Source organism: Flavobacterium gawalongense, from assembly GCF_007097265.1.
Lineage (GTDB): Bacteria > Bacteroidota > Bacteroidia > Flavobacteriales > Flavobacteriaceae > Flavobacterium > Flavobacterium gawalongense.
In genome coordinates this window covers 1-46,070 of sequence record NZ_VJZP01000033.1, presented here as the reverse complement: position 1 = coordinate 46,070, position 46,070 = coordinate 1, and the positions used below count along the sequence as shown (strand labels likewise).

General features: G+C 32.4%; 39 protein-coding genes. 14 read left to right on the top strand and 25 right to left on the bottom strand.

Annotation, left to right across the window (positions count from 1 at the left end; genetic code table 11):
* Positions 1-22: 22 nt before the first annotated feature.
* From FNW38_RS14745 to FNW38_RS14690, 12 genes are all read right to left on the bottom strand, one after another.
* On the bottom strand, positions 23-1,342 hold the full coding sequence (locus tag FNW38_RS14745) for a beta-ketoacyl-[acyl-carrier-protein] synthase family protein (RefSeq protein WP_143388501.1): 1,320 nt from the start codon (positions 1,340-1,342) through the stop codon (positions 23-25).
* Between the two features lie 34 nt (positions 1,343-1,376).
* A complete protein-coding gene (locus tag FNW38_RS14740; protein WP_143388502.1) occupies positions 1,377-1,850 on the bottom strand; it encodes a 3-hydroxyacyl-ACP dehydratase FabZ family protein in 474 nt (157 codons plus the stop codon).
* Positions 1,851-1,882: 32 nt separating this feature from the next.
* The gene (locus FNW38_RS14735) at positions 1,883-2,935 is read right to left on the bottom strand and encodes a type III polyketide synthase (protein ID WP_143388503.1); all 1,053 of its coding nucleotides are present in this window, start codon (positions 2,933-2,935) and stop codon (positions 1,883-1,885) included.
* Positions 2,932-3,645 (bottom strand): methyltransferase domain-containing protein, encoded by a 714-nt coding sequence (locus FNW38_RS14730; protein ID WP_143388504.1) that lies wholly within the window; start codon positions 3,643-3,645, stop codon positions 2,932-2,934. Before FNW38_RS14730 ends, FNW38_RS14735 begins: the two co-directional genes overlap by 4 nt.
* Positions 3,646-4,776, bottom strand: coding sequence for an NAD(P)/FAD-dependent oxidoreductase (locus tag FNW38_RS14725; RefSeq protein ID WP_143388505.1), 1,131 nt, complete (start codon positions 4,774-4,776; stop codon positions 3,646-3,648). It abuts the gene before it with no gap.
* A 182-nt stretch (positions 4,777-4,958) separates the two neighbouring features.
* The gene (gene acs, locus FNW38_RS14720; RefSeq protein WP_143388506.1) at positions 4,959-6,866 is read right to left on the bottom strand and encodes an acetate--CoA ligase; all 1,908 of its coding nucleotides are present in this window, start codon (positions 6,864-6,866) and stop codon (positions 4,959-4,961) included.
* Positions 6,867-7,354: 488 nt separating this feature from the next.
* Complete coding sequence (gene ilvC / locus FNW38_RS14715; protein WP_143388507.1) at positions 7,355-8,824, bottom strand: ketol-acid reductoisomerase; 1,470 nt, start codon at positions 8,822-8,824, stop codon at positions 7,355-7,357.
* A 112-nt stretch (positions 8,825-8,936) separates the two neighbouring features.
* Complete coding sequence (gene ilvN, locus FNW38_RS14710) at positions 8,937-9,458, bottom strand: acetolactate synthase small subunit (RefSeq protein ID WP_143388508.1); 522 nt, start codon at positions 9,456-9,458, stop codon at positions 8,937-8,939.
* Positions 9,459-9,462: 4 nt separating this feature from the next.
* Positions 9,463-11,157 carry a biosynthetic-type acetolactate synthase large subunit gene (gene ilvB, locus FNW38_RS14705; protein WP_143388509.1) on the bottom strand — a complete coding sequence of 565 codons (1,695 nt, stop codon included), beginning with the start codon at positions 11,155-11,157 and terminating at the stop codon, positions 9,463-9,465.
* A 131-nt stretch (positions 11,158-11,288) separates the two neighbouring features.
* On the bottom strand, positions 11,289-12,962 hold the full coding sequence (ilvD, locus tag FNW38_RS14700; protein WP_143388510.1) for a dihydroxy-acid dehydratase: 1,674 nt from the start codon (positions 12,960-12,962) through the stop codon (positions 11,289-11,291).
* A gap of 268 nt (positions 12,963-13,230) precedes the next feature.
* Positions 13,231-14,346: a 3-isopropylmalate dehydrogenase gene (leuB, locus tag FNW38_RS14695; protein WP_143388511.1), complete on the bottom strand. Its 1,116-nt coding sequence runs from the start codon at positions 14,344-14,346 to the stop codon at positions 13,231-13,233.
* Positions 14,347-14,408: 62 nt separating this feature from the next.
* A complete protein-coding gene (locus FNW38_RS14690; RefSeq protein ID WP_082014141.1) occupies positions 14,409-15,584 on the bottom strand; it encodes a 2-isopropylmalate synthase in 1,176 nt (391 codons plus the stop codon).
* Positions 15,585-15,738: 154 nt separating this feature from the next.
* On the opposite strand from FNW38_RS14690, the gene FNW38_RS14685 reads away from it, so the two are divergent.
* Positions 15,739-17,283: a hypothetical protein gene (locus FNW38_RS14685; protein ID WP_143388512.1), complete on the top strand. Its 1,545-nt coding sequence runs from the start codon at positions 15,739-15,741 to the stop codon at positions 17,281-17,283.
* A 168-nt stretch (positions 17,284-17,451) separates the two neighbouring features.
* Here the strand turns inward: FNW38_RS14685 and FNW38_RS14680 are convergent, their stop codons facing one another.
* The gene (locus FNW38_RS14680) at positions 17,452-19,428 is read right to left on the bottom strand and encodes an alpha-ketoacid dehydrogenase subunit alpha/beta (protein ID WP_143388513.1); all 1,977 of its coding nucleotides are present in this window, start codon (positions 19,426-19,428) and stop codon (positions 17,452-17,454) included.
* Positions 19,429-19,602: 174 nt separating this feature from the next.
* Between FNW38_RS14680 and FNW38_RS14675 the strand changes: the two genes are divergently transcribed.
* The 8 genes from FNW38_RS14675 (at position 19,603) to FNW38_RS14640 (ending at position 26,103) form a co-directional block, all read left to right on the top strand.
* Positions 19,603-20,553: an isopenicillin N synthase family dioxygenase gene (locus FNW38_RS14675; protein ID WP_143388514.1), complete on the top strand. Its 951-nt coding sequence runs from the start codon at positions 19,603-19,605 to the stop codon at positions 20,551-20,553.
* A gap of 125 nt (positions 20,554-20,678) precedes the next feature.
* Positions 20,679-21,008 carry a translation initiation factor gene (locus tag FNW38_RS14670; RefSeq protein ID WP_143388515.1) on the top strand — a complete coding sequence of 110 codons (330 nt, stop codon included), beginning with the start codon at positions 20,679-20,681 and terminating at the stop codon, positions 21,006-21,008.
* A 124-nt stretch (positions 21,009-21,132) separates the two neighbouring features.
* Positions 21,133-21,999 (top strand): nucleoside phosphorylase, encoded by an 867-nt coding sequence (locus tag FNW38_RS14665; RefSeq protein ID WP_143388516.1) that lies wholly within the window; start codon positions 21,133-21,135, stop codon positions 21,997-21,999.
* A gap of 53 nt (positions 22,000-22,052) precedes the next feature.
* The gene (locus tag FNW38_RS14660) at positions 22,053-22,436 is read left to right on the top strand and encodes a VOC family protein (RefSeq protein ID WP_143388517.1); all 384 of its coding nucleotides are present in this window, start codon (positions 22,053-22,055) and stop codon (positions 22,434-22,436) included.
* Between the two features lie 92 nt (positions 22,437-22,528).
* Entirely contained in the window at positions 22,529-23,653 is a 1,125-nt protein-coding gene (locus tag FNW38_RS14655; RefSeq protein WP_143388518.1) for an SDR family oxidoreductase, read from the top strand.
* 118 nt (positions 23,654-23,771) lie between these two features.
* Positions 23,772-24,299 carry a GNAT family N-acetyltransferase gene (locus FNW38_RS14650; protein ID WP_143388519.1) on the top strand — a complete coding sequence of 176 codons (528 nt, stop codon included), beginning with the start codon at positions 23,772-23,774 and terminating at the stop codon, positions 24,297-24,299.
* The gene (locus FNW38_RS14645) at positions 24,299-25,150 is read left to right on the top strand and encodes a substrate-binding domain-containing protein (protein WP_143388520.1); all 852 of its coding nucleotides are present in this window, start codon (positions 24,299-24,301) and stop codon (positions 25,148-25,150) included. The genes FNW38_RS14650 and FNW38_RS14645 overlap by 1 nt, the downstream gene beginning before the upstream one ends.
* A gap of 20 nt (positions 25,151-25,170) precedes the next feature.
* Positions 25,171-26,103: a transglutaminase gene (locus FNW38_RS14640; protein ID WP_143388521.1), complete on the top strand. Its 933-nt coding sequence runs from the start codon at positions 25,171-25,173 to the stop codon at positions 26,101-26,103.
* A 2-nt stretch (positions 26,104-26,105) separates the two neighbouring features.
* Here FNW38_RS14640 and FNW38_RS14635 read toward each other — a convergent pair whose 3' ends face one another.
* The 5 genes from FNW38_RS14635 to FNW38_RS14615 all read right to left on the bottom strand — a co-directional run bounded on the left by FNW38_RS14635 (position 26,106) and on the right by FNW38_RS14615 (position 32,325).
* Positions 26,106-27,410, bottom strand: coding sequence for a TolC family protein (locus FNW38_RS14635; protein WP_143388522.1), 1,305 nt, complete (start codon positions 27,408-27,410; stop codon positions 26,106-26,108).
* Positions 27,403-29,820: an ABC transporter permease gene (locus FNW38_RS14630; RefSeq protein WP_143388523.1), complete on the bottom strand. Its 2,418-nt coding sequence runs from the start codon at positions 29,818-29,820 to the stop codon at positions 27,403-27,405. Before FNW38_RS14630 ends, FNW38_RS14635 begins: the two co-directional genes overlap by 8 nt.
* A gap of 42 nt (positions 29,821-29,862) precedes the next feature.
* Positions 29,863-30,285: a hypothetical protein gene (locus FNW38_RS14625; protein ID WP_143388524.1), complete on the bottom strand. Its 423-nt coding sequence runs from the start codon at positions 30,283-30,285 to the stop codon at positions 29,863-29,865.
* 13 nt (positions 30,286-30,298) lie between these two features.
* Positions 30,299-31,003 carry an ABC transporter ATP-binding protein gene (locus FNW38_RS14620; protein WP_143388525.1) on the bottom strand — a complete coding sequence of 235 codons (705 nt, stop codon included), beginning with the start codon at positions 31,001-31,003 and terminating at the stop codon, positions 30,299-30,301.
* Between the two features lie 83 nt (positions 31,004-31,086).
* On the bottom strand, positions 31,087-32,325 hold the full coding sequence (locus FNW38_RS14615) for an efflux RND transporter periplasmic adaptor subunit (protein WP_143388526.1): 1,239 nt from the start codon (positions 32,323-32,325) through the stop codon (positions 31,087-31,089).
* 140 nt (positions 32,326-32,465) lie between these two features.
* Between FNW38_RS14615 and FNW38_RS14610 the strand changes: the two genes are divergently transcribed.
* The 5 genes from FNW38_RS14610 to FNW38_RS14585 all read left to right on the top strand — a co-directional run bounded on the left by FNW38_RS14610 (position 32,466) and on the right by FNW38_RS14585 (position 37,320).
* A complete protein-coding gene (locus FNW38_RS14610; RefSeq protein WP_143388527.1) occupies positions 32,466-33,815 on the top strand; it encodes a sigma-54-dependent transcriptional regulator in 1,350 nt (449 codons plus the stop codon).
* Position 33,816: 1 nt separating this feature from the next.
* Positions 33,817-35,151: a sensor histidine kinase gene (locus FNW38_RS14605; protein ID WP_143388528.1), complete on the top strand. Its 1,335-nt coding sequence runs from the start codon at positions 33,817-33,819 to the stop codon at positions 35,149-35,151.
* 784 nt (positions 35,152-35,935) lie between these two features.
* Positions 35,936-36,694, top strand: a complete 759-nt coding sequence (locus tag FNW38_RS14595) for a hypothetical protein (RefSeq protein WP_143388530.1) — start codon at positions 35,936-35,938, stop codon at positions 36,692-36,694.
* Entirely contained in the window at positions 36,694-37,089 is a 396-nt protein-coding gene (locus FNW38_RS14590; protein ID WP_143388531.1) for a DUF5675 family protein, read from the top strand. Before FNW38_RS14595 ends, FNW38_RS14590 begins: the two co-directional genes overlap by 1 nt.
* A 12-nt stretch (positions 37,090-37,101) precedes the next feature.
* Positions 37,102-37,320: a hypothetical protein gene (locus FNW38_RS14585; RefSeq protein WP_143388532.1), complete on the top strand. Its 219-nt coding sequence runs from the start codon at positions 37,102-37,104 to the stop codon at positions 37,318-37,320.
* A 246-nt stretch (positions 37,321-37,566) separates the two neighbouring features.
* Here FNW38_RS14585 and FNW38_RS14575 read toward each other — a convergent pair whose 3' ends face one another.
* The 7 genes from FNW38_RS14575 to FNW38_RS14545 all read right to left on the bottom strand — a co-directional run bounded on the left by FNW38_RS14575 (position 37,567) and on the right by FNW38_RS14545 (position 45,570).
* Positions 37,567-37,746 carry a hypothetical protein gene (locus FNW38_RS14575; RefSeq protein WP_103725652.1) on the bottom strand — a complete coding sequence of 60 codons (180 nt, stop codon included), beginning with the start codon at positions 37,744-37,746 and terminating at the stop codon, positions 37,567-37,569.
* A 30-nt stretch (positions 37,747-37,776) separates the two neighbouring features.
* Entirely contained in the window at positions 37,777-38,232 is a 456-nt protein-coding gene (locus FNW38_RS14570; protein ID WP_235890212.1) for a DUF6943 family protein, read from the bottom strand.
* A gap of 1,445 nt (positions 38,233-39,677) precedes the next feature.
* The gene (gene qatC / locus FNW38_RS14565; RefSeq protein WP_143388534.1) at positions 39,678-41,012 is read right to left on the bottom strand and encodes a Qat anti-phage system QueC-like protein QatC; all 1,335 of its coding nucleotides are present in this window, start codon (positions 41,010-41,012) and stop codon (positions 39,678-39,680) included.
* Positions 41,013-41,014: 2 nt separating this feature from the next.
* Positions 41,015-41,827, bottom strand: coding sequence for a hypothetical protein (locus tag FNW38_RS14560; protein WP_143388535.1), 813 nt, complete (start codon positions 41,825-41,827; stop codon positions 41,015-41,017).
* Between the two features lie 2 nt (positions 41,828-41,829).
* On the bottom strand, positions 41,830-43,614 hold the full coding sequence (locus FNW38_RS14555; protein WP_143388536.1) for a KAP family P-loop NTPase fold protein: 1,785 nt from the start codon (positions 43,612-43,614) through the stop codon (positions 41,830-41,832).
* Between the two features lie 140 nt (positions 43,615-43,754).
* Positions 43,755-44,597 (bottom strand): nucleotidyl transferase AbiEii/AbiGii toxin family protein, encoded by an 843-nt coding sequence (locus tag FNW38_RS14550; protein WP_143388537.1) that lies wholly within the window; start codon positions 44,595-44,597, stop codon positions 43,755-43,757.
* On the bottom strand, positions 44,572-45,570 hold the full coding sequence (locus tag FNW38_RS14545) for a type IV toxin-antitoxin system AbiEi family antitoxin (protein ID WP_143388538.1): 999 nt from the start codon (positions 45,568-45,570) through the stop codon (positions 44,572-44,574). The genes FNW38_RS14550 and FNW38_RS14545 overlap by 26 nt, the downstream gene beginning before the upstream one ends.
* Between the last annotated feature and the right edge of the window lie 500 nt (positions 45,571-46,070).

The following is a 46,070-nucleotide window of genomic DNA, read 5'->3' as shown; positions in this document are numbered from 1 at the left end:
ATTCACTCCTCTAAAAATATTTCTATCTGCCATCAGGCAAAAATAATAAATTGCGACCTAAACGCCTATACCTATATATTTTTTTTAAAATCACACATCCATTCACATCCCCAAAACCAAAACTTGCTTTTGCAATGATATTCAATTCTTTTTCAATCAATTGTCTTGGAATTCTTGACTCGTCAATTAGAGCGGTAATTTCAGGGTTTAAATCTTCACAATTGATATTCGGGAAAACAAATCCTTCATGCAATTGCAACACTGAGGCCACACTTTCTATACTCCCTGCTCCTGACAAGCAGTGTCCTACCATTGATTTTAAGGAGTTAATATAGGGAAATTCTTTTCCTTTTCTGTCCAAAGCTTCACTCCAATTCTTAATCTCCAAACTATCTTTTGATGTGGCTGTCAAATGTCCGTTTATAGCATCAATATCATTGGCTGAAATTCCAGCATTTTCAATAGCATTTTTAATGCATTTTTGAACGGCTGTCGGATTTGGAGCTGTCATAGTCCCTAATCCGCGTTGCCCACCAGAATTTACATTTCCACCTAAAACTTCTGCGTAGATTTTAGCACCTCTTGCTAATGCACTTTCTAAATCTTCCAAGACTAAAGCCCCTGCTCCACTTCCCGGAACAAATCCAGAAGCGCTCGCACTCATAGGCCTTGAGCCTTGTTCAGGATTTTTATTATGTTTGAATGTGCAGACTTTCATAGCATCAAATCCACCCCAAATATAAGGACCGGAATCACTCGTACTTCCGGCTAAAATGCGTTTTGCCTGCCCTGATTTTATACGCTCATACGCCATCAAAATACTTTCAGTTCCTGTCGTGCATGCCGAAGAATTGGTAGTGACTTGATTTCCTAATCCTAATTTCCCTCCTAAATAAGCACTCACACCACTATTCATAGTTTGTGCCACGGCTGTACTTCCTAATCTTCGGGTTTGAAAATCATCTATTTTATAAATACTTTCTCGAAATTTATCAATCCCGGAAGTTCCTGTTCCAAAAATAGTTCCGCTATCCCAATCCGGTTCTTCATTAATTTCTAATGATAAACCCGCATCTTTCCAAGCATCAATTCCTGCAATTACACCATATAAAATTCCCGTTGAATTGAAATTTCTTAACTCTAATTCCGAAAAATACTGCAATGCTAATTCAGTGGAAATTTCAGGTTTTCCAGCAATCTGACAAGAAAATTGCAGTCTTTCTAATTCTGAATCATGTTTGATTCCCGAAATTCCATTTTTTATGGCATAAGTAAAAGTATCAAGTCCAACTCCATTTGGAGCAACAACACCAAGTCCTGTAATTACGACACGTTTTTCCATTTACAATTTAAATTTTAATGACAATTTCAACAGATTATTTTAATCCGGTTTTGGCTCCATCTCCTTTGGAGAGGGTTGGGGTGAGGATCATTCCTGCTATTGTTCCTGTACAAACCATTTCTCCTTTTTCATTTATCATTTTCACTTTACATTTTAATTTTCCAAATCTAAAATATATTTTTTCTGAAATTACTATTACTTTTTCATTTGGAAAAACAGGTTTTAAAAAATCTATTTCAGTTGATGTTAAAGCAATTGAAGCAGTTTTATTTAATGTATCATTTAATAAAAAAATCCCCAAACAAACTAACCCAATTTGTGCCATAACTTCAGTTAAAATGACTCCGGGCGTAACGGGACATTCTTTAAAATGCCCTTTGTAAAAATCATGGTTTTCATCAAAGGTATAATTCCCTTCCACCCCATTTTCATCGATTTGGACTATTTCGTCCACAAATAAAAATGGTTTTGAATACGGTAATTTTGATATAATTTCTTCTTTTCTCATAGTTTTTCTTCCCCCATTTGGGGGTTAGGGGGCTAAAACTGTAACAAAACCCGTTGTGCTGAAAATCCCGGACCAAAGCTCAACATTAATCCTTTTTCTCCTTTTTTGGGTTTACTGTCCATAATTCGTTCTAAAACATACAAAACAGTGGCACTTGACATATTTCCATACAATCGTAAAACTTCTTTTGTGTCATCAATGTTTTTTTCTAAATCAGAAAATAAAGTTTCCACTGTTTGAACAATTTTTTTTCCGCCTGGATGAAAAATTAAATGATCGATTGTATCAATTGTTAGATTATTCTTCTCTAAAAATGGATGAATAATATCAGGAAAATGCGATGCGATAGTTTCAGGAACTTCAATATCCAATACCATTTGTAAACCTGAGTTTGTGAGTTTAAAACCCATCATCTGAATGTTATCATAAAAATGATACATTTCTTCGGCCAGAATTTCAGGACCTTCCTCATCTTGATGGGAAGAAAGCAAAACACAAGCCGCACCGTCGCCAAAAATAGCTGCGCTTACAATATTAGCCATTGAAAAATCATCTAATTGAAATGTTGCTGTTGGACTTTCAACCGCGATTACCGCAGCCCGTTTTCCAGGATTAGCCTGCAGGAAATTTTTGGCATAAATTATTCCTGAAATTCCAGCTACACAACCCATTTCAGTTACTGGAAGCCGTACGATATCCTGACGTAATTTCAATTTATTAATCAAATATGCATCTAAAGACGGAATCATAATTCCAGTACAACTCACCGTAATAATATAGTCTAAATCTTCAGGATTCCAATTGGCTTTCTTTAAAGCTTTTTCTAATACTTTTTCGCCTAAATCAATAACTTCACGAACATAAATATTATTTCTTTCTTCAAAAGAAGTTTTCGTAAAAACGGCAATTGGATCCATAATTGAGTATCGCTTATCGACAGCAGCACCTTCAAATATTTTTTTTACTTTCCTGATGAAACGTTCTTCTTGTCCTACTAACCAAGCATCCAAAAATGGAATAATTTCTTCCGTTGTTCTGGAGTATTTTGGTAATTGTTTTGTAACGGTTTTTATTTTTACACTCATATTTTCGAAATTATCCACTGATAGCGAAACGCCCATTTCCAATGAATTTTATAGTTGCTAAAATTTAATTTTTCTGAAAAACTAACTAGTTCTTCTTTTTTAAAACCTCGTAAAATTGAAATTAATCCATCTTCCCGTGACATATCATTTAATCTAAAAACAAAACATAATGCCTGAAACAACCGATAAGCAACAGCACTTCTTTGCAAGTCATTTATAACAATTCCAATATTCGAATTGGTATTAAATACATTTAATAAATAAATAATTTCATTGTCTTTAAAATGATGTAATGTCAAAGTACACAGAATGATATCGTATTTTAATTCTCCAAAAGGTTTATCAAATATATCTTCACATTGGTACGATATATTAGAATATTTTTTAGATAATTTTCGCGCATGGTTGATCGTAAAATTATTAGCATCTATACCAATTAATTGAAATTTTAGATTATTTTTTAATCCAAAATCCGCCAATGTTCGCAACATATCGCCATTGCCACAACCTACATCTACAATACTAATTTCATTTGATTTTGGAATATCCTTAATCAAATCCTGAACGCCTCGTAAAGTTAACAGGTTTCCACCTAAAAGCTGATTGATTTTGGCTATTTTATCTAACGCATCACGTAAGATTTCTCCTTCCATGGTAAAATCGTCCATAGTTTCAGGTTCATCAGTTCTATATTTTGTATTTATAAACATCTATGAGTTTAAAATTATGGGGGTTCCGTGCGTTTTTTTAATAATTTTCGACAATAAAAACGGAAATATAATTAATATATACGTCAATGCTCCTGATAGTTTTTTCTTTTGCAAAAGAGTTGATAAAAATCTTCCCATTCCCAATCTTTTACTAAAATTAAAACTCCATTCTTGAGTGTATTTTTCTTCTAATTCGTTTCTGGATTTGATTTCGTTATTGCAATATTTCTCCAATAATTCAGAAACAATTTTAGCACTATGAATTGCCATTGCCATGCCATTACCACACAAAGGATGGATTAATCCGGCTGTATCTCCAATCATTAAAATATGATTCTCAACAGCTTGTTTTTTTTCGAAAGAAATTTGACTGATTGTTAATGGTTTCTCGAAAAGCAAGTTACTTTTTTCAAAAATTGTTTTTAAATGTGGGTTTTGATAAACAACGTTATTTTGATATTCATCAACATTTTTAAACTGTTTGAAGGTTTCGTAATCTGCTAAATAACAAATATTAATTACATCATTTTCTACTTTTGAAACACCACAATAACCGCCTTTAAAGTTATACAATCCAACCAAATCACTAGGGAAATCTCCTGAATAATGAGCTTTGACAGCCAACCATGGTGATTTCTTCTGAATAAAATTACGATTTAGTTTTTGATCAATAGTAGAACGTTTACCAAAGGATCCTATCACAATTTCAGATTTTAAAATGGCTTTATTTAAAGTAGTTACGGTAAATATTTCATTCTCAAAAACAATTGTTTCTACTGTATCCGGAATGATTTTACAACCATTTGCAATTGCTTTAGTGCATAAGTGTTCATCTAGAGTATAGCGACTAATTCCAAATCCACCGAGAGGTAAAATACTCTTAATTTTCTTTCCGCTGACTGTTGAAAATTCAAGTTTTGTAATAGCTGTAGGACATAAATCAGTTATTTTCAAATCGAGCCAATTGAGATAAGGCAAAACTTCATTAGAAATATATTCGCCACAAACTTTATGTTTTGGAAATTCATTTTTTTCTACAACGGTAATTTGAAATCCAACTTTGGATAAATGAATTGCTGCAGTCAAACCTGCTAAACCGCCACCAATAATTAAGACTTCCTTATTTTTCATAGAGAAGTAAATTTAGGTATTTGTTTCAGAATGTAGCTATATTATTTAATATAAAACTTACATAATTAATTGATTTTTTGTTGTCTAATAAAAGTGATTTTTTCTTTTAAAATTATTTTTAGAGTTTCTCAAAAAGTATAATTCAAAAAAAGCTGTTTTATTACAAACAGCTTTTAATTAATTTACAATTTTCCTCCTTTTATTTCCTCTACAACCTCAGGATTCAATAAAGTTGAAATATCACCAAAATTAGAATAATCACCTTCGGCAATTTTGCGAAGAATCCTACGCATAATTTTTCCGGAACGTGTTTTTGGCAAACCGGAAACAAATTGAATTTTATCCAGTTTAGCAATTGGACCAATGTGATCCGTTATGTGTTGATTTATTTCTTTGATAAGATTTTCTTTATTTCTAGTTTCTCCCGTTTCTTTTAGAATTACAAAACCGTATAATGCATTTCCTTTGATATCATGAGGAAATCCAACAATTGCTGACTCAGCAACTGCCGGATGCTCATTAATCGCATCTTCAATAGGCGCTGTTCCTAAATTATGTCCCGAAACGATAACCACATCATCTACACGACCTGTAATTCTGTAATACCCTACTTCATCACGTAGAGCACCGTCACCAGTGAAATATTTGCCTGGAAAGGTAGAAAAATAAGTATCTTTATACCGTTGATGATCTCCCCAAATGGTTCTCGCTATTCCAGGCCATGGGAATTTGATACATAAACTACCTACTACTTGATTGCCTTCTATTTCATTTCGTTTTTCATCCATCAATACGGGTTGAATTCCAGGTAATGGTAAAGTAGCATAGGTTGGTTTTGTTGGGGTAACAAATGCGATTGGAGAAATCATAATTCCACCTGTTTCCGTTTGCCACCACGTATCCACAACGGGACATCTTTTATCTCCAACATGGTCATTATACCAGTGCCAAGCTTCTTCATTGATTGGCTCCCCTACTGAACCGATTACTTTTAATGATTTTAAAGGGAATTTTTGTACATATTCTAAACTCTCTTTTGCCAAGGAACGAATAGCCGTTGGTGCCGTATAAAATTGAGTGACTTTGTGCTTTTCTATTATTTCCCAAAAACGACTGAAATCAGGATAAGAAGGAACTCCTTCAAAAATAACCGTAGTAGCGCCATTCAATAATGGACCATAAAGTGTATAGGAATGTCCCGTTATCCAACCAATATCAGCGGTACACCAAAAAATATCATTTTCTTCATAATTGAATACATTCTTAAAAGTATAAGCAGTGTACACCATGTAACCTGCAGTGGTATGTACCATTCCTTTAGGTTTTCCAGTGGAACCTGAAGTGTAAAGAATAAACAATGGATCTTCAGCATCCATAATTTCAGCTACATTATTATCCGATGCTGCTTCTAAAAGAGGTTGCAACCATTGGTCACGACCTTCTTTCATGTTTACCGAAGTGTTAGTTCTTTTTACAACCAAGACAGTTGAAACACTTGGACAGCTTAACAATGCCTCGTCAATTATCCCTTTTAAATCAATGGTTTTATTTCCTCTGTAACCACCATCTGAAGTAATAACCATTTTGCATTCACTGTCATTTATTCTTGTTGCCACAGCAGAAGACGAAAATCCAGCAAAAACAACTGAATGTATCGCACCGATTCTCGCACAAGCCAAAGTTGTAATAGCCAATTCAGGAATCATTGGTAAATAAATACAAACACGATCTCCTTTTTTTATGCCTTGTTCGCGCAATACGTTTGCCATTTTGCAAACACGTTGGTGCAATTCATTATATGTTATATGTAATGCAGTTTCTGTTGGATCATTCGGTTCAAAAATAATAGCCGTTTTTTCACCTCTTTTAGCAAGATGTCTATCGATACAGTTTTTAGTCATATTTACTTTAGCTTCAGTAAACCATTTTACTTCGGCTTCAGCCATATTAAAATCGACAACTTTATCCCATTGTTGGTACCAAGTGAAATTTTCTTCTGCTATTTTACCCCAAAATTTTCTGGGCTCACGAACTGATTTATTATAATGTTTAAAATATTGTTCTAAATTATCAATTTTATAGTAGCTCATGTTTTTTAATTTTTTATAAAAGTATTAAATCTCAAGCTATTCTTAAAATTATTTAAATTATAAATTCCTATAGAAATTTAAATATTAAATAAAAAAAATAACTTTTTAATGACAATTTGTTCGTTTTTCAGTATTTTTTGAAATTATGATAAAAACAAAAAAAGCGAGATAGATTTCCTACCCCGCCTTTTATCTCAACAAAATTTAACAACAAATAATTTTTGCAATAAAAAAGTGCTTTATTACAACTTCAATTAGGAACATCTTAAAATATATTTTCAATATTAAAAAGATAGTAACAAATTTATTTTTAAATATAAGGAATTACTTCACTTAACTCTCAGCTCGTTTTAAGTTAAGTGAACGTAATATGCATTTTACCTCTTTCTCTTTTAATAAGTGCTTACTAATTCAAAATATTATGGATTCAAATGATATAATGCAAATCCCAGCACACCCTCCTCATGTGTGGTAATTCCTAATTTTTATTATCCTATTTTTTTCATAGCTGTCATTGATTCTCTTAACCAAGCTCCTACTTCTTCAATAGGATGTTGACGGATACTATTATTTACAGCAATAAGTACTGCATTATCTACTCCGTTTGAAGTCGAGAATGGTTTACCAATTACGTTTGTGTCTACCGTTTTCATAAAATCAACCAATAAAGGCTTACATGCATGATCAAACAAATAACAACCGTATTCTGCTGTGTCAGAAATAATTCTGTTCATTTCATATAATTTTTTTCTTGCTACAGTATTAGCAATCAAAGGCAATTCATGCAAAGATTCGTAGTACGCAGATTCTTCAATAATTCCTGATTGTGTCATCGTTTCGAAAGCCAATTCAACACCAGCTTTAACCATGGCAATCATCAAAACTCCATTATCAAAATATTCTTGTTCTGAAATATGAGCTGCTGTTGGCGCTGTTTTTTCAAAATTTGTTTCTGCAGTTGCAGCTCTCCAAGTCAATAAATTGATATCATCATTAGCCCAGTCAATCATCATATTTCTTGAAAACTCACCAGAGATAATATCATCCATATGTTTTTGAAACAACGGACGCATAATATCTTTTAATTCTTCAGCTAATTCATATGCTTCAATTTTTGCAGGATTTGAAAGACGATCCATCATATTTGTAATTCCACCATGTTTCAAGGCTTCAGTTACAGTTTCCCAACCGTATTGAATTAATTTTGAAGCATAAGCTGGCTCGATTCCTTTTTCAACCATTTTGTCGAAACATAAAATAGAACCTGTTTGTAACATTCCACAAAGAATGGTTTGCTCTCCCATCAAATCCGATTTAACTTCGGCTACAAATGAAGAGTTCAAAACTCCTGCTTTGTGACCACCGGTAGCAACTGCATATGCTTTTGCTTGTTCGAAACCTTCTCCGTTTGGATCGTTTTCAGGGTGAACTGCGATTAATGTTGGCACACCAAAACCTCTTTTATATTCTTCACGAACCTCAGATCCTGGACATTTAGGAGCACACATAATTACAGTGATGTCTTTACGAATTTGCATTCCTTCTTCTACGATATTAAAACCATGAGAATATGCTAATGTTGAACCATTTTTCATCAAAGGCATGATTGCTGTTACTACAGCAGTATGTTGTTTATCTGGTGTAAGGTTACAAACCAAATCAGCAGTTGGAATTAATTCTTCATAAGTTCCCACTTTGAAACCATTATCAGCAGCATTCATAAAAGAAACTCTTTTTTGTGCAATTGCTTCTGCACGCAATGCGTAAGAAATATCTAAACCTGAATCTCTCATGTTCAAACCTTGGTTCAAACCTTGAGCTCCACAACCTACGATAACTACTTTTTTTCCTGCTAATGCTGTTATACCATTTGCAAATTCTGATTGATCCATGAATTCGCAAACGCCTAATTGTTCTAATTGTAATCTAAGTGGTAATGAATTGAAATAATTTGCCATTTTTTTTAATATTTAATGAATGTGAAATTTATAATTAATTTAAAAATTGAAAGAATTGAATATTCTGGTTTATTTAATGTTGCAAAACTGAATACTCAAAACTGAACACTTTCTATGAAAGCTCTTCTAATAACGTTGATATTTCCATTTTTTCTTTGGAAACAGATATTCTTCCTGAACGTACAAACTGCATGATTCCGAAAGGTTTTAATTTTCCATATAGTTCTTCAATCTCAGAGCGTCTTCCTGATTTTGAAATTACAAAAAAGTCTCTTGATACGGTAACAATTTCCGAATGACTTTCTTTGATGATATTTTGTATTTGTCTTTCGTCAAATAACAAACTCGAATTTATTTTGAACAAAGCACTTTCCAAGAAAATAGTTTCTTCATCCACATGATAAAAGGCTTTGATTACTTCGATTTGTTTTTCGATTTGGCCTACAATATTTTGTACCCATTTTTCAGTTGTATCCACTACAATGATGAATCGGGAAACATTTTCTATTTCTGATTCGGATACATTTAAACTTAAAATATTGATATGACGTTTCAAGAATATTCCTGATATTCTGTTTAATAAGCCAACGTTGTTTTCTGAATAAACAGAAATGGTGAATGTTTTATTTTCCATAATATTAACTTAATCGCATATCAGAAACCGATGCTCCTGTTGGAATCATTGGGAATACATTATTTTCTTTTTCTACCATAACTTCAAGGAAATACGATTCTTTTGAAGCCATCATTTCAGCAACGGCCGCATCTAAATCTTCTCTTTTGGTCACTTTTTTGGCTTTAATATAATAGCCTTCAGCAATCGCTATAAAATTAGGATTGATCATTTCAGTTGAAGCATATCTTTTGTCAAAAAACAATTGTTGCCACTGACGTACCATTCCTAAAAATTCGTTGTTCAAGACTACAATTTTCACAGGAACTTTAGTTTGAAAAATAGTTCCTAATTCCTGAATAGTCATTTGAAAACCACCATCACCAATAATGGCAACCACTTCACGTTCCGGCATTCCCATTTTGGCACCAATTGCAGCCGGTAAAGCAAATCCCATGGTTCCTAAACCACCTGAAGTTACGTTACTTTTTGTTGAATTGAATTTGGCATAACGACAAGCAAACATTTGGTGTTGCCCCACATCCGAAACCATAATCGCATCACCTTTAGAATGTTTATTAATCATTTCGATAGTTTCACCCATAGAAATTCCTTCTTTCTTAGGTTTTAACTCGTCATTGATTACCGCTTCCAATTCAATTTTATACATTTCTTTGAATTCATTGTGCCAAGATTCATGTGTATTACTTTTGATAAAAGGAAGTAAGGCAGTCAGAGATTCTTTGACATCAGCTAAAACAGCAACCGTTGTTTTTACATTTTTATCTATTTCTGCAGGATCAATTTCAAAGTGAATTACTTTGGCCTGCTTTGCATAAGTAGCTAAATTTCCTGTAACACGATCATCAAAACGCATTCCAAGTGCGATCAAAACATCACATTCATTTGTCAACAAATTAGGACCATAATTTCCGTGCATACCTAACATCCCTACATTTAATGGGTGGTCTGTTGGCAATGCCGAAAGTCCTAAAATAGTCCAAGCAGCAGGAATTCCTGATTTTTCAACTAATGCTTTTAATTGTTCTTCGGCTTCACCAAGAATGATTCCCTGACCAAAAACAATATATGGTTTTTTTGCATTATTGATTAATTCCGCAGCCTCTTTAATTTTTTCAATATCTAAAGTTGGCCTTGGATTATAACTTCTAATGCTGGTACATTTTTTATAACTAAATTCAATTTCGTCAAATTGAGCATTTTTTGTAATATCAATTAAAACTGGACCCGGACGACCTGATTTTGCAATATAAAATGCTTTTGCAATGATTTCAGGTATTTCATGTGCCTCTGTAATTTGATAATTCCATTTGGTAACCGGAGTCGAAATTCCAATAATATCGGTTTCCTGAAACGCATCTGAACCTAATAAATGTTTCCCTACCTGACCTGTAATACAAACCATTGGAGTTGAATCAATCTGAGCATCGGCAATACCAGTTACAAGATTTGTTGCTCCAGGACCTGAAGTAGCTATTGCCACTCCAACTTTTCCTGTTGCTCTTGCAAATCCCTGAGCCGCATGAGTTGCACCTTGTTCGTGACGTACTAAAACATGCTGTAATTGATCTTGAAATTTATATAATTCGTCGTAAACAGGCATTATGGCACCTCCTGGATAACCATAAACCAAGTCTACTCCTTCTTCTAATAAGCATCTAATAACGGCTTCTGCGCCTGATATTTTATTTGTTCCCATGGGTACGTTTATTATTTTTCCTCACCCCAGCCCTCTCCAAAGGAGAGGGAGCCGAGATTGATATAGTATTCCTATTTTTCACTTTCAAATAAAAGTCCAAACCTATTATTTCCCCTTCGGGGTTAGGGGGATTATTTATCGGTCACACATCCTGTTGAAGCGCTAGAGACCGATCGTGCATATTTCAATAAAACTCCTTTTGTTGCTTTCAAAGCGGGTTGAACCCAATTCGCTTTTCTTTTAGCAAATTCTTCATCAGAAATTTTTAAATTAATCGTGTTTTTAACAGCATCAATAGTGATAATATCTCCATTTTCAACTAAAGCAATTCCGCCACCATCATACGCTTCTGGTGTAATATGACCCACTACAAAACCATGTGAACCTCCAGAGAATCTACCGTCTGTAATCAAAGCAACACTTTTTCCAAGTCCTGCACCCATAATGGCTGAAGTTGGTTTAAGCATCTCAGGCATTCCCGGACCACCTTTTGGGCCACAATATCTGATGACGACAACATCTCCAGGTTTTACTAAACCGCCTTGAACACCAGGAATAACATCAAATTCATTTTCGAATACTACTGCAGTACCTTCAAAATATTCTCCTTCATTTCCACTAATTTTAGCCACACAACCTTCTGAAGCTAAGTTTCCGTACAAAATCTGAATGTTTCCACTTGCTTTCAACGCTTTTTGGATTTCATGAATCACTTCTTGTCCATCATTTAAATCAGGTAGTTCTGCTAAATTTTCAGCCAATGTTTTACCCGTTACTGTCAAACAATCACCATGAAGGAAACCTTCTTTCAATAAATATTTCATTACTGCAGGAACACCTCCAACAGCATGTAAATCTTCCATCATATATTTACCACTTGGTTTCAAATCACCAAGTATAGGCGTTTTATCACTTATCGCTTGAAAATCTTGTAACGTAATTTCAATATCAACCGAATGTGCCATAGCAATCAAGTGCATAACTGCATTCGTAGAACCTCCTAAAACAGCTACCATTGTAATAGCATTTTCAAAAGCTTTACGTGTCATGATATCCTTAGGCTTAATATCTTTTTCCAATAATATTCTGATGGCTTTCCCAGCATCTTCACATTCTTGTTTTTTTTCTGCACTCAAAGCTGGATTTGATGAACTGTATGGTAAACTCATCCCTAATGCTTCAATTGCTGATGACATTGTATTAGCAGTATACATTCCACCACAAGCTCCTGGTCCTGGGCAAGAATTTTGTATAACTCCTTTGAAATCTTCTTCAGTTATTGTATTGCTGAATTTTTTTCCCAATGCCTCAAATGCAGAAACAATATTCAAAGATTCCCCTTTCCATTTCCCAGAATGTATAGAACCACCATAAACCATAATAGCTGGGCGATTTACTCTTCCCATAGCGATTATAGCTCCTGGCATATTTTTATCACAACCTGGAATTGCAATCAAACTATCATACCATTGCGCTCCCATTACTGTTTCAATAGAATCCGCAATTACATCACGAGATACTAATGAATAACGCATTCCGTCAGTACCGTTTGAAATACCGTCACTAACACCAATTGTATTAAAAATCAAACCGACTAAATCTGCATCCCAAACTCCTTGTTTAACATTTTTTGCAAGATCATTTAAGTGCATGTTACATGTATTTCCTTCGTAACCCATGCTTACGATTCCTACTTGCGCTTTTTTCAAATCCTCTTCTGTTAATCCAATTCCGTACAACATAGCTTGTGCTGCCGGTTGTGTTTGATCTTGAGTTATAGTCTTGCTGTATTTATTTAATTCCATTGTATGTTTGTGTATTTTTTAAATTTATTCCAAAAAAAAAACCTTCCAATTATATTGGAAGGTTTTAAATATTTTTTTAATTATATCTATAACATTCCTGCTGCATATGTGATTACCACATTGACATTAATAATTGAAGAAATAATAGTTACGATTTTCATTTTTTTTATTTGCTTCAAAAATATGAAAAACAAATAGAACAAAAAAATAGAACCTTAAAATTATAGCACTTTTTCAATTATTAAATGCACTTTTGATTATTGTTTTGTTAAACAATAGTCGATTGTCCTATCTGGACGTTGTCACTTTTAAAATATAAATCATCTTTGCTTAAAATGACATTCGAAATAAAATCTCCAACTTCGTTTGTACCAAATTTAGAATCTGCTTTCAAATCTATTGTTACCACATTATATTCAATCGCTTTTTCTACTGCTTCATATACTTTTTTAGCTTCTTTATGAAGTCCAAAATGTTCCAAAAGCATTGCTGCTGATAATACTGAAGCGATTGGATTAGCAATATTTTTTCCTTTTGCTTGCGGATAAGAACCATGAATTGGTTCAAAAAGTGCCTTTTTATTTCCTAATGATGCCGAAGCCAATAATCCAATAGAACCTGTTATTACACTAGCTTCATCAGATAAAATATCCCCAAATAAATTTTCAGTTAAAATGACATCAAATTGTTTTGGATTTAAAATAATTTGCATCGCTGCATTATCAACAAAAAGAAAATCCAATGCTACATCCGGATAACTTTCGCTTACATTTTTGACAACTTTTCTCCATAATCGAGAAGTTTCAAGCACATTGGCTTTATCCACCATTGTTACTTTTTTACGTCTATTTTGTGCTGCTTTAAACGCCAAATGAGTAATTCTGGTGATTTCTTCTTCTGAATATTCACATAAATCAGAAGCGATGGTACCCGCATCGTTCAATTTTTTCTCACCAAAATAAACACCCCCGGTAAGTTCTCTGAAAATAGTAAAATCTGCACCTTCGATTATTTCTCTTTTTAAAGGAGAAGAATCTAATAATGACTTATATGGTTTTATAGGTCGGATATTTGCAAAAAGACCTAATTCTTTTCTCAATTTTAATAATCCCTGCTCAGGACGTACTTTAGCATCAGGATTGTTGTCGTATTTTGGATCACCAATTGCGCCAAACAAAACAGCATCCGTATTAAGGCAAAGGTTAAGGGTTTGTTCCGGAAGAGGGTTTCCGGTTTTATCTATAGCAACAGCTCCCATAAGAGCATCTTCAAAAACAAATTCATGATCATATACTACACCTATAGCATATAAAGCTTTCTTTGCCTGTAAGGTCACCTCTGGTCCTATTCCATCTCCTGGCAGTACTGCTATTTTTAAATTCATGGTTTAGTTTTTTTATATAAAGTTATACTATTATGTAAATAGTGCTGTAAATAGTGCTTTTATTAGCTTCTTATTAAATCACTTTGTATTTTACAAGCTTCAATAATTTGATGAATATCATCATCTAAAACTTCTTTTTTGATATCGGCAAATTTTAAGAACTCAATATAAACGACATCCAATTGTACTTTAGTAAGTTCATATCCTACTTTTTTTGCTCTGTAAGCCAATGCAGCTCTACCACTTCTTGCAGTAAGAACTATTGAAGACTCATTGACACCTACATCCAAAGGATCCATGATTTCATAAGTTGCTCTGTTTTTAATCACACCGTCCTGATGAATTCCTGAACTGTGTGCAAAAGCATTAGCACCAACAATCGCTTTATTAGGTTGCACCATCATTCCCATACTTTCTGAAACTAAACGACTCATTTCGTTCAACTGTTTCGTATTGATATCAGTGTACAGATTCAAATAAGGATGTTGTTTAAAAATCATTACTACTTCTTCAAGTGCAGTGTTTCCGGCTCTTTCTCCTATTCCATTTATTGTACATTCTATTTGTCTTGCTCCGTTTACAGCTCCAGCAATAGAATTAGCTGTAGCCATTCCTAAATCATTATGACAATGACAAGAAAGAATAACATTTTCAATACCTTTTACATTTTCTTTTAGGTATTTTATTTTTGCTCCATATTCTTCAGGCAAGCAATATCCTGTAGTATCAGGTATATTAAGTACTGTAGCACCCGATTTTATTACTTCTTCGCAAACTCTTGCCAAGAAATCATTATCAGTTCTACCAGCATCTTCAGCATAAAATTCTACATCTTCAACATACGATTTGGCATGTGAAACTGCAAATTTTGCTCTGGCGATAATATCTTCTCTGGTGGTATTTAATTTATGTATTATATGTGAATTTGAAGTTCCGATTCCAGTATGAATACGAGGTTTTTTAGCATGTTTTAAGGCAGCTGCAGCAACATCAATATCATTTTTTACCGCTCTGGTTAAACCACAAACAGTCGCATTTTTTACAATCTTACTAATTTCAGAAACAGACAAAAAATCACCTGGACTAGAAACAGGAAAACCAGCTTCTATAATGTCAACACCCATTTCGTCTAAGCGATTTGCTATAACGAGTTTTTGATTGGTATCTAATTTACATCCTGGGACCTGTTCTCCATCTCGTAAAGTGGTATCAAAAATTTGAACTTTCTCTCTATTCATTTTCATTTATTTAATGTAATTTCACATCTCGATAACAAATTTATATTTCATTACTTTAATATAAAATTCGTTTTAACGAAATATACTGCTTATAAAGAGAATTAATACTTTATAAGTTACTGATTAACAACTAATTAAGTTACAATATTTTACAATGGCTAACCATCAAAAAGATTTCTTATTTGTATTAATAAAATCCCTTTCAAAGTCTGAAAAAAGACAATTTAAGATTTTTGCAAGCCGACTCGAGACGAGTTCAAATACAAAATTCATCGAATTATTCAACATTTTAGACAAATCAGAAGTGTATGATGAGAAGCTTATTTTGAAAAGTGGTATCATCAAAAAAGTACAATTATCAAACCTAAAGTCCTATTTATACAAACAAATTTTAGTGAGTATTCGATTGAATATTCCGAGTCAAAACATTCGGTATCAGTTAAGAGAACAAATTGATTTTGCTACCATATTGTACAATAAAGGTTTGTACAAGCAAAGCTTAAAAATCTTGGATAAAACAAAGATTCTGGCATTAGAAAATGACGAAAAACTCATGGCGTATGAGATTGTAGAATTTGAAAAATTAATTGAATCCCAGTACATTACACGAAGTATTCAAGGACGAGCCGATGAATTAGTTATTCAGGCCAAGGAGTTGAATTATCGCAATACTATTTCCAGTAAATTATCTAATTTATCCCTGCAGTTGTATGGTATTATGCTCAAAACGGGTTATGTAAAAAGTGACGAGGAATATAAATATATAGACGACTATTTCAATAAACACATTTCTAAATTTGATGAGAAAAAATTTGGATTTCGTGAAAAGTATTGGTTTTACAATGCCAATCTTTGGCATAGTTTTCTAGTTCAGGACTTTTTAGCCAGCTATAAATATGCTTATAAGTGGGTTACCCTTTTTTATGACAACCCCAATATGATTTATCTTAATCCTGTGTTTTTCTTAAAAGGAAATCATTATTTATTGGAGTCTTTATATATGCTCAAATACAAAACAAAATTCAAAAAATATTTATTACGTCTGGAAGAAACCATCAAAGATCCACGCTTTCCTGTTAACGATAATATAGCATCTTTATCATTCCTATATTTATATAATAACAAATTAAATTATCATATTCTGGAAGGCACTTTTGCTGAAAGCGAATACTTAATTCCTGAAGTTTTAGATAAATTAAAAATACACAGTGAACATCTTGATGAACATCACGAAATGTTGTTTTATTATAAAATAGCCTCTATTTATTTCGGTAACGAAAAATACACGGAATCCATATTTTATTTAGAGAAAATCATAAACAACAAAAATCTTACGATGCGGGAAGATTTAATGTGTTTTTCCCGAATTCTTTGTCTGATAGCTCATTATGAATTAGGCAAGGATTATTACTTGGAAAACCAATTGAAAAACACCTATAAATTTTTGTTGAAAATGAATGATTTGCATGAAGTCCAAAAGGAAATCATCAAATTCATGAAAAACTTAAATTCCATTTACCCTGGTGATATCAAAAAAGAATTTGTAAAAATGAGAGAGCGATTTATAGAATTGGAAAAAAACAAGTACGAAAAAAGAGCTTTTCTTTATCTTGACATCATCTCTTGGCTAGAAAGTAAAATCGAAAACCGAAAAATCAGTGATATTATTAAGGAAAAAGCTAAATTGAGTAATCGATAAAATTTTGTGTAATAAAAACGGAGGTTTACAGTACCCGTCTGGACACAAATATTCAGACGAAATTTCAGCCACGAATTTCACTAATTTTCACTAATTATAATAATCTATTGGATATTAGGTTATTTTTAAAATGAAAATTCTAAAAATAACCTATTAAAAGTTCCACTATTAGTATTCCAAAAGTTGTTTCAAATCTTTTTCGAATCTGCCTTTCGGCAAATATTGATCTTCCAATGCTTTTGTAAACGGAATTGGCGTGTCTAAACTCGCCATGCGTTTTACTGGAGCGTCAAGGTATTTGAAACAATTTTCCATTATCATTGCCGAAATATCACTCGCAACTCCCCCAAACATAGAATCTTCCTGATAAATTAGTACTCTCCCTGTTTTCTTTACCGATCTGAAAATTGCTTCGGTATCCAAAGGCTGTAAGGTTCTCAAATCGAGTAAATCAGCTGAAATTTCAGGATTTTTTTCTAATGTTTCCAAGGCCCAGTGCACCGCTGCTCCAAAAGATATAATAGTAACATCATTTCCTTCTTTTAATAAAGCCGCTTTTCCTAATGGAATAGTATAATAATCTTTTGGTACATTTTGGTACACACTTCTGTATAATTGTTTATGTTCAAAGAATAATACCGGATTGGGATCATTGATAGAAGTGTTTAAAAGCCCTTTTGCATCATACGGAAATGCTGGATAAACAACTTTTAGACCCGGAGTTTTGGTAAACCAAGCTTCATTGGTTTGAGAGTGGAACGGACCTGCCTGCGTTCCTCCGCCGCAAGGCATCCGAATAACAACATCTGCTTTTTCTAACCATCGGTAATGTGATTTGGCCAGTAAATTGACAATTGGATTAAATCCTGTAGAAACAAAATCAGCAAACTGCATTTCCACAATCGCTTTATACCCATTGATAGACAATCCCATTGCTGCTGAAACCACTGCACTTTCACAAATTGGTGTATTGATAACCCGATCTTTACCAAACTGAGCTACAAACCCATCTGTAATTTTGAAAGCACCTCCATATTCCGCAATATCCTGACCCATGATTACTGAGTTTTCGTGGCGTTCCATCGATTCACGTAAACTGTTTGAAATAGCATCTATAAAACGGATATTTTCTTTTTCTTCTGATGGATTAACTATCTCAAATGTATAGGGTTTATAAACGTCATTTAGTTCTTCACTTAAAGAAGCTTCTATTTCTGGTTCGGCATTGGCAACAGCCAAACTCTCATCAATAGCTGCCTTAATTTCAGCATGTATAGCAGTATCAAAATCGGCTGTAAGAATACCATTTTCAGATAAGTATTTTCTATAATTCTCTACAGGATCTTTAATTGCCCACATATCCATAAGTTCTTGCGGAACATATTTGGTTCCACTCGCCTCTTCATGTCCGCGCATTCTGAAGGTTTTGAATTCCAATAAAACAGGGCGCGGTTTTTCTATCATCGAAGCTTTCAATTCGGATAATAAATTATAGACTTCAAGGATATTATTCCCATCGATTATATGACTTTCCATTCCGTATCCTTTTCCTTTATCAGCTAGGTTTTCGCAACGGTATTGTTCATTGGTAGGTGTCGAAAGTCCATATCCGTTATTCTCTATCACGAACAGGACTGGCAATTCCCAAACGGAAGCGATATTTAATGCTTCATGAAAATCGCCTTCACTGGTAGCACCTTCACCAGTAAAAACAGCAGTAACTTTTCCGTTTTGTTTTAATTTATTTGCCAAAGCGATTCCGTCAGCCACTCCTAATTGAGGTCCCAAATGCGAAATCATTCCAATAATTTTATATTGTTGTGTTCCAAAGTGAAAACTTCGATCACGACCTTTGGTAAAACCATTGGCTTTGCCCTGCCATTGAGAAAAAAGTCGGTATAAAGGAATGTTTCTTCCTGTAAAAACACCTAGGTTTCTGTGCATTGGCAAAATATACTCGTCTGAATCCAAGACTGCCGTAACGCCAACAGCAATAGCCTCTTGACCAATTCCAGAAAACCATTTGGATACTTTTCCCTGACGTATAAGTATCAACATTTTTTCTTCTATCAGTCTTGGCTTCAGTATTCTTTTATATAAATCTAATAATTGATTGTCTGTAAGATTTTTTCTGTCGAAGGTCATTTTTTCAGTTTTATTGTATGGCTCAAAGATAAAAAAATATAACAGTTTGATGTTTTTTTGTTATATTTTTTTAATTTGTTTGCGAATTTTAAAATCCAGATAGAAAATTATTCTTTACATTTGTATCTGCAAGGTTTTTAGACGTTGTAAGTTATAAAAAAATATTTTAAAAGTATGCAAAACATTCCTAGTGTTGACTTGCGTGATTTCCTTTCGGACGACCCGAAACGTAAACAAAAATTTGTAAATGAAATCGGAAGTGCATTTGAAGATATTGGCTTCGTAGCGCTCAAAGGGCATTTTTTAGACGACCAATTGGTTGCTGAATTGTATGGTGAAATCAGAAATTTTTTCTCTTTGCCATTAGAAACAAAGCGTAGTTATGAAATTTCTGGAATCGGCGGACAAAGAGGTTATGTTTCTTTTGGAACAGAGCATGCCAAAGGCAGGAAAGAAGGGGATTTGAAAGAGTTTTGGCACTTTGGACAATATGTATCCAAAGATTCCAAATATGCTTCAGAATACCCTGAAAATGTTGAAGTAAAAGAATTGCCTCGTTTTAACGTTGTAGGTAAAGAAGCTTACCAAATGCTGGAAAAAACAGGCGTTTATGTCCTGAGAGCTTTGGCTTTACACCTTGGGTTGGATGAATTCTATTTTGATAATTATGCCAAAGAAGGGAATTCTATCTTAAGACCTATTCATTATCCACCCATTACGGCTGAGCCAGCAAATGCTATTCGTGCTGCTGCACACGGTGACATCAACTTAATTACTTTATTAATGGGTGCTCAAGGAAAAGGATTGCAAGTGCAAAATCACGATGGTGAATGGATTGATGCCATCGCTGAATCAGATGAATTGGTAATCAATGTTGGAGATATGTTATCGCGTCACACCAATGACAAGTTGAAATCTACAATTCATCAAGTAGTGAATCCTCCTAGAGAATTATGGGGAACTTCACGTTATTCTATTCCGTTTTTTATGCATCCGGTAAGCGATATGAAATTGGATTGTTTGGAAAATTGTATTGATGCGGAAAACCAAAAAAAATTCGAAGATATTACTGCGGGAGCTTATTTATATGAGCGCTTGGTAGATTTGGGATTAATCAAAAAATAAAACTTAAATTTACGTCAATTAATAAAAGACATTGAGTGTATAACTTAATGTCTTTTGTTTTTACTATTTAAAATCTGCGATAATCCGTAAAATCCGTGTTATCTGCGTTCAAAAACATACATAATATGGACTTAAAAGACCAATTAAAAAACCTTTTTCCAAATCACGAAGTATCGCCAGAAGAAGAAATTGATGAAGTTGCACACGAATTATACGTTCAAAAAGAACCTATGATCTGCAAATTCGAAAAACGAAAAGGAAAAGCTACAACTATAATTGAGGGTTATGAAGGAACAGACGAGGATTTTAAAATTCTTGCCAAAGAAATTAAAACCAAATTAAGTGTTGGTGGAACTTTCAAAGACGATTCCATCATCATACAAGGTGATTATCGTGACAAAATTATGACTATTTTAAAAGCTAAAGGTTTTAAAGTAAAACGCGTCGGAGGCTAGAAAAAGTATTCAGTGTTCAGTAATTAGTGTTCAGTTGGGCAACTTGAAACAAAAAAATAATCAATATCCGGTACTGGCTCCCTCTCCTTTGGAGAGGGTTGGGGTGAGGAATAAACCGTTTAGTATGATACAATCATCCGAATTAATATTAAATCCAGACGGAAGCGTCTACCATTTGAATTTAAGACCGGAACACATTGCGCATGATATCATCTTTGTTGGTGATCAAAATCGTGTGGAAAAAATCACGCAGTTTTTTGATAGCATCGAATTTTCTACTCAAAAAAGAGAATTCAAAACTCAAACAGGAATTTTCAAAGGCAAACGAATTACCGTGATGTCAACTGGAATTGGTCCAGATAATATTGATATTGTCATGAATGAATTAGATGCTTTGGTTAATATTGATTTAAAAACACGTCAACCAAAAGAAAATCTTACTCCACTAAACATCATCCGCATTGGAACTTCCGGCTCTTTACAAGCTGATATTCCCGTGGACAGTTTTGTGATGTCTACATTTGGACTAGGCCTAGACAACATGCTCCGCTCCTATTTGATTGATGAAGTTTCGAATATTGAAATCGAAGATGCTTTTGTGAAACACACCAATTGGGATTTGCGAAAAGGAAAACCGTATGTGATTTCGTGTTCTGAAAAATTGGAAAAAATGATAGAAAGCGACAAAATGCATAAAGGAATTACCGCAACAGCCGGAGGTTTTTACGGTCCACAAGGACGTGTGTTGCGTTTGAATATTCAAGACGAAGCATTGAATTCTAAAATGGATAATTTTAGTTTTGAAGGAAATAAAATCACCAATCTCGAAATGGAAACCGCTGCTATATATGGTCTCTCGGCACTTTTAGGACACCATGCATTGTCATTAAACGCTATAATTGCCAATCGGGCTTCAGGAACTTTTAGTGAAGATCCTTATAAAGCGGTCGATGAACTGATCGCATACACGTTGGATAAATTGAGTAAATAGCTTTTGATTTAAGAATGTAGATTAACGATTTTTGATCTCAGATTTATAATAACATGAACTTACGTATTGCAAGACACACCGACGATTTAGAAAAAATAGAAGATTTTTATGTTAACATTCTTGGTTTTGAACGTCTTGGAGGTTTTCAAAACCATAACAATTATGATGGTGTTTTTATTGGAAAACCAAAACTAGATTGGCATTTTGAATTTACACAATCTGATGCAAAAGCCAATCATACTTTTGATCAAGATGATGTTACAGTGCTATACTCTAAAACAATTTCAGAACATAATCAATTTATAGATAGACTTGTAGCTAATAATATTTCAATTATTACTGCAAACAATCCATATTGGAATGAAAACGGTAAAATGTTTCTTGATCCAGATGGATTCCGAATTGTTATTTCTGATTTGAAAGCAAAAGATCGATAATTATTGATTGACTGTTTCAAAAACTCGATGCGACTTTAAACCTGAAATATTTAGTATTTAAAACTACCTTTGCTTTTACAACAATACCAATAATGAAAATAATACTTACAGGTGCTACAGGAGTTTTAGGTTCTCATATTATGTATGAAATTCTGGAACTTTTTATAAATAAGAAAATCGAGGGAAAACTTTTTATTATTGCAAGAAATAAAGGAAAAAACTCTGCCTTAGATAGAATAAACGAACTCTTATCCAGCAATTATACTCCTAAAATTATAAAAGACAAAGGAATAACAAAATTGCACGAATACATCGAAATCATCGATACGGATTTAGCTGTAATCCAAGATACTTTTTCAAGCCAGATAAAAGATGCTTATTTTATTCACTCTGCAGGATACGTGAATTTGTCCACAGATGAAGAGCAACGGGAGAAAATTTTTGATGAGAATACTAAAATTACAAAATCCCTTTTCAACCTATTTCATCCTTTTATAAAAAAGTTTATTTACATCAGCACCGCTTTTTCATCGGGGGAAAGAAAAGGACTTATTGATAATGATTTTCATAATTTAGATTTTATTCCTGAGCATCGAAACGCATATGAAAATGCCAAATTCCACTCGGAAAACTTTGTTGTAAAACAATGCAAATCTTTGGGATTACCGTATCAAATCTTGCGTCCAAGTGTTATTGGCGGAAAAATGCTGGGAAAAGAAAGTAATTATTTTATTTCAAAATACATGGTTTTTTATCTTTTGGCTAAATTCTTTCACTTTACCGCTCAAAGAAAAAACGAACAGGAAAATGTACGTTTTATCATCAATGAAAAGACCGGATTAAACATAATTCCGGTTGATTATGTAGCAAAAGTAATCGTAAATACTTTCGAAAGGGAAGACATACAACAGCTTAACATTGTAAACGATAAAAGTTTTAATATCGTAAAAGGATTGCAGTTGATAATGAAGGAAGTGGGATACACTAATTTTACTTTAATCCAAAGCTCATTAGATTTTAAATACAAAAACACCATCGAAAAATTGTATTACGAGAGCATTGGTAAGCATTTAAAACCGTATCTCGTAACCGAAGCCAATGAATATGATACGACTTTATTGAACTCCATTCTGGAAATACCAAAACTGGACCAAGTAGCGTTTACCAATATGATTCGTTACGCGAGATTGAATAATTTTAAAGATATTAATGTGTAATTTTAGGAGCTAATTCCTGCTCTACACTGTATCTTTTGTACTCAAAAAAAATGAGCACAAAAGGATGCCGTTTCGATCAGGGCTAAATCGTTAACCATCAACTTTTTTTGTAAATATCATGAATCTTATTTTAGAAACCGATCGATTAGTTTTAAGAGAAATGCTTTTATCAGATGCTGAAGCTTTATTTGAAATGGACAGAAATCCTAATGTACATCAATATCTTTGGAACAAACCTTTAACTGAAATTAGCGAAGTACATTCCTATATAGAATTTGTTAGAGAACAATACATTCAGAATAACATTGGAAGATTTGTTGTTATTTTAAAAGAAACCAATGAATTAATCGGTTGGGCCGGATTAAAATACAACACCGAAATTGTAAATAATAAAATTAATTTTTATGATATTGGGTATCGATTAAACGAAAAATTTTGGAAAAAAGGATACGCAAGTGAAGCAAGTTTTACATGGTTAGATTATGGTTTTAATGTAATGAAAATCAAAATTATGAGTGCAGCGGCTCATACGGATAATATTGTATCTAATAAAATTTTACAAAAAATCGGAATGGTTTTAACAGAACAATATCTAGAGGATAACGTTTCTTGGAATTGGTATGAATTAAAAAATCCTAATCTATAATGACAACAATAAAAATAGCAGGCGTTCCGGAACATTTTAATCTTCCTTGGCATTTGTCGATAGAAAACGGAGATTTTGAAAAAGAAAACATCGATTTACAATGGACTAATGTTCCTGAAGGAACCGGAAAAATGTGCCAAATGCTTCGGAATAGCGAGACTGATATCGCCGTAATCCTGACTGAAGGAATCGTAAAAGATATTATTGCGGGAAATCCAAGCAAAATTGTTCAGGTGTATGTGGAAAGCCCTTTAATTTGGGGGATTCACGTGGCGGCAAAATCTAATTATAAGACATTAGCTGATCTAGAAAATACCAAAGTTGCCATTTCCAGATTAGGTTCTGGTTCACAATTAATGGCATATGTCAATGCGGATAATCAAGGTTGGAAAACGGATAATCTCCAGTTTGAAATTGTGAATACCATTAATGGTGCCGTTGAAGCTTTAACCAATGGAACTGCCGATTATTTTATGTGGGAACGTTTCATGACAAAACCTTTAGTTGATAAAGGAATTTTTCGCAGAATTGCAGATTGTCCAACGCCATGGCCTTGTTTTGTCATTGCAGTGCGTGATGAAATTTTGAAAAAAGATCCAAAAACTATTTCAAAAATTCTTGAAATAATTAATCAAGCAACGCTTGAATTCAAAGATATTCCGAGTATTGACAAAACTTTGGCTTCAAATTACAATCAAAAAATGGAGGATATTCAAGAATGGTTGTCACTAACCCAATGGTCCCAAAAACCATTAACCGAAAAAATGTTAAACAAAGTTCAAAATCAACTTTTTCAACTTAAAATTATCGATAAAAAAGGTACTTTTGAAGAAATTGTAAAAACAGTCTAGATTATTGTTTTTATGCTACTATGATAAAAATAAAAGAAATTAATTTTCAAGGTATTAAACAAAAATTTCAGGTCAAAAAACCCTGGGACGACGTTATTATTTTTGTTTTGAATATATTGATTGCTATTCCGGTTTTTATAATTGTGCATCAAAACTTAATCAATCCCAATTGGTTTTTGAACATTGACAGAATAGTTCTGTTTATTGTGATGGTAGTTGCCATTCAAATTATCCTTCGATTCCTCAGAACGATTATTCTCATTTGTATTGTATTATATTTATTAGTTTTACTTTACGGCTCAGTGATAGGTAATTACGGTTTCAACAGTGTTTTTGAAGATTACAATTCAATGATGTATTCCATGTCTGACAATCCATATCCACAAGATATTATTATTGCCAAACTACTTCCTTTTCCTAATAAATCAAAAATCATTAATGCTATAGAATATCAGAATCCAAAAATCAGGAATTTTGCGGTTATGGCTACTTCAAAGCATTTCAAGAACATAAAAGGATATTCTGATTACAGAAGCATTATTCAATGTTTTGCAGTATTTAAAGAAATAAATCACCGCTGGAATTATGTGAGTGACCCAAAAGAAGGCGATTATATTGCAACTGCCAGTGAATCATTGCTATATTTTTCAGGAGATTGTGACGATCATTCCATTTTAATGGCCGCTAGTATAAAATCAATTGGAGGAACTCCAAGATTAATTCATACAAAGGGACACATTTATCCCGAAATATTAATTGGTTCTCTCATAGATTTAGAAAAAGTAAACTTTCTAATTAAGAATGTTCTGTTTCCAAGTGAAAGCAATGAAAAACAATTGCATTATCATATAGATGAGCGAGGACAAGTTTGGTTAAACCTTGATTACACTGCTACATATCCCGGAGGCCCCTTTTTATCCGAAGAAATCCTGGGTGCTTTAACATTGGATTAATGCTAAAAATTATCATTTTTTAACAAATTTATTCTCAGGTCAACATATTGTAATTGAAGACTGTTTTTCAATACTTCATAATCAGCCGAAAGAGATTGGTTTTTTACCGAAGAATATAAAATGGCTTCCACTTTTCCGCTTATAAATTTAGCTTGCATAGTGGCAAGAGAAGCTTTTGCATACTTTTGCTTCTCCATCAATTTATGCTGAAGTTGTAAACAATTCTTTTTATTTTGTTCCTCTAATGCAACTTGTTTATCCAACTCTTGTTTTTCTTGATCAATAACTAGTTTTACTTTCTCACTTTCAATTTTTGATGCAATTATTTTTTTGTTGTTTCTAAATCCGTTAAAAATAGGAATCATTAACTGCATTCCCACTTCTTGATTCTTATTATCCGATAATTGAGTTGAAAAAGAATCAGAAAAATCGCTTCCTTCTTTTATATTTTTATAATAAAAGGTCGAATACCCATAATAGGCTGATAATACTGGTAAATTATTAGCTCTCTCTAAATGAATGGATTTTAGACTATTTTGATACTGAAATTCAGCCAGTTTTATTTTTGGATTTGAATTAGTTTTTTTAATGGTATCTGCAGTATTTTCATCAAAATAAATTTCTAAAGTAACTGCATCCGTTGCAACATTCGAAACATTTATCAACTGAAACAATTGCATTTTCTGTATGCCGTAGAGTTGTTGCGTTTCTAAATAACTGTTTTCCTCTTCTGAAAAACTCAATTGCATATCGTATAAATCACTTTGAGGCTTTCTTCCAATAGCAACTTCTTTAGAAATTCGGTCTAGATTGAAAGAAGCTTGTTTCAATTGTTCTTTCTGAATTTTTATTAATTCCTGTGTATAAAGCGTCTGATAATAACTATCTAAAAGTTGTAATTTATATTCGTTTTCAATGACTTCTTTTTCCGCTTTAGCGATTTCAATACTAATTTTATCCTTTTTAGCATTTACAAAAGCACTAAAATCAATCAAATTTGTTCTTGTATTTATATAAAAATTATCATTCTGAATGTTTGAACTTACTCTTCCATTAGTTGAAGGATCAATGGTAGAACCGAAACTATACCGTTGCTCTCCATATAAACTTACGGTGGGTAACATTCTATTTAAAACAGAGTTTTGTGACTTCTGAGTTCTTTTTATTTCTAACTGTCTAATTTTTATTTCAATGTTATTCTGTAAAGCAGTTTCAAAGCATTTTGTAAGGGACCAAGAATTTTCTTGACCGCTTACAAAAGTACAAAATGCTAAAAAGACAACTGTTAATACTCTTTTTCTATTCATATTTTAAATATTTCAAAACATCAGTTTTTGTTGCTTGATAAGCTCTAGACAATACGATGGTTAGCGTTAAAACCAATAGAATTAGGAATCCTAAAATAAATGGGGATACAGTGATATCAATCCTAAAGGCAAAATTTTCTAACCATAGATTTAATAAATAATACACAGGAAATAAGGCAATTAAAAAGCCAATTATACAATACAAAATATACTGTTTTGATAATTCCTTTAATAGCGTATTTGTTTCAGCTCCAAGCGTTTTTCTGATTGCAATTTCTTTCATGCGTCTTTGTATAGAAAATGATGCTAAGGCAAATAACCCGAAAAGTGCTATACTAATCACAACCACATTCAATAGCGAAAAAAGATTCTTTTGTTTTACGTAAGCTTCATACGTTCTTGCATATTGCTTATCTACAAAATCATATTTAAAAGGATATTCGGTATCAACCTTAGTCCATAATGTTTCGATATCAGCAATTGTATTTTCAATATTATCCGATTTTAGTTTTACGAAAACCTTATTGATATTTTGAGCAATATCTACCGTTTTAAGATGATAGAAATACATCCCTGACACCTCTACTTCAGGACTTAATAAATTAAAATCTTTAACAACTCCTATGATTTTTAATTTTCTTTGTTTGATAATTAGTTCTTTTCCTATAGGCTCTTTCATGTTCATCAACTTTTGTGCTGTTTCATTAATCACCACAGAAGTAATAGTATCCGAAGCATGTTTCTGATCAAGAGACCTTCCTTTAACTACTTCTATTTTCATCATTTCGAACATACCAAAATCAACTGCAATTGTTCGTGCTTTAAAAAGTTCATCATTGTACAATACACCTCCTAATGAATCATCTGAACCATCAAATGAAATCAATCCTGTAGAAGCTTGTTCTACCCCTTTTATTTTAGCCAGTTCTTGTTTTATTGTACTGTATTTGTTGTAGATGTTTTGCCCTACGTTTTCCACTTCATAATCCGAATTAGGAAAATTCAAATTAATTTCAATCACTTGATCTCCTTTAAAACCTAAATCTTTATTGGTTAGATAATCGATTTGCTGATACACAATATAAGAACCAACAATAAAGAAAGTAGCCACTGTAAACTGGAAAATCAACATTCCGTTACGCAACCAGATTCCGTTTTTACTTCTTCCAAAATTACCTTTCAGAACTTTTAAAGTTTCGAAATTAGCAACATAAACGGCTGGAAGTATTCCTGCCACCAAAACTGTAATACAGAAAATCAGAATTAATTGCAGATAAAACTGACTGCCAATTATTCGTAAACTCTTATTTAAAAAATCATTGTAATACGGCAAAGTCAACTCAACAATAACCAATGCTAGTAAAATCGAAAACAAACTTATTAGAGCAGTTTCAAAAATAAATTGAATAACAATAGTACTTCTTGAAGCACCCACAACTTTACGAACACCAACTTCTTTAGCACGTTTAACTGCATTAGCTGTAGCCAAATTGATATAATTTACAATCGAAAGAATGAGTATTAAAACAGATAACCCGACCATAATCAACAAAAACTGATAATTTCCTCTGCCTTCAGGATATCCATCTGCAATAGAATGTAATCTCGCTTCTGAAAGTGGCTCTATAACTACATTAAAATGACCTATTTTCTTAGCCATTACCTCAGGAGTAAACCCTGCCTCCTTAGCTATTCTTTTAATAAAATCGCCATTATACATTCTTTCCAAGCTCTTTCGAGTATTCTCAATTTTTGACGGATCTTTAACTTTTAAAAGTAATTTAAGGACAAAAGGAGATGTCGTATTCCCACTCGTCAACTCTTTCATTTTATTCATTACAACATCTGGAGCAATTGAAGAATTCCCTGGAATATGATACACAGCGCGTACTACAAACATTTGATCCAAACATGTTATTTGTTTTCCAATTGGGTTTTCATCACCAAAGACTCTTTTAGCAATAACATCTGAAATAACAGCACTTGAATCATCTTTTAATGCCGAAACAGCATTTCCCTTAATAATTTCAAATGGAAAAAGAGAAAAGAAATCAGCTTCAACATTAATAATTTTATCAACTATTTCTTTCTTGCCTTTGTAGATAATTTTATCCTTTTGATACCAGCTGTCAGCATAAACTATCTTTTCTACATTAGCATCTTTATCTAAAATAGGTTTTAGGAATAAAGCACAATCTGAAAAAACTGGCATTCCTGTTAACTCTATTAAAACCTGATGCACATTGTCTTTTTCGGGATTCCAGGCGTCATAACTTTGTTCGTCATTCCAATACAGTAATGCGAAAATTAATCCTGAAATTCCAATGGCCAATCCAAAAATGTTTAGAAATGAAAACAATTTGTTTTGCTTTAAATGATAGATGAATATTTTTATATAGTTTAATAACATTATTTAAGTTTGGTTTGTAGTAAAAGTTTATAATCTTTTTAATTATTCATATTTTAAATATTTCAAAACATCCACTCTTGTAGCTTGATACGCTCTTGAAAGAACTACAAGTAAGGTCAATGACAATAAGGCAATAAAGCCAATAATAAATGGATAGATTGAAATGTCAATTCGATAAGCGAAACTCTCGAACCATTTATCGAGTAAGTAATACACCGGAAATAAAGCAATCAAAAAAGCAATCAAATTATTAGACCAAATGGTGTTATTTCCAACATCAGTCAATGATTGACAAACAGTATCTTTCTCAGGATTCCAGGCATTATAACTTTGCTCGTCATTCCAATATAGAGTGGCAAAAATCAATCCTGCAATTCCTATGGACAATCCTAAAACATTCAAAGCCGAAAAAAGCGTGTTTTTTTTAATGTGGTATAAAAATATATTTGTCCAATTTTTCAGCATCTTTCTTTAGTATTTATTGGCTTATTAAAACATCAACATTATGATTATTCATTTTTTCCGAAAGTATCATTCCATCTTTCATCAAAATAGTTTTTTGAGAAAAGGAAGCATCATAATCCGAATGAGTAACCATCAGAATCGTGGCTCCATTGACATGTAAGTTAGTCAAAAGCTCCATTACTTCATTTCCGTTTTTACTGTCTAAATTCCCTGTTGGTTCGTCGGCAAGGATGATTTTAGGGTCATTTATTAAGGCTCTGGCAACGGCGACACGTTGTTGCTGCCCTCCGGAAAGTTGCTGCGGATAATGCTTCAATCGGTGCGAGATCCCTAATTTATCTGCAATTGCTAATACCTTTTTCTTTCTCTCATCCGAAGAAACTTTGTTGTAAATCAAGGGCAACTCGATATTGTCATATACTGATAGTTCGTCAATCAGATTGAAATTCTGGAAAATGAAACCAATATTTTCTTTTCTCGCTTTTGATTTTTCTTTCTCTTTTAGTCCAATCATTTCCTGATTCAATAATTGAAAACTTCCACTAGAGGCGCTATCCAACAATCCGACTATATTCAACAAAGTTGATTTCCCACTTCCCGAAGGCCCCATGATCGATACAAAATCACCTTGCTTGATGGATAATGAAATTTCACTTAATGCTTTAGTTTCCAATTCTTCAGTTCTGAAAACTCTTGAAAGGTTTTTAATTTGAATCATAATAGTATTCGTTTTTTTATTGATGTTCTTTTATATAAATTATTTATTTTTCTCATTATTCTTTCCTCTTGCTTTTTTCCACTTCAATCCAAATTCAAAACTTCAATGGCTGCATAATCTTTATAAGAAGAAGTGATTACTTTCTCATTCGCTTTCAATCCACCTAAAACTTCATAATATAGCGGATTTTCTCTTCCAAGTTTAATTTTTCTTCTTTCTGCTTTGTTTCCGTTGACAACAAAAATCCACTTCCCGTTGGTCTCTTCATAAAAACTTCCTTTTGAAAGTACTTTTGTTTTTGTTTTTTCTGACAGATTTAATTTCACTCCAAAACTCAATCCTTGTCTTAAATCCAGTTTTTTGGATGAAACAAAATCCAATTCCACTTGAAACCGCCCGTTTTTGATTTCGGGATTCAATTTAGTTATTTGCACTTCAATAATTTTATTATCAAAATCCACCGCTCCTTTTTGTCCTATAGCAATTCTAGCTAAATAAAACTCATCTAAATCTGCCACTAATTTGTAGCCATTCCTGTCATCAATAGTTCCAATACTTGTGTTTTGTACATAGGTTTTTCCTAGAATTGGTTCAAAAGAAGATAACCTTCCTGAAAGTGGTGCAGTAATTAAAAAATTTTTCTTGTTGATTCTCAGGATGTCGAGACTTTTATCCATTATAGTAATGGATTGATTGAGTTGCCCTATTTGAATTTGATTTGCCTGTTTTTCCTTTTTGACACTTTGCTTTATAATGCTCATTCGTTCCTTTTGAAAGCGATAATTTTCTTTTGTTTTTTCCCATTCATTATTAGAGAGTATTTCCTGTTCGAAAAGTTTCTTGTTTAAGTCATATAAATTTTTGGCATCCAGATAATCGTGTTCTATTGAAAGTAAATCTTTTCCTAAATTCAATTCCTGGTTTCTCAAATCGAGTTTGGCTTTATTCAAATTATTGATTTGTTCAATGATGGCTGTTTCCTGTTGCATATACGCCAGTTCTGCATTAGGATTGTATAATCGTGCCAATGGTTGTCCTTTGGTAACCCTATCTCCATTTTCGACAAATATTTCCTGAACCGCTCCGCCTTCAATGATGTTAATTAGCATTGAATGTAAGGGAGCCGCTTTTGCTTGAAAAGACATGAAATCTTCAAAAAAATCATTCTCAACTGTTTTAATCGTGATTTCGTCTTTCTTTATTGTAAGACTTCTTTTCTTGGTTGCCGAAGTAAAGATGACATACCCAAAGAGTAAGATAATTGGCAAACCGATTAAAAGATACTTATTTTTGTTAGTTTTACGTGTAATTATGGTGTCCATTTCTGATAATTTGATAAGTCTAAAGAGATTATCGTGCCAAGAATTTAAACATCCTAATCTGCTTATTTTTAAGCTTTTACTTTTAACTAAATTTTTTAAGTGTTCGATAATGAACACCTTTTGTCCGAAACCGAACAACAATGAAAAAGACCAGCGCCTCTATATTAATCATAGACGATCAAGAAGATATTCTTTTTGCTTCCAAAATGCTTCTTAAAAAGCATTTTGAAAACATTTTTACGCTCAATAACCCGAAAAATGTGGTTGAATTATTGGCAAAAAATATCATCGACGTCGTTTTGTTGGACATGAACTACAGAATAGGATTTGAGGACGGCAGAGAGGGTTTGTATTTATTAAAAGAAATAAAAACACTTTCGCCAAAAACTGTCGTCATTTTGATGACCGCTTTTGGTAAGGTTGAAACGGCTGTAGAAGGTTTGAAATCGGGTGCTTTTGATTATATTTTGAAACCATGGGAAAACGAAAAGTTACTCAGCGTTGTAAAACAAGCTGTTGATAAAAGTCGCAAAGAACAAAAGAAACCAAACAATATTGAGAGTATTGACGATTTTTTCGTGGGTAATTCAGATGTCATAAAAAAGGCTTATTCTCTGGCTGATAAAGTTGCAAAAACGGATGCCAATGTTTTAATCCTTGGCGAGAACGGAACCGGTAAATTTGTTTTGTCAGATCATATCCATCGCCAATCGGAGAGAAAAAACAGTCCTTTTATTCATGTTGATTTGGGTTCGTTGAATTCAAATATTTTTGAAAGTGAATTATTCGGTTATGCTAAAGGGGCATTTACAGATGCCAAAATCGATACTCCCGGACGTTTTGAAATGGCTCAAAACGGAACTGTTTTTTTAGATGAAATTGGAAATGTACCCTTGCATTTACAGTCTAAGCTCTTGCAGGTTATCCAAACCAAAACAGTAACCCGATTGGGAGAATCAAAAGCAAGACCTTTGAATGTTCGCATTATTACAGCCACCAACCTAGATTTGAAACAGGAAGTAGCTGACAAAAACTTTCGTGAAGATTTGTATTATCGCATCAATACCATGGAAATCGTCTTGCCTCCATTGCGGGAGCGAAACGAGGATAAAATTCCTTTGGCACATTATCTTTTGCAAAAAATGATGACAAAATACGGGCGAGACGAAATCATTTTTGACGAAAAAGCATTGGTACAAATCGAAAAACACGCTTGGAACGGGAACATTCGGGAAATGGAAAACCGGATAGAACGTGCCGTGATCCTTTGTGATAACAATCACATTACCGTTTCGGATTTGGATTTGGAACAAATAACCACTTACGAAGAAAACCAAGATAACATTCAGCTGTCGGCTGTCGAAAAAACAGCCATCGAAAAAATACTGTTCAAGAACAATAACAATATCAGTAAAACTGCCGAGGAATTGGGCTTGTCCAGAGCTTCATTATACCGTCGTTTAGAAAAATACAACATTAGCACCAATTAATATGTTTACATCCTTGAAAACCTACCAACTCCTTTTTCTTCGATTGATTATTATTCTTTCCGGTACAGGAATTTCCATCTTCCTTTTTCAAAAAGGATTGGTTTTTACGGCTGTATTTGGTCTCCTAATCATTTTTTTACTCGTTGTTGAAATGTATTTTTACGTCAAAAATGCCTTTTTGATTTACGACAGAACAATTACTTCGATTTTGCAAAATGATTTCACCTCAGATTTTTCAAAGCATAAATCGTATCAAAATTATTCCAACTTATTCAAGTTGTATGAAACGCTCAAAAACAAAGAAAACGAACAGGTTTCAAAAGATATTATTTACCGTTCTATTTTAAATAATATCGAAACAGGCATTATTATTCTGCAAAAAGAAGGAAATGATTGGAATATCTTTTTGATGAATGATTATTTCTCCAAACATTTTGATGTGCCAAAAGTTACCAAATGGAACTATCTAAAAAGCCATTTGCCTTCCTTATGTGAAATCATCGAAGAACAGAGTTTTCAGGAAATCAAAACGTCATTAGAGATACGTGTGAATCAGCAAGACACCCAAACATTTGTAATGCAAACTTCGAGAAGCGAAATTTACAATCGGGATTATTGTATCGTTTTATTGGAATCCATTCAAAATGTAATCGAGAAAAAAGAAAAAGAAGCATGGGTCAATCTAATGAAAGTGATCTCTCATGAGCTTTTAAATTCGATTACTCCCATTCGATCACTTTCCCAAAATCTACAGGATTTGGTTCAACAAGAAATCATTTCGGCAGAAGATCTAGACGATATGAAAAGTAGTGTTGCCACGATGTTGAGGAGAAGCGACCATTTGCAACAATTTGTAGAAAGTTACCGCAAACTGGCTATGTTGCCTTCTCCCAAAAAGGAAAAAACGGAATTATTAAAAATGATTGAAAACGGTTTCCAAATTATGGCTCCAATCTTCAAAAAAGAACAAATAGAAGTCATAAACACGATTCCTTTCGACCGCTGGTTAAATATTGACCCACAACAAATAGAACAGGTATTGATTAATCTTTTTACGAATTGCATTTATGCTTTGAAGGATACTGAAAAAAAACAGATTGTTATTTCAGCAGAAGTCAAAGAAAAGAGAACTTTTATCATGATTACTGATAATGGAAAAGGCATCGAAAAGGAAATAGAAAGCAAAATATTCTTGCCGTTTTTTACCACTCGAAATGAGGGAGCCGGAATTGGACTAACTCTATCCAAAAGTATTGTAGAAGCTCATGGCGGTTATCTGGCGTATAGAAATGACAATGAAAAAACTACTTTTTTGATTTGTCTGGTTGATAAATAAGAGTTGTAAGGAAACCAAAGTGCATAAAAAAACTCCATTATTTCTAATGGAGTTTTTTTGTGGGCGATGAGGGATTAGAACTTTCCTCATAATGCACTCATATATAATAAATTATATTAGTCTAAAACATAAGGGTCTCGATTTTGCTCCTTTAAACAGATACAAATATCACTAAATCTTATAATGTAAATTTACTGATTAATAAGGTATTGACCAAATGTATGTGCAATTAATTCATACTAAAAAATGAACTGGTTTTTAAACTGGTTGGGGATTCAAAGGAGATTGATACTCCGTTTTTAGATTTTTCATTTTTATCCAAAAATTAGCGGTTCTACTTGTTCAATTTTCAAACCTGCATACTGGCAGAACTCCTCAATGGTTACTAACTCATTTTCAAGCTTATTCAGGCTCTTTCTGACTGCTTGTAGCATTCTGGTGCTTTGTCTGTAACTCTTGCCTGTGATGCACTCAATGTCTTTTGGATAGATGCATATTCTCTTAATTTGCATTTTCATACTCTATCTATAGCTTTGAGTCGGCTATGCTATACTTCTGATAGCTTGCTACTCTTTTTAAAACTAGTGCAATTTAATCATTATTTCAAGACGTTCAATAATGATTATTAATGCTCTATTGAGTCATTTGTGTCGTTTTAGGACATATCGGACACTTCCCCCTTTTTATTGTTCTTAAATAGCTTAAAATTTGTTTCGAAATCAATCGGAAAATGTTGCAACAGAAAGATGATTTAGAGTAATTATTAATCTAAATTTTAGAAATTATGGCAAGACAGAAAGGCATAATTAAATTGAAAGGTACTATCGGAGATATTACTTTTTACAAAACCAAAGATGGTCATTTGGCACGTGAAAAAGGTGGCATCGATGCGAGCAGAATTGCGAGTGATCCTGCGTTTCAAAGAACACGTGAAAATGGTTCTGAATTTGGTCGAGCGGGAAAAGCGGGAAAGATTTTGAGAACAACATTTAGAGCCTTGCTTTTGAATTCTGCGGACAGCAGAATGGTTAGTCGTTTAACACAGCAAATGGTTAAAGTTATCCAAGCTGATACCACTAGTGTTAGAGGATTGCGAAATATAATTGATGGCGAAGCCGAACTTTTAGCAGGTTTTGAGTTCAATATTGGTGGAAAACTAGGTACTACCTTGTTTGCTCCTTTTGTGGCAACTATCAACCGTGTAACGGGTGATATTATTGTTGATTTAGCTTCATTTGTTCCTTTGAATATGATTGCTGCACCTAGCGGAACTACTCATTATAAAATCATTTCTGCAGGAGCAGAAATTGATTTTGAAGCTGAAACTTTTGTTGCTACAAATTCAGAAACGGCTATTTTGCCTTGGAATATCAATCCTTCGGTTGCTATTAATCATTCAAATCCTGTAACTCCTGCTAGTACCAAACCTTTGTTTTTAGCTTTGGGAGTGGAATTTTACCAAGAGGTAAATGGTCAAATGTATGCGTTGAAAAACGGCTCATACAATCCATTATCGATTGTGAAAGTAGATAGCGGTGTATAATGGTTATCTCGATAACTAGAACTTATTTCCCCGATGGAACGAATGGTAGACTCGAATGTGAAGGTAAATTCATCTGTAATACCATTGAATTGCCTTGGAAAAATAACGAAACGAAAGTTTCCTGCATTCCGGAAGGGAAATATTTTATAAAAAAGCGATACAGCAAGAAATTTCAATGGCATTTGGAGGTTTTGGGAGTAAAAAACAGAAGTTTAATTCTATTTCATCCTGCCAATAATGCTTTGCGAGAATTGAATGGTTGTATTGCTCCGGTAACGAAACTTTCTGGACCAGGTTTAGGTCTGATGTCTCGAAAAGCTTTTGCCAAATTAAAAGAATTGGTTTATAAAGCTTTGGATAAAGGCGAAAGTGTTGAATTGATTGTTAAATCTTAAATTCATTAATTTATGAATGTAATAAAAAGAGCGAAAGCTCCAACTCCAAAATTTTTCAAAGTGCTTCGAAATATTGGTTTGGCATTGGCCACCGTTGGCGGGACAATTTTGGCTGCACCAGTTACTTTGCCAGTCATTGTTACTTCGGTAGCAGGTTATTTGGCGGTTGCTGGAGGTATCATTTCGGCAGTTAGCCAATTAACAACCGAAAAAGCCGATGGAACACAGTAATTCAACTGTAATTGGTACCGTTGGCGGTACATTTTTGAGTGTTTTGCCGAACTTACATTCGGAAGATGTGCTAAAAACTATAATTCTTGCCACACTTGGGGCGATTGTCAGTTTTACAATATCTTTGGTACTCAAAATTTTCATTAAGAAGCACAAAAAATAGTCTAATTCTAGTTGTGGTGACCTTTGGATTAGACATTAATGAAGCCCAAACCGCAAGGAATGGGCTTTTTTTGTGGCTAAAAACTAAACTTCTTCAAATAGATTAAGCGTAACTTCTAAAACAACCACTTCTGAATTGTGGTTGTATAATTCTTGCCATTTTGCGCTGTCAATAGCTTTGGCTCTGGTGTCGAAAACTCCAAAACACACTCTTGATGCTTTGGATTTCCAATTGTCTGTTTGGTACAAAATAAATAGTTTCATTAGTGAAAATTTAAAGTTCGAAATTGGTTTTTATTTTTTGGAATAGCGATAAAGAATTACCCTTCTTAAATCATTGATAAGGTTGATGTTTTCGTGAAATTGCTTTTCTTTTTGCTCTAAAAGTTTGAGAGCTGCCACATTTTTTTGATGTTCTTCGTGTTCCTGCATCATTAAACTGGCTTTTGGATTGAATTCTTTTGCAAAATCTGGAAGTCGCAAAAATGGAATTACAGAACCAACTAAAAATGGATGCCAAAACTTGGTTTTCCATAAGCTGTAAGCCACAAAATAAATACTCTCGCAATCTTCTACGTTTTGAAAAATGACCACAAAACTGTTTGTAAATGGCTCTTTTTGTGGCTTTCCGCTGTTCATCCCTTTGTTAAGTATGAACAAATGGGGTTTTGTATACAGCGTATCTTTTTGGTGTGTTTTGATGATGAAATTGGGCATACTTTCGGGTTTAAAAATTTGACATACTTTCATTTTTTTAATTTTATCTTTAAAAACTGAGTGTTCCTCGCTCCGCTCCGCACCCATTAAATTTTTTGAAAAGAAAAAAAAGAAAAAAAAAGAAAGTCATCTCTCAAGTGGAGGTTTCAAGAAAAGCAAGTTTTTTCAAAAAAATACTACCCGGGTTTTTAAGATAATGTTGTTCGGAATTGGAGTTTTGATTTTAAAAAAGTGTTGATGCGAAGGAAAATGTAGGGTGGAGATTTTTTTGAAAACCCGTAGGGCTTGAACTTTCTTTTCTTGAAACCGGAACTTACCTTTACTTTCTTTTTATTTATTTTTTTATTTTTCTCGTGACCGATAGACTTCTTATGAAATGGGATCTAAAAAAATTGATTAGAAAGATGGAAGTTCTTCAGAAAGGGTATGAATTTTCAAAACAGAAAAAAGAGATATAAAAATCCATTCCAATTATTTTTCTGGTTTTAAAATTCATACTCTTTCCTAGGGTTGATTTTGTGGGTGTAATAAATTGCTTTATCCAAATCGTGATTTTTAGAAATGAACTCGAAAAGCAATTTATTACACTTACAAAAACAATGAAAAAATAAATCCGAGTGCGATGAGGCAGTAGCGCAGGCAAGTGTGTGGTTTTTTATTTGCCTACTGGGGTGTTTCTGATTGTTTTTATGATGGCTTGATACCACAAACGTTCTTGGGATTATAAGATTTTCAATTACCAAAGAATGTTCTATGAAATTGCTATGGCATCTTGGCCACCGTGAAAACAATTACTTCGATAGTTCTGGCAAATAAAAAACCATACTCTTGCTGGCTTTTTTTGGCTTTTATGGGTAGAAAAATGGCTTTATCCATAGGCAAATCAACTACAGGTTAAAGCCATTTTTTTACTCATAAAAGCAATGCAAACACTACCGATTTATGCGATTTGTCGCTAAAACCATTGACAAGTTCTTATGAGAACAAAATATCCTTGTTAATAATAAAGTTGAATCGAAGCGATGATTGGGGTTTGTGAAGGACGGTTTTTTGAGCGGCTGGGTGATGCGATGGGAGCTGCTCAAAAAGTTGTTCTGGAGCAAACCCCTTGCGCGTTGGCTGGAGCGGCTGTTTTACATAAATGATATTATAGCTTCATTGCAAAAACTAAAAAAACAATAACAAAGCTTTGTAATGAACTATAATACTCAATTATGTAACACAGCTTGGGGAAAGTTTTTGTTGCCCTACCATTAAATTTTCTTTTGAAATAAAAACGTTCTAGGGCGTACAAAAACTTTTGGAGCATTGGCAAAGGAGTGGCAATTGGAATGTAAGACTTCCTTTTTACCAGCGAACGAAAAAGAATATTCTCGTTATTGGAAACGTAATTAGTGAAATGAAGCAAACAAAGACTTGAGTTTAGGAATACTTGGACTAAATGAAAGTTTTGTGTAGCTGAATGAGATAATGGGTTTCTATTTTTGTAAAATAAATTTCCTAACCTCTTTTAAGCCTCTATCATACATTTTAATATATTTTTTAATTTCATTTTCTGATATATTCATATGTCCAGACTTTAAAAAAGTTAATTTTATTTTTTCAACATTTGAAAAACGACCAATAGCTATTTTGAAAGCGTTATAGTCATCATATTTTTCATCTGTATTAAATACATTTTTTACATATTCATCTGATTTATCTAATCCATTAGAATAAAGTGAAGCTCTTCTTATAATACAAGGAACACAATGCCCACATTGTTTTTTTATACCTATATCGCTCTTACTAGTCCATTGTTCATAGTAACCAGGCTTCGAACAAGATAATGTTGAATTAATATTTTCTATTACAAATTTATTAGAATTTACTTTAGTCAGCATTTCACCTTTTGTTAAGAATCGATAAGGATTTTCAATCATATTTTTAATACCAATCTTTTTAAATATTGTATTTAAAGAAGATATGAATTTAGGGTGGGTAGTTTTTGTACTATGACTTCCGCCACGAGCTGGAGTCAATGGTAAATTTAATGAGATTAAACCATTTTCAGGTATTACAATTGAAGTTGTTTTACTTGAAGTATTTGCAACTAATGATGCTAATGCTAAAAACAATATTGATCTTGCTCTTTGTGTTTTTTCACCCGTAAGAATATCATTCTTTTTTCCTTGAACATAAAAATTATATGGAAGAATGTTTTTTGTTTTATTATTTTCACTCAACTGTGTCGTGATTTTTTTTTGTAATGACAATTCTCCTGAATTTCCCCCTTTATGATGAGACACTGTTGCTAAACTATCATTTTTACTAATTAAATCACAAATACCAATAAATGAATCCATACCGCCAGAAAATAGACAAACTTTTTTTGGACTAAATGCTGATGTTAGAAAATTTGGAAAGGGTTCTAAACATTCTCTAAAATTTAATATCCATTTATCACCACTTAAAAAAGACAATGTGTTTTCTAATTCTTCTTTGACATCATTCCATTTTTTGCAATTATAAACAGGTATGTGTAAATTAATATATCTACTCCAACCATAATATCCAAATTTAGCCCTATTGCACGTTTGGTCAATAGCATAGACAGCAATTGCAATGTTTGAAAAATCACCTATTAAATCATTTGGACATAATTTAAAATCCTTTTTTTTTGTCAAAAAAGAATAAATATCGTGTTCTACTATTGAGTTCTTTAGTTTAGAAGTTTTTGGATCAGTAAAAATTGAATCTAAATAAAACGTATTTTCTTCTGCCAGTGAAAATAAGTCTCTATTGTTTTCTTTAAGGATTACAGTTACTTTCATAATTAAATTAATGAATAAGCTTCATCAAATATTTGGTTAATTATTTCATTTTTTGCTTTGATATCTATTGTTGAGAAATTAACTTGAGAAAAATTTAAACTAACTTCAGCTTCAATGAATGATTTTAATTGACTTTCAACATCATTTACTTGTTTTACAGATAAGTTACCATTTTCTAATGATTTAGTTACTTCAACTGAAATTCTTTCAAAAATATATGTTGTAATATAAAATTCTAAATAATCAGATATTGTATCAATTTCAAGATTATTAATTAGTTCAGGATTATCAGCATAATCATTATAAAGTTTGTTTATTGTTTCAATTACTGCCCCAGAAGCCGAACTACCCTCATCAGTGCCATCTATACTCGAAAATAGTTCAGAAATTTTATTAATTGCTCCTTCAACCTTTAAATCTTTTAAACTTCCAATATTATATTTTTCTAAAGTCTGTTCAAAACCATCATTTAGTATATTAGTGAAAAAATCTAATAAGATTACAGCTCCTTTTCTTCCGCCAATGGATGATTTAGTTAGCTTTTTGTTGCCCCCAGATGCTTTTCTATAATTAGAAGTAAATTTTTTATAGTTTGTTTTAGTTGGATTCTTTGTAAAAGCTGAAAAACTTCTTTTTACATCACCCCATTTTGTGCTAGTTTGTTCTTCATTTCCTTTGTCGTCTTCTTCTTGTTCAGATCCTGTTTCTTCATCATTAATATTGTTGACACTTGATTCACCAACTGAATCATTATTCCATTCTTGGATTGGATTAGAATATCCTACTGGTCCTATATTTGCTTTTGAAGTTCCCATACTTATTTAAGTTTGTTTTTTGAAGCAGTTGCCAAGGTAGTATTTGAAGATTTTGACCATTTCTCTAAAATTGTAACTCCATATGCTTGATGATTAGTATTCTTTGTTATTGATAATAAGTTGGGTACATTTGAAGGCATCAATATACTTTCAGATATGTTTTCCATAAATGCACAATATTCTGAAATTAGAATATCGTTTTGTTTTACGAAAAGAACCAATATTTTATTTAAGTTGCTTCTTTTAGATAAATCCTCTTCAGTAATCAATTTATTAGTTAATTCTGAAAAAATTGCATTTTTATCAACATTACTTAACTGGGAACTTTGTCTAATGGCATCTTTAGAAACTAAATCGCTTTCAAATAGATTTTTTAAAATTGTTTTAGCTTCCTCTGAAAGCCTTTTATTTGTATTAAACTCAATATTATTTTTACTTTTGGTAAAATAGAAATATAATTTTAAATTTTCTTCACCTAATTTAGGTTCAATATACATCCATTTTTTTAACCAAGGATCAGAATTCCAACTCTCAAATGATTTTGGAGTTTGTTTGGTCGAATTCTCCAAAAGTAAAAGTATATTGTCCTCTACTTCATAAGAAGCTTTAACTAGTTTATTAAAAGATTCTGTTTTGAAATATTCTAAAAGCATTAATTTTGCTAAAACATTCTTTTTTAGAGTAACACCTTTTGAAATTGACATATTCAATCGTAACATCATCATATTCAAAAAGCGTTTACATTGTCTTGGATTCCCGCTTAAAACGGACACTAATATGGGATTAATTTGTTTTGAAAGTATGAAATCTTTTTTCATATGTTCGCTAACATTTGGTAATATATTTTGAATATTTTCATTACTTAATTTACAAACGGATAAATCTACATCTATTGATTGTGTAAATACTTTATTCCTTAATTTTTCAAATTCATCAGGATTAAGATGTAATTGAGCAAATAATAAATTAATATATGCTTCGTATTCTGCCTCGCTTAAAGAAGGAATTCTAATTGGAAAATGAATTAGTTTTTCAATGTAATCTTTACTTACATCATAGTCAGTTGAGGGTAATTCGGGAAATCTTTTTTTAACTGCATAATTTATTAATCTTTCGTCAGCAGAAATTATAAAAACACTTTTTTCTACAAACAAAAATAGTTTGATTGCTTCAAGGGTAGATATAATCGTATCTGGGTTACATCTGTCTAAATCATCAATTAAAACTATTACCCTTTTAAGTTTGGTCTCCTTTAATAAACTTTCGAAATCTTTATGAAATTCTCTGATGCCTTTATCAATCATAGATTGATTTTCGTCCACAACCTCCTTTATGTAATCATCTATTTCTAATGCTGATATATCAGTTGCTACTTTAGTGAAATCAAAATTAGTTTGGTTTGCCATATAAGTATTAACACCTATAGATCCCACTTTTGTTATTACTTTTAGCCATTTAATTCTTTTAACTAATCTTGAAAGATATTTTTTTGCTTTTTCATCCCAAGTTCTACTTTTAATGATTTCATCTATCAAAGTTGTGAGTAAGGCAATTTTTGCATCTTCATAACCCTCAAATAACCAACCATTAAATTTAATAATCAAATTATCTGGTTTAGTGTTTTCGAGTTCTATCATTTTCATTAAGCTTGATTTTCCACTCCCCCAATCACCATATATTCCTATTGTTGATGGTATTAGGTTGTCATTATTAATAATTAAATTAACTGAGTCTGTTAAATATTTAAAATCAATTAAGTCTTGATGCGTTTCATTATCATTCCACATAGTTAAATTATTTAGGAAATTTGTTTATTTAAATTATTATACAATAATCTTTCAATTAGTCAATTAAATTTGACTTGGATTTCTAAAATATTTTCTTGATTTCTATAATTCATTTATCAGCTATTATAAAAATTTAAAAGTTATTTTATTTCTGTCAATCCTTTTTTTAACTCCTCCAGTATTTCAACTGCATATTTTAAATCCCAATCTTTATCTCTAATCCATTGTTTTGCGATTGCTGACTTCTCGACATTCACAACATTTTCATTTATAGTTTTTAGGATTCTATCGTTTATTGCTTTGGAAACGCTTAAAAATTTACTGGCTTTTCGTCCTAATACCCTTGCTGCAATTTTAAACTGGTCTAGTTTATCGTCATCCGGAAAAGTATCAAAATGGTGTTCTACTATTTCATCAAAATTTAAGTCAAAATAATGTTCTATAATTCTTAAAATGTCATATAAATCATTACCACGATCTTCCGGTCTATCGCTCCAAGCAATGAGTTTTAAAATAACCATTCCTGGTAATGATGGAATTTGCACAGACTTTTCTTCTATCTTAATAATTTCTGGTTCTTGCAACACTTCAGTAAGTCCTAATACGTGTAAATAGGTGTTCCGTTGATTGAAATTTACAGTGAATTTTTCTTCAATTTCACCAAATGGCAATAAATCAATGACAGTATTAAATTTGGGATGGTAAAGTGTCCAAGGTGCTTGCACTTTGTTAAAACCAAATTTAACAAGTTCTTCAACAATTGATTCGAATTCTTGAATAGAGGAAATCATTATTGCAAAATCGATATCTTTTGTACCTCTACTTGGTTTAATACCGTCTCTTAAAAGGTTTAAGGCTACTGCACTTGCCCCGATTAAATAATAAGGCACATTTAGTTTAATCATTACTTCATCAATACAATCAAAAACTTCTTTGAAGTATGGTATGGCTAGTTCTTTATAGGTTTGGTTCGATATATTCATTGAAAATTAATTTTGCAGTTTCTTTACATCTTTTGTCATCAGTAATCATTAAATCGGTATAGACTAATTCTTTTGGTGCCGTATTTGTATCATAATCATTATTCCAAAACATATCGTAAACCGCTATTTCTCCTTCGTCATCTGGCAACAGTTTATAATTTATTATCAGTTCTTTTGTTGTTTCTTTTGTATAAAGAGTAAATTTTTCTGGACGCAAATGGTTGGTTATTATATCCCCAGCAGGTTCGCCACCCCAAACTGTTTTATCGATATTTAATTGTAATGTTCTCCAATCTTGATTTCTGTTTTGAAATCTAAATCGTTGTTTAAAAAGAGTAGGTTTTAAAGTTTGTTCAAATTCTGCAATCCATTTGTTTAGTAATTCTTCATAATTATTGATTACAAATTCATTTTTGTTTAGTCTTACTATTAAATTAGTTTCCAGTAACCCATTTATAATTAAAGGAATGTTACCCAATGCGACATTAGTTACTTCTGCAATTTCTCGTTGCGTTTGATTGATTAATTTTGGTTTTAATAGAAAATGAAAAATTACTTTTAATCCCGTTTTAGTAAATGCTCTATTTCCTTTTTCCTTTTGGGTTTTAGTAACTTCATTCGTATCGATATATAGAAATAAATTATCCGTATTAATATATACATTCCCGTTACCCTCAAGATAATTTACTCGATTTTCTCGAAGTTCTTGTTTAACTTTTGGATATAATTTTTCTGCCACCAATAAAAAATTGATGAATTTATTTTTATAATTAAGAATATTAAATAATTGATGATTTTTAACATCTTTTTTTATATCAACAAAAAACATTTTTTTTTGATTGTTTACAATAATGCTTAATTCTCCATCAACTTCTTTATCCTTATTATAATCAATAGTTTTCCAGTCCCAATTTATTGGAACATTTTTCTCTAAATTATGAATCGCATTATTTAAAATATCTATTTCATTCATTGTAAAAACTCCTTATGTTCATTATTTATTTACGTTCATTATTCGTGAACAAAGTAAAAATATGAACAAATATATAGGTTTTATATAAATAAACAGTATGTAAGATGAGTATTTTTTGCGTTCGTGATTATAGAATAGTTTTTAATTTACCGAAAGATGTCTCAAATATTTTCTATAATTGGGACAAATGAATTCTAAATTCAATTACCAATCGTTGCAAGATAAACCTCAAATTATGGGGTTTATCTTGTGTCAAAAGGTAAAGATTTCATCTACCTACTTTATCTACCCACCAATTAAATGTTTGGTTACTTTAAATGATTGTTTATTAATTAGTTGTGAAATATTATTCACTTACTTATTTACCCACCTTAAAATAATCTTCAAGTATTAATTAACTGAATATCATTTGTTTAATAAAATTTATAGGTATAGGCGTTTAGGTCGCAATTTATTATTTTTGCCTGATGGCAGATAGAAATATTTTTAGAGGAGTGAAT

Excerpts from the sequence above, each read along its gene's own strand:
- FNW38_RS14745 (WP_143388501.1), bottom strand. The coding sequence starts at position 1,342 with ATGGAAAAACGTGTCGTAATTACAGGACTTGGTGTTGTTGCTCCAAAT.
- FNW38_RS14740 (WP_143388502.1), bottom strand. The coding sequence starts at position 1,850 with ATGAGAAAAGAAGAAATTATATCAAAATTACCGTATTCAAAACCATTT.
- FNW38_RS14735 (WP_143388503.1), bottom strand. The coding sequence starts at position 2,935 with ATGAGTGTAAAAATAAAAACCGTTACAAAACAATTACCAAAATACTCC.
- FNW38_RS14730 (WP_143388504.1), bottom strand. The coding sequence starts at position 3,645 with ATGTTTATAAATACAAAATATAGAACTGATGAACCTGAAACTATGGAC.
- FNW38_RS14725 (WP_143388505.1), bottom strand. The coding sequence starts at position 4,776 with ATGAAAAATAAGGAAGTCTTAATTATTGGTGGCGGTTTAGCAGGTTTG.
- acs (WP_143388506.1), bottom strand. The coding sequence starts at position 6,866 with ATGAGCTACTATAAAATTGATAATTTAGAACAATATTTTAAACATTAT.
- ilvC (WP_143388507.1), bottom strand. The coding sequence starts at position 8,824 with ATGGCAAATTATTTCAATTCATTACCACTTAGATTACAATTAGAACAA.
- ilvN (WP_143388508.1), bottom strand. The coding sequence starts at position 9,458 with ATGGAAAATAAAACATTCACCATTTCTGTTTATTCAGAAAACAACGTT.
- ilvB (WP_143388509.1), bottom strand. The coding sequence starts at position 11,157 with ATGGGAACAAATAAAATATCAGGCGCAGAAGCCGTTATTAGATGCTTA.
- ilvD (WP_143388510.1), bottom strand. The coding sequence starts at position 12,962 with ATGGAATTAAATAAATACAGCAAGACTATAACTCAAGATCAAACACAA.
- leuB (WP_143388511.1), bottom strand. The coding sequence starts at position 14,346 with ATGAATTTAAAAATAGCAGTACTGCCAGGAGATGGAATAGGACCAGAG.
- FNW38_RS14690 (WP_082014141.1), bottom strand. The coding sequence starts at position 15,584 with ATGAATAGAGAGAAAGTTCAAATTTTTGATACCACTTTACGAGATGGA.
- FNW38_RS14685 (WP_143388512.1), top strand. The coding sequence starts at position 15,739 with ATGGCTAACCATCAAAAAGATTTCTTATTTGTATTAATAAAATCCCTT.
- FNW38_RS14680 (WP_143388513.1), bottom strand. The coding sequence starts at position 19,428 with ATGACCTTCGACAGAAAAAATCTTACAGACAATCAATTATTAGATTTA.
- FNW38_RS14675 (WP_143388514.1), top strand. The coding sequence starts at position 19,603 with ATGCAAAACATTCCTAGTGTTGACTTGCGTGATTTCCTTTCGGACGAC.
- FNW38_RS14670 (WP_143388515.1), top strand. The coding sequence starts at position 20,679 with ATGGACTTAAAAGACCAATTAAAAAACCTTTTTCCAAATCACGAAGTA.
- FNW38_RS14665 (WP_143388516.1), top strand. The coding sequence starts at position 21,133 with ATGATACAATCATCCGAATTAATATTAAATCCAGACGGAAGCGTCTAC.
- FNW38_RS14660 (WP_143388517.1), top strand. The coding sequence starts at position 22,053 with ATGAACTTACGTATTGCAAGACACACCGACGATTTAGAAAAAATAGAA.
- FNW38_RS14655 (WP_143388518.1), top strand. The coding sequence starts at position 22,529 with ATGAAAATAATACTTACAGGTGCTACAGGAGTTTTAGGTTCTCATATT.
- FNW38_RS14650 (WP_143388519.1), top strand. The coding sequence starts at position 23,772 with ATGAATCTTATTTTAGAAACCGATCGATTAGTTTTAAGAGAAATGCTT.
- FNW38_RS14645 (WP_143388520.1), top strand. The coding sequence starts at position 24,299 with ATGACAACAATAAAAATAGCAGGCGTTCCGGAACATTTTAATCTTCCT.
- FNW38_RS14640 (WP_143388521.1), top strand. The coding sequence starts at position 25,171 with ATGATAAAAATAAAAGAAATTAATTTTCAAGGTATTAAACAAAAATTT.
- FNW38_RS14635 (WP_143388522.1), bottom strand. The coding sequence starts at position 27,410 with ATGAATAGAAAAAGAGTATTAACAGTTGTCTTTTTAGCATTTTGTACT.
- FNW38_RS14630 (WP_143388523.1), bottom strand. The coding sequence starts at position 29,820 with ATGTTATTAAACTATATAAAAATATTCATCTATCATTTAAAGCAAAAC.
- FNW38_RS14625 (WP_143388524.1), bottom strand. The coding sequence starts at position 30,285 with ATGCTGAAAAATTGGACAAATATATTTTTATACCACATTAAAAAAAAC.
- FNW38_RS14620 (WP_143388525.1), bottom strand. The coding sequence starts at position 31,003 with ATGATTCAAATTAAAAACCTTTCAAGAGTTTTCAGAACTGAAGAATTG.
- FNW38_RS14615 (WP_143388526.1), bottom strand. The coding sequence starts at position 32,325 with ATGGACACCATAATTACACGTAAAACTAACAAAAATAAGTATCTTTTA.
- FNW38_RS14610 (WP_143388527.1), top strand. The coding sequence starts at position 32,466 with ATGAAAAAGACCAGCGCCTCTATATTAATCATAGACGATCAAGAAGAT.
- FNW38_RS14605 (WP_143388528.1), top strand. The coding sequence starts at position 33,817 with ATGTTTACATCCTTGAAAACCTACCAACTCCTTTTTCTTCGATTGATT.
- FNW38_RS14595 (WP_143388530.1), top strand. The coding sequence starts at position 35,936 with ATGGCAAGACAGAAAGGCATAATTAAATTGAAAGGTACTATCGGAGAT.
- FNW38_RS14590 (WP_143388531.1), top strand. The coding sequence starts at position 36,694 with ATGGTTATCTCGATAACTAGAACTTATTTCCCCGATGGAACGAATGGT.
- FNW38_RS14585 (WP_143388532.1), top strand. The coding sequence starts at position 37,102 with ATGAATGTAATAAAAAGAGCGAAAGCTCCAACTCCAAAATTTTTCAAA.
- FNW38_RS14575 (WP_103725652.1), bottom strand. The coding sequence starts at position 37,746 with ATGAAACTATTTATTTTGTACCAAACAGACAATTGGAAATCCAAAGCA.
- FNW38_RS14570 (WP_235890212.1), bottom strand. The coding sequence starts at position 38,232 with ATGAAAGTATGTCAAATTTTTAAACCCGAAAGTATGCCCAATTTCATC.
- qatC (WP_143388534.1), bottom strand. The coding sequence starts at position 41,012 with ATGAAAGTAACTGTAATCCTTAAAGAAAACAATAGAGACTTATTTTCA.
- FNW38_RS14560 (WP_143388535.1), bottom strand. The coding sequence starts at position 41,827 with ATGGGAACTTCAAAAGCAAATATAGGACCAGTAGGATATTCTAATCCA.
- FNW38_RS14555 (WP_143388536.1), bottom strand. The coding sequence starts at position 43,614 with ATGTGGAATGATAATGAAACGCATCAAGACTTAATTGATTTTAAATAT.
- FNW38_RS14550 (WP_143388537.1), bottom strand. The coding sequence starts at position 44,597 with ATGAATATATCGAACCAAACCTATAAAGAACTAGCCATACCATACTTC.
- FNW38_RS14545 (WP_143388538.1), bottom strand. The coding sequence starts at position 45,570 with ATGAATGAAATAGATATTTTAAATAATGCGATTCATAATTTAGAGAAA.